The 56,629-nt window shown below is 73.0% G+C and carries 47 protein-coding genes, 8 tRNA genes and 4 pseudogenes (1 of these 59 cut by a window edge); 18 read left to right on the top strand and 41 right to left on the bottom strand.

The window, feature by feature from the left end; all coding sequences use genetic code 11:
* Window positions 1–198: 198 nt before the first annotated feature.
* The 4 genes from KCH_RS06530 to KCH_RS06545 all read right to left on the bottom strand — a co-directional run bounded on the left by KCH_RS06530 (window position 199) and on the right by KCH_RS06545 (window position 4,616).
* The gene (locus KCH_RS06530) at window positions 199–705 is read right to left on the bottom strand and encodes a GNAT family N-acetyltransferase (RefSeq protein ID WP_035860057.1); all 507 of its coding nucleotides are present in this window, start codon (window positions 703–705) and stop codon (window positions 199–201) included.
* A 142-nt stretch (window positions 706–847) separates the two neighbouring features.
* Window positions 848–2,638, bottom strand: coding sequence for an aspartate--tRNA ligase (aspS, locus tag KCH_RS06535; RefSeq protein ID WP_035860060.1), 1,791 nt, complete (start codon window positions 2,636–2,638; stop codon window positions 848–850).
* On the bottom strand, window positions 2,635–3,897 hold the full coding sequence (gene hisS / locus KCH_RS06540; RefSeq protein WP_035860062.1) for a histidine--tRNA ligase: 1,263 nt from the start codon (window positions 3,895–3,897) through the stop codon (window positions 2,635–2,637). The genes aspS and hisS overlap by 4 nt, the downstream gene beginning before the upstream one ends.
* 11 nt (window positions 3,898–3,908) lie before the next feature.
* The gene (locus tag KCH_RS06545; RefSeq protein ID WP_035860063.1) at window positions 3,909–4,616 is read right to left on the bottom strand and encodes an MBL fold metallo-hydrolase; all 708 of its coding nucleotides are present in this window, start codon (window positions 4,614–4,616) and stop codon (window positions 3,909–3,911) included.
* A 225-nt stretch (window positions 4,617–4,841) separates the two neighbouring features.
* Here KCH_RS06545 and KCH_RS06550 point away from each other — a divergent pair, with 225 nt between their 5' ends.
* Window positions 4,842–5,594: a peptidylprolyl isomerase gene (locus KCH_RS06550; protein WP_035860066.1), complete on the top strand. Its 753-nt coding sequence runs from the start codon at window positions 4,842–4,844 to the stop codon at window positions 5,592–5,594.
* Window positions 5,595–5,799: 205 nt separating this feature from the next.
* A complete protein-coding gene (locus KCH_RS06555) occupies window positions 5,800–7,029 on the top strand; it encodes a DUF349 domain-containing protein (protein ID WP_035860068.1) in 1,230 nt (409 codons plus the stop codon).
* A 93-nt stretch (window positions 7,030–7,122) separates the two neighbouring features.
* Here the strand turns inward: KCH_RS06555 and KCH_RS06560 are convergent, their stop codons facing one another.
* From KCH_RS06560 to pgsA, 17 genes are all read right to left on the bottom strand, one after another.
* Window positions 7,123–7,905, bottom strand: a complete 783-nt coding sequence (locus tag KCH_RS06560) for a hypothetical protein (RefSeq protein WP_157031922.1) — start codon at window positions 7,903–7,905, stop codon at window positions 7,123–7,125.
* A 97-nt stretch (window positions 7,906–8,002) separates the two neighbouring features.
* Window positions 8,003–10,291: a RelA/SpoT family protein gene (locus tag KCH_RS06565; protein WP_035860071.1), complete on the bottom strand. Its 2,289-nt coding sequence runs from the start codon at window positions 10,289–10,291 to the stop codon at window positions 8,003–8,005.
* 198 nt (window positions 10,292–10,489) lie between these two features.
* Window positions 10,490–11,044, bottom strand: coding sequence for an adenine phosphoribosyltransferase (locus KCH_RS06570; RefSeq protein WP_035860074.1), 555 nt, complete (start codon window positions 11,042–11,044; stop codon window positions 10,490–10,492).
* A 24-nt stretch (window positions 11,045–11,068) separates the two neighbouring features.
* A complete protein-coding gene (secF, locus tag KCH_RS06575) occupies window positions 11,069–12,169 on the bottom strand; it encodes a protein translocase subunit SecF (RefSeq protein ID WP_035860076.1) in 1,101 nt (366 codons plus the stop codon).
* A 3-nt stretch (window positions 12,170–12,172) separates the two neighbouring features.
* Window positions 12,173–13,948, bottom strand: coding sequence for a protein translocase subunit SecD (secD, locus tag KCH_RS06580; RefSeq protein WP_035860079.1), 1,776 nt, complete (start codon window positions 13,946–13,948; stop codon window positions 12,173–12,175).
* Between the two features lie 155 nt (window positions 13,949–14,103).
* Window positions 14,104–14,493, bottom strand: a complete 390-nt coding sequence (gene yajC / locus KCH_RS06585) for a preprotein translocase subunit YajC (protein ID WP_035860082.1) — start codon at window positions 14,491–14,493, stop codon at window positions 14,104–14,106.
* A 184-nt stretch (window positions 14,494–14,677) separates the two neighbouring features.
* On the bottom strand, window positions 14,678–15,751 hold the full coding sequence (gene ruvB / locus KCH_RS06590; RefSeq protein ID WP_035860084.1) for a Holliday junction branch migration DNA helicase RuvB: 1,074 nt from the start codon (window positions 15,749–15,751) through the stop codon (window positions 14,678–14,680).
* 60 nt (window positions 15,752–15,811) lie between these two features.
* Complete coding sequence (ruvA, locus tag KCH_RS06595) at window positions 15,812–16,423, bottom strand: Holliday junction branch migration protein RuvA (RefSeq protein ID WP_035860087.1); 612 nt, start codon at window positions 16,421–16,423, stop codon at window positions 15,812–15,814.
* Window positions 16,424–16,458: 35 nt separating this feature from the next.
* The gene (ruvC, locus tag KCH_RS06600) at window positions 16,459–17,085 is read right to left on the bottom strand and encodes a crossover junction endodeoxyribonuclease RuvC (RefSeq protein WP_035860089.1); all 627 of its coding nucleotides are present in this window, start codon (window positions 17,083–17,085) and stop codon (window positions 16,459–16,461) included.
* 119 nt (window positions 17,086–17,204) lie between these two features.
* Window positions 17,205–17,960, bottom strand: a complete 756-nt coding sequence (locus KCH_RS06605; protein ID WP_035860092.1) for a YebC/PmpR family DNA-binding transcriptional regulator — start codon at window positions 17,958–17,960, stop codon at window positions 17,205–17,207.
* 91 nt (window positions 17,961–18,051) lie between these two features.
* The gene (gene pdxT / locus KCH_RS06610) at window positions 18,052–18,663 is read right to left on the bottom strand and encodes a pyridoxal 5'-phosphate synthase glutaminase subunit PdxT (RefSeq protein WP_157031923.1); all 612 of its coding nucleotides are present in this window, start codon (window positions 18,661–18,663) and stop codon (window positions 18,052–18,054) included.
* Between the two features lie 108 nt (window positions 18,664–18,771).
* On the bottom strand, window positions 18,772–19,683 hold the full coding sequence (gene pdxS, locus KCH_RS06615; RefSeq protein ID WP_035860103.1) for a pyridoxal 5'-phosphate synthase lyase subunit PdxS: 912 nt from the start codon (window positions 19,681–19,683) through the stop codon (window positions 18,772–18,774).
* 157 nt (window positions 19,684–19,840) lie between these two features.
* Window positions 19,841–20,386 carry a membrane protein gene (locus tag KCH_RS06620; protein WP_035860106.1) on the bottom strand — a complete coding sequence of 182 codons (546 nt, stop codon included), beginning with the start codon at window positions 20,384–20,386 and terminating at the stop codon, window positions 19,841–19,843.
* A gap of 19 nt (window positions 20,387–20,405) precedes the next feature.
* Window positions 20,406–20,768: a tautomerase family protein gene (locus KCH_RS06625; RefSeq protein WP_035860114.1), complete on the bottom strand. Its 363-nt coding sequence runs from the start codon at window positions 20,766–20,768 to the stop codon at window positions 20,406–20,408.
* A 24-nt stretch (window positions 20,769–20,792) separates the two neighbouring features.
* The gene (locus KCH_RS06630; protein WP_035860118.1) at window positions 20,793–21,965 is read right to left on the bottom strand and encodes a glycosyltransferase family 4 protein; all 1,173 of its coding nucleotides are present in this window, start codon (window positions 21,963–21,965) and stop codon (window positions 20,793–20,795) included.
* On the bottom strand, window positions 21,962–22,855 hold the full coding sequence (locus tag KCH_RS06635) for a phosphatidylinositol mannoside acyltransferase (protein ID WP_208865925.1): 894 nt from the start codon (window positions 22,853–22,855) through the stop codon (window positions 21,962–21,964). Before KCH_RS06635 ends, KCH_RS06630 begins: the two co-directional genes overlap by 4 nt.
* An 8-nt stretch (window positions 22,856–22,863) precedes the next feature.
* The gene (gene pgsA, locus KCH_RS06640) at window positions 22,864–23,520 is read right to left on the bottom strand and encodes a phosphatidylinositol phosphate synthase (protein ID WP_035860123.1); all 657 of its coding nucleotides are present in this window, start codon (window positions 23,518–23,520) and stop codon (window positions 22,864–22,866) included.
* A 127-nt stretch (window positions 23,521–23,647) separates the two neighbouring features.
* On the opposite strand from pgsA, the pseudogene KCH_RS06645 reads away from it, so the two are divergent.
* Window positions 23,648–25,661: pseudogene (locus KCH_RS06645) on the top strand (elongation factor G).
* 16 nt (window positions 25,662–25,677) lie between these two features.
* Here the strand turns inward: KCH_RS06645 and KCH_RS06650 are convergent.
* Window positions 25,678–26,100, bottom strand: a complete 423-nt coding sequence (locus KCH_RS06650) for a thiol-disulfide oxidoreductase DCC family protein (RefSeq protein WP_035860125.1) — start codon at window positions 26,098–26,100, stop codon at window positions 25,678–25,680.
* Window positions 26,101–26,289: 189 nt separating this feature from the next.
* Here KCH_RS06650 and KCH_RS06655 point away from each other — a divergent pair, with 189 nt between their 5' ends.
* On the top strand, window positions 26,290–27,933 hold the full coding sequence (locus KCH_RS06655; protein ID WP_035860126.1) for a hypothetical protein: 1,644 nt from the start codon (window positions 26,290–26,292) through the stop codon (window positions 27,931–27,933).
* 79 nt (window positions 27,934–28,012) lie between these two features.
* On the opposite strand, the gene KCH_RS06660 is transcribed toward KCH_RS06655, so the two are convergent.
* Together KCH_RS06660 and thrS are read right to left on the bottom strand one after the other, a co-directional pair.
* Window positions 28,013–28,570 (bottom strand): HIT family protein, encoded by a 558-nt coding sequence (locus KCH_RS06660; RefSeq protein ID WP_035860128.1) that lies wholly within the window; start codon window positions 28,568–28,570, stop codon window positions 28,013–28,015.
* An 88-nt stretch (window positions 28,571–28,658) separates the two neighbouring features.
* Entirely contained in the window at window positions 28,659–30,638 is a 1,980-nt protein-coding gene (thrS, locus tag KCH_RS06665) for a threonine--tRNA ligase (RefSeq protein ID WP_035860129.1), read from the bottom strand.
* 258 nt (window positions 30,639–30,896) lie between these two features.
* On the opposite strand from thrS, the gene KCH_RS06670 reads away from it, so the two are divergent.
* Window positions 30,897–31,670: a 3'-5' exonuclease gene (locus KCH_RS06670; RefSeq protein WP_035860130.1), complete on the top strand. Its 774-nt coding sequence runs from the start codon at window positions 30,897–30,899 to the stop codon at window positions 31,668–31,670.
* A gap of 70 nt (window positions 31,671–31,740) precedes the next feature.
* Here KCH_RS06670 and KCH_RS06675 read toward each other — a convergent pair.
* Window positions 31,741–31,812 (bottom strand) — tRNA-Val (locus tag KCH_RS06675).
* A 184-nt stretch (window positions 31,813–31,996) separates the two neighbouring features.
* Window positions 31,997–32,068: transfer RNA gene (locus KCH_RS06680), tRNA-Val, on the bottom strand.
* A gap of 398 nt (window positions 32,069–32,466) precedes the next feature.
* Between KCH_RS06680 and KCH_RS06685 the strand changes: the two genes are divergently transcribed.
* The 3 genes from KCH_RS06685 (at window position 32,467) to KCH_RS06695 (ending at window position 34,294) form a co-directional block, all read left to right on the top strand.
* Window positions 32,467–32,880 (top strand): SsgA family sporulation/cell division regulator, encoded by a 414-nt coding sequence (locus KCH_RS06685; protein WP_030056266.1) that lies wholly within the window; start codon window positions 32,467–32,469, stop codon window positions 32,878–32,880.
* 291 nt (window positions 32,881–33,171) lie between these two features.
* Window positions 33,172–33,753, top strand: a complete 582-nt coding sequence (locus tag KCH_RS06690; RefSeq protein WP_035860139.1) for a CGNR zinc finger domain-containing protein — start codon at window positions 33,172–33,174, stop codon at window positions 33,751–33,753.
* Between the two features lie 52 nt (window positions 33,754–33,805).
* Window positions 33,806–34,294 carry a DsbA family protein gene (locus KCH_RS06695; RefSeq protein ID WP_035860142.1) on the top strand — a complete coding sequence of 163 codons (489 nt, stop codon included), beginning with the start codon at window positions 33,806–33,808 and terminating at the stop codon, window positions 34,292–34,294.
* 40 nt (window positions 34,295–34,334) lie between these two features.
* Here KCH_RS06695 and KCH_RS06700 read toward each other — a convergent pair whose 3' ends face one another.
* From KCH_RS06700 to KCH_RS06710, 3 genes and pseudogenes are all read right to left on the bottom strand, one after another.
* Window positions 34,335–35,177, bottom strand: a complete 843-nt coding sequence (locus KCH_RS06700; protein WP_035860145.1) for a GNAT family N-acetyltransferase — start codon at window positions 35,175–35,177, stop codon at window positions 34,335–34,337.
* 49 nt (window positions 35,178–35,226) lie between these two features.
* Window positions 35,227–36,041: pseudogene (locus KCH_RS06705) on the bottom strand (aminotransferase class IV).
* 20 nt (window positions 36,042–36,061) lie between these two features.
* Complete coding sequence (locus KCH_RS06710) at window positions 36,062–37,078, bottom strand: chorismate-binding protein (RefSeq protein ID WP_035870938.1); 1,017 nt, start codon at window positions 37,076–37,078, stop codon at window positions 36,062–36,064.
* A gap of 301 nt (window positions 37,079–37,379) precedes the next feature.
* Here KCH_RS06710 and KCH_RS06715 point away from each other — a divergent pair.
* From KCH_RS06715 to KCH_RS06740, 6 genes are all read left to right on the top strand, one after another.
* A tRNA-Gly gene (locus KCH_RS06715) sits at window positions 37,380–37,452 on the top strand.
* 39 nt (window positions 37,453–37,491) lie between these two features.
* Window positions 37,492–37,565 (top strand) — tRNA-Cys (locus tag KCH_RS06720).
* A 37-nt stretch (window positions 37,566–37,602) separates the two neighbouring features.
* Window positions 37,603–37,674: transfer RNA gene (locus tag KCH_RS06725), tRNA-Val, on the top strand.
* 48 nt (window positions 37,675–37,722) lie between these two features.
* Window positions 37,723–37,794, top strand: a tRNA-Val gene (locus KCH_RS06730).
* A 36-nt stretch (window positions 37,795–37,830) separates the two neighbouring features.
* A tRNA-Val gene (locus KCH_RS06735) sits at window positions 37,831–37,902 on the top strand.
* A gap of 38 nt (window positions 37,903–37,940) precedes the next feature.
* Window positions 37,941–38,012: transfer RNA gene (locus KCH_RS06740), tRNA-Val, on the top strand.
* 230 nt (window positions 38,013–38,242) lie between these two features.
* Here KCH_RS06740 and KCH_RS41015 read toward each other — a convergent pair.
* Window positions 38,243–38,425, bottom strand: a complete 183-nt coding sequence (locus tag KCH_RS41015; RefSeq protein ID WP_035860147.1) for a hypothetical protein — start codon at window positions 38,423–38,425, stop codon at window positions 38,243–38,245.
* A gap of 472 nt (window positions 38,426–38,897) precedes the next feature.
* On the opposite strand from KCH_RS41015, the gene KCH_RS44120 reads away from it, so the two are divergent.
* The 4 genes from KCH_RS44120 (at window position 38,898) to KCH_RS06765 (ending at window position 41,895) form a co-directional block, all read left to right on the top strand.
* Window positions 38,898–40,229, top strand: coding sequence for a serine/threonine-protein kinase (locus KCH_RS44120; protein ID WP_244305207.1), 1,332 nt, complete (start codon window positions 38,898–38,900; stop codon window positions 40,227–40,229).
* Window positions 40,214–40,834, top strand: a complete 621-nt coding sequence (locus tag KCH_RS43240; RefSeq protein WP_157031924.1) for a hypothetical protein — start codon at window positions 40,214–40,216, stop codon at window positions 40,832–40,834. Before KCH_RS44120 ends, KCH_RS43240 begins: the two co-directional genes overlap by 16 nt.
* Before the next feature lie 59 nt (window positions 40,835–40,893).
* Window positions 40,894–41,451 carry a hypothetical protein gene (locus tag KCH_RS41030; RefSeq protein ID WP_051652823.1) on the top strand — a complete coding sequence of 186 codons (558 nt, stop codon included), beginning with the start codon at window positions 40,894–40,896 and terminating at the stop codon, window positions 41,449–41,451.
* A gap of 66 nt (window positions 41,452–41,517) precedes the next feature.
* The gene (locus tag KCH_RS06765; RefSeq protein WP_035860152.1) at window positions 41,518–41,895 is read left to right on the top strand and encodes a hypothetical protein; all 378 of its coding nucleotides are present in this window, start codon (window positions 41,518–41,520) and stop codon (window positions 41,893–41,895) included.
* A 27-nt stretch (window positions 41,896–41,922) separates the two neighbouring features.
* On the opposite strand, the gene KCH_RS06770 is transcribed toward KCH_RS06765, so the two are convergent.
* The 11 genes and pseudogenes from KCH_RS06770 to KCH_RS06825 form a co-directional block, all read right to left on the bottom strand.
* The gene (locus tag KCH_RS06770) at window positions 41,923–42,678 is read right to left on the bottom strand and encodes a hypothetical protein (RefSeq protein ID WP_035860156.1); all 756 of its coding nucleotides are present in this window, start codon (window positions 42,676–42,678) and stop codon (window positions 41,923–41,925) included.
* A 64-nt stretch (window positions 42,679–42,742) separates the two neighbouring features.
* The gene (locus KCH_RS06775; protein WP_035860157.1) at window positions 42,743–43,546 is read right to left on the bottom strand and encodes a TrmH family RNA methyltransferase; all 804 of its coding nucleotides are present in this window, start codon (window positions 43,544–43,546) and stop codon (window positions 42,743–42,745) included.
* Between the two features lie 177 nt (window positions 43,547–43,723).
* Window positions 43,724–44,962 carry a uroporphyrinogen-III C-methyltransferase gene (gene cobA, locus KCH_RS06780; protein ID WP_051652824.1) on the bottom strand — a complete coding sequence of 413 codons (1,239 nt, stop codon included), beginning with the start codon at window positions 44,960–44,962 and terminating at the stop codon, window positions 43,724–43,726.
* A 125-nt stretch (window positions 44,963–45,087) separates the two neighbouring features.
* Window positions 45,088–48,392 (bottom strand): annotated as a pseudogene (cobT, locus tag KCH_RS47075) (nicotinate-nucleotide--dimethylbenzimidazole phosphoribosyltransferase).
* 860 nt (window positions 48,393–49,252) lie between these two features.
* Window positions 49,253–50,490: pseudogene (gene cbiE / locus KCH_RS39270) on the bottom strand (precorrin-6y C5,15-methyltransferase (decarboxylating) subunit CbiE).
* A gap of 136 nt (window positions 50,491–50,626) precedes the next feature.
* Entirely contained in the window at window positions 50,627–51,253 is a 627-nt protein-coding gene (locus tag KCH_RS06800; protein WP_035860169.1) for a GNAT family N-acetyltransferase, read from the bottom strand.
* A 157-nt stretch (window positions 51,254–51,410) separates the two neighbouring features.
* Window positions 51,411–52,247: a MetQ/NlpA family ABC transporter substrate-binding protein gene (locus KCH_RS06805; RefSeq protein ID WP_035860171.1), complete on the bottom strand. Its 837-nt coding sequence runs from the start codon at window positions 52,245–52,247 to the stop codon at window positions 51,411–51,413.
* Window positions 52,248–52,317: 70 nt separating this feature from the next.
* Window positions 52,318–53,064 carry a methionine ABC transporter permease gene (locus KCH_RS06810; protein WP_035860175.1) on the bottom strand — a complete coding sequence of 249 codons (747 nt, stop codon included), beginning with the start codon at window positions 53,062–53,064 and terminating at the stop codon, window positions 52,318–52,320.
* Complete coding sequence (locus KCH_RS06815; RefSeq protein WP_035860179.1) at window positions 53,061–54,086, bottom strand: methionine ABC transporter ATP-binding protein; 1,026 nt, start codon at window positions 54,084–54,086, stop codon at window positions 53,061–53,063. Before KCH_RS06815 ends, KCH_RS06810 begins: the two co-directional genes overlap by 4 nt.
* Before the next feature lie 425 nt (window positions 54,087–54,511).
* Complete coding sequence (locus tag KCH_RS06820) at window positions 54,512–55,006, bottom strand: GNAT family N-acetyltransferase (protein WP_035860182.1); 495 nt, start codon at window positions 55,004–55,006, stop codon at window positions 54,512–54,514.
* A gap of 260 nt (window positions 55,007–55,266) precedes the next feature.
* A protein-coding gene (locus KCH_RS06825; protein WP_035860186.1) for an FAD-binding oxidoreductase crosses the window boundary here: on the bottom strand, window positions 55,267–56,629 show its 3' portion. 29 nt of this gene lie beyond the right edge of the window; only the last 1,363 of its 1,392 coding nucleotides appear in the window; its start codon lies off the right edge, out of view — the gene reads right to left on this strand; the stop codon is at window positions 55,267–55,269.

Here is a 56,629-nt window from a genome sequence, read left to right on the forward strand (position 1 = left end):
GCGTCGCAGGCCCGCGGCGTCCGGTGCGTGCTCTCGGCGTGCCGGGTGGAAGGCCTCGTACTGGATGTACTTGGTCTTTCGCCCGGTGCGGCGAGAGTGCGTGCCGGGCGTCGTGGGGCAGGCGGGGGTTTGAAGACGGGCCCTAGCGGCGCGGTCCCGGGCGGCCGGTGGCGGCCGGTCGCCCGCGGGGACGGGGCGTCAGACCTCGGTGAACGGCGCGGGGTAGCGGCACACGCCGTGCGGGACGCTGTCCGCGCCGGGCAGCGCGAGCGCCTGGAAGTACGCCTCGGGGACGTCGAACGGTCCGGTGATGCGGTGCCCGGAGGCGGGCGCGAAGCCGAACCGGCCGTAGTAGCCGGGGTCGCCGAGGACCACCACGACGCGTTCGCCGGCCTCCGCGGCGGCGGCCAGCGCGGCCCGGACGACGGCGGTGCCGACGCCCTTGCGCTGCCACTCGGGGGCGACGGCGACCGGGGCGAGGGCGAGCCCCTTGCCGTTGCCGATCCGCAGCCGGGTGAGCAGGGCGTGGCCGATGACGACCTCCCGGGCGTCGACGGCGACCAGCGAGAGGTCCGGCAGCCAGGCGGCGTCGCGGCGCAGCGCGTCCACCAGGTCCGCCTCTTCGGGGCCTGGGAAGGCCGCCATGTGGACGCGCCGGGTCTCGGCGGTGTCGGTGGGGAGTTCGACTCTGGTTCGTACGGTCATCCTTGACCCTTCTTGCGCCCTGCACCCCGTTGTGCAGCGATCCGGCCCCGGGCGGTGCGAGCCTACTCCTGGTGGGCGCGCACCGGCCGGGGCCGGAACGAATCGTGATCTTTGTGATGTGCCGTCAGTTTCCGACGGCGCGTCAGGCGGTGGGCTCGGCCTCCGCCTTGGCGGCGTCCTTCTCCTTCGGCTTGGCGTCCACGCCGGCCTCCCGGCGCTGGGCCGGGGTGATCGGGGTGGGGGCGCCGGTCAGCGGGTCGCCGCCGGTGGAGGTCTTCGGGAAGGCGATGACGTCCCGGATGGTGTCGTAGCCGCCCAGCAGGGTGACCACGCGGTCCAGGCCGAGCGCGATGCCGCCGTGCGGCGGCGGGCCGTAGTTGAAGGCGTCCAGCAGGAAGCCGAACTGCGAGGCCGCCTCCTCCTCGGAGAGGCCGATCGCGTCGAACGCCCGCTTCTGCACCTCGCGCTGGTGGATACGGATCGAACCGCCGCCCAGCTCCGAGCCGTTGAGGACCAGGTCGTACGCGTTGGAGAGCGCGCTGCCCGGGTCGGTGTCGAAGGTGGCGAGCGACTCGGCGGTGGGCGCGGTGAACGGGTGGTGCACCGCGTGCCAGCCCTGGAACTCGCCCTTGTCGTCCTCGATCGGCTCGAACATCGGGAAGTCCACGACCCAGAGGAACGCCCACTGGGACTCGTCGATCAGGTTGCAGCGGCGGCCGATCTCCAGGCGGGCGGCGCCGAGCAGCTCCTGCGAGGCGGTCTTCTTGCCGGCCGCGAAGAACACCGCGTCGCCGGGCTTGGCGCCGGCGGCGGCGGCCAGGCCGGCCAGGTGCTCCTCGGACAGGTTCTTGGCGACCGGGCCGCGCAGCTCGCCGGTCTCGGCGTCGACCAGCACGTACGCGAGGCCGCGGGCGCCGCGGGCCTTCGCCCAGTCCTGCCAGGCGTCGAGCTGCTTGCGGGGCTGCGAGGCGCCGCCGGGCATGACGACCGCGCCGACGTACGGGGCCTGGAAGACCCGGAACTCGGTGCCCTTGAAGTACTCGGTCAGGTCGGTGAGTTCCTGCCCGAAGCGGACGTCCGGCTTGTCGGAGCCGTAGCGGGACATCGCGTCGGCGTAGGACAGGCGGGGCAGCGGGTTGGGGATCTCGTACCCGTGCACCTCCTTCCAGATCCGGGCGATGATCTTCTCGCCGAGGGCCAGGATGTCCTCCTGGTCGACGAACGAGGCCTCGACGTCGAGCTGGGTGAACTCCGGCTGCCGGTCGGCGCGGAAGTCCTCGTCGCGGAAGCAGCGGGCGATCTGGTAGTAGCGCTCCATGCCGGCGACCATCAGCAGCTGCTTGAACAGCTGCGGGGACTGCGGCAGCGCGTACCAGTGGCCCGGCTGGAGGCGGACCGGGACCAGGAAGTCGCGGGCGCCCTCGGGGGTGGAGCGGGTCAGGTACGGGGTCTCGATGTCGAGGTAGTCGTTCTCCTCCATCACCGAGCGGATGATGTGGTTGACCTTCGAGCGCAGCCGCAGCGCGCGGGCCGGGCCCTCGCGGCGCAGGTCGAGGTAGCGGTAGCGGAGCCGCACCTCCTCGTTGACCGAGCCGGGCTCGTACTCGGCGACCTGGAACGGCAGCGGCGCGGCCTCGGACAGCACCTCGATGGACTCGACGACGACCTCGACGGCGCCGGTCGGGATGTCCGGGTTCTCGTTGCCCTCGGGGCGGACCCGGACCTCGCCGATCACCTTCACGCAGTACTCGGAGCGCAGCCCGTGCACCGACTCCAGGTCGCGGACCACGACCTGCACGGTGCCGGAGGCGTCGCGCAGGTCGATGAAGGCCACGCCGCCGTGGTCACGGCGGCGGGCCACCCAGCCGGCCAGGGTGACGGTGGTGCCGGCGTGCTCCGGTCGGAGCGTGCCCGCGTCGTGCGTGCGGATCACAGCTGCTTCTCCTTCAGGGTGGTGACGAGCGCCTCGAGGGCGACGGGGGTCTGCTCGCCGGACTCCATGTCCTTGAGCTGGACCACGCCCTCGGCGAGGTCCCGGTCGCCGGCGATCAGGGCGAAGCGCGCCCCCGACCGGTCGGCGGACTTCATGGCGTTCTTGATGCTCTTGACGCCGAAGGCCAGGTCGGTGGGCACGCCCGCGCGGCGCAGCTCCACGACCTTGGCGAACAGCAGGTCCTTCGCCGCCTCGCCGAGCGCCACCGCGTAGACGGCGGTCGCGGCGGGCAGGTCGAGGGCGATGCCCTCGGCCTCCAGCGCCAGGAAGGTGCGGTCCACGCCGAGCGCCCAGCCGACCGAGGGCAGGGCCGGTCCGCCGATCATCTCGGACAGGCCGTCGTAGCGGCCGCCGCCGCCGATCGCGGACTGCGCGCCGAGGCCGTTGTGCACGAACTCGAAGGTGGTGCGGGTGTAGTAGTCCAGGCCGCGGACCAGCTTCGGGTCGTCGACGAACGCGACCCCGGCGAGCGTGAGCAGCTCGCGGACCTTCTCGTCGTACGCCTTGCAGTCCTCGCAGAGGAAGTCCCGCAGCATGGGGGCGTCGGTGAGCTGGGCCTGCACGGACTCGCGCTTGTCGTCCAGCACGCGCAGCGGGTTGATCTCGGCGCGGCGGCGGGTGTCCTCGTCCAGGTCCAGGCCGGACAGGAACTCGATCAGCGCGGCGCGGTAGACCGGGCGGCACTGCTTGTCGCCGAGGCTGTTGAGCAGCAGCGAGTAGTTCGACAGCCCGAGCGTGCGGAACGCGTCGTCGGCGAGGATGATCAACTCGGCGTCCAGCGCCGGGTCCTCGGCGCCGATGGCCTCCGCGCCGACCTGCGAGAACTGGCGGTACCGGCCCTTCTGCGCCCGCTCGTAGCGGTAGTAGTTGCCGGAGTACCAGAGCTTCACCGGGAGGTTGCCCTGCTTGTGCAGGTTCGCCTGGAGGGCGGCGCGCAGCACGGAGGCGGTGCCCTCGGGGCGCAGCGCGAGCTCGTCGCCGCCGCGGGTGGTGAGGTTGTACATCTCCTTGGTGACGATGTCGGTGGACTCGCCGACGCCGCGGGAGAAGAGCTTCACGTCCTCGAAGACCGGGGTCTCGATGTAGCCGTAGCCGGCCCGGCGCGCGGGGGCGGCGATCGCCTCGCGGATCGCCAGGAAGGTCGCCGAACTGGGCGGCAGCAGGTCGTAGGTGCCCTTGGGGGCGGTGAAGGTGCTCAACTTCTCTTCCGTCACATTCCTCGTCGCGGGAAGGCCGGGGCGTCGGCCGCCCCCGCTGCCTGCTGGAGGTAGGGGTTGGTGGCGCGCTCTCGGCCGATGGTGGTCTGGGAGCCGTGGCCGGAGAGCACCACGGTCGCGTCGTCGAGGGGCAGGCACACCCGGGCCAGCGAGCGCATGATCGCTCCGCTGTCTCCGCCCGGGAGGTCGGTACGCCCGATGGAGCCGGCGAACAGCAGGTCGCCCGAGAACAGCACCGGAGGAATGTCCGTCACGGCGGGCGTCCTGAACGTCACCGACCCCTTGGTATGGCCGGGCGCGTGGTCGACGGTGAGCCGCAGGCCGGCCAGTTCGAGCACGCTGCCGTCGGTCAGTTCGCGGACGTCGTCCGGTTCGCCGACGGTGAGGGAGCCCATCAGCTGCTGGCCGAGGGAGCGGCCGAGGGCCTTCTCCGGGTCGGCCATCATGTACCGGTCCTCGGGGTGGATCCACGCCGGGACGCCCTGGGCGCCGCAGACCGGGACAACCGAGGCGATGTGGTCGATGTGCCCGTGGGTGAGCAGGACCGCGACCGGCTTGAGCCGGTGCTCGCGGATCAACTCCTCGACGCCGCTTGCCGCTTCGTGCCCGGGGTCGACGATCACGCACTCCTCGCCGGCGGCGGGAGCGACCAGGTAGCAGTTGGTGCCCCAGGCCCCGGCGGGGAATCCGGCGACGAACACGCGAGTCCTTCGTTTCATGCGGTGGCGGTCTTGTTTCCCCCGCAGCCTACCGGCGGCACGGGGCCGCGGGCGAACCGGTTCCCGCGCGCGTTCAGGCCTTTCTCATGTGCCGTTGATCCCGTGCTGACGCGCGGGGTCCTTACACTGGGCCGCCGACGGGTGCGACGATGCGCACACGACAGTCACAACTCCCCACCTCCCAGAGCGCAGTAGGAGACACACCCGGTGGTCAGCAGCGAACAGCGGCGGCGGGAGCTCGCCCGCGAGAAGTACAAGCGCCAGATGGACGCGCGCGCCAAGGCCGCGGCGCAGCGCAAGAAGCGCAACGCGGTGGTGGCCTCGGTCGCCGCCGTGGTGGTGCTGGCGGGTGCCGGCGCGGCCGCGGCCGGCGTGTTCGGCTCGGACAAGAAGGACGACAAGAAGGCGTCCGCCGCGCCGACCCCGGCCCCGTCGAAGACCGGCAAGTACACGGCCGAGCCGGCCATGTCGATCGACACCGCCGCCCCGTACACGGCCTCGCTGGACACCTCGGCGGGCAAGGTGACCTTCTCGCTGGAGGCGGCGAAGGCCCCGCACACCGTCAACTCCTTCGTGTTCCTGGCCGGTGAGCACTTCTGGGACAACACCAAGTGCCACCGCCTCACCACGGACGGCATCTTCGTGCTGCAGTGCGGCGACCCGACCGGCACCGGCACCGGCGGCCCGGGCTACGAGATCCCGGACGAGAACCTGACCGGCGCGACCTACCCGGCGGGCACCGTGGCGATGGCGAACGCCGGCCCGAACACCAACGGCAGCCAGTTCTTCCTGGTCTACAAGGACACCCAACTGCCGCCCAACTACACCCCGTTCGGCAAGATCACCGGCGGCCTGGACGTGCTCCAGAAGATCGCCGGGGCCGGCGTGCAGGGCGGCGGTTCGGACGGCGCGCCCGCCACCCCGGTCGAGATCAAGGCCATCACCGCGGCCAAGGGCTGACCCGCCGCGAAAATCGACCGGTGCCGGATGCGGACAGCACCGGCGCTGGTCGCCTATGTTGCTGTTGTATAGGGTGCCCAGACCGTCGGCCGTCACCCTCGGCACGACAACGACGGCTCGGGACGGCGGACTCCATCGGTCCGCCGCACATCAACTGTGGACGACGCTCCCGCCCGTGGGCGTGGCGTCATGTGGAGGAGGCGCTGTGAGCAGCGACCCGTGGGGCCGTGTCGACGAGCAGGGGAACGTCTACGTGAGGACGGCCGACGGCGAACGCCAGGTCGGCTCCTGGCAGGCCGGCTCCCCCGAGGAGGCCCTCGCCTACTTCGAGCGCAAGTTCCAGGGCCTGGAGGCGGAGACCGCGCTCCTCGAGCACCGGGTCCGCAAGACCGACCTGGCCGCCAAGGAGGCGCAGACCGCGCTGGACCACCTGCGGGCGCAGGTCGCCGAGGCGCACGCCGTCGGCGACCTGGCCGCGCTGGCCAAGCGCCTGGACACGCTGGCCGGGGAGATCGAGACCCGGCAGGGCGAGCGCAAGGCCGCCCGGGCGAAGGCCCAGGAGGAGACCCGCGCCGCCAAGGAGGCGCTGGTCGCCGAGGCCGAGCAGCTCGCCGACTCCAACCAGTGGCGGGAGGCCGGCGACCGGCTGCGCGCCCTGGTCGACAGCTGGAAGGCGCTGCCGCGCCTGGACCGCAAGAGCGACGACGAGCTGTGGCACCGCTTCTCGCACGCCCGCTCGGTCTTCTCCAAGCACCGCAAGGCGCACTTCGCGGCGCTGGACTCGGAGCGCGACCACGCCCGCGCGGTCAAGGAGAAGCTGGTCGCCGAGGCCGAGCAGCTCGCCGACTCCACCGACTGGGGCCCGACCGCGGCCGCCTACCGCGATCTGATGACCCGTTGGAAGGCCGCCGGCCGCGCCCAGCGCGAGGCGGAGGAAGAGCTGTGGGCCCGCTTCCGCGGCGCCCAGGACGTCTTCTTCCAGGCCCGGTCCGCCGCGTTCTCCGAGCGCGACGCCGAGCAGGGCGAGAACCAGAAGGCCAAGGAGGCGCTGCTGGTCGAGGCCGAGGCGATCCTGCCGATCACCGACCTGAAGGCCGCCAAGGCCGCGCTGCGCGACATCGCCGAGCGCTGGGAGGCCATCGGCCACGTCCCGCGCGACGCCCGTCCGAAGCTGGACGGCCGGCTGGCCACGGTGGAGCGCGCCGTCCGCGAGGCCGAGGAGGCCGAGTGGCAGCGCTCCAACCCGGAGGCCCGGGCCCGCGCCACCGGCATGACCGCGCTGCTGCAGTCCGCCGTCGACAAGCTGCAGGCCGACCTGGACAAGGCCCGTGCGGCCGGCAACGCGTCCCGGGCCGCCAAGCTGGAGGCCGAGCTGGCGGGCCGTCAGGCGCTGCTCGACCAGGCGCAGAAGTCGCTGCAGGAGTTCAGCTCCTGACCTGACGTCAGCACGGAGGGGCCCGGTCGCCGTACGGCGACCGGGCCCCTCCGCGTTTGCCGGAGCCAGGGCCCGGGGCTCGTGTCCGGGGGGTCAGACGGAGGCGGGCGCGGACGGCGAGGCGCCGGGCTGCAACTGGTCCAGGTCGACGCTCTGGTCGGGTCCGGGGGTGGCGCTCGGCACCGGGGTGCCGAAGTCGCCGAGGTCGACCCTGCCGCCGGTGTCCCGCTCCATCCGCAGCGGCACGGCCGGGCCGTCGGCGGCCACGTACAGGGTGCCGGAGCCGGTGTCGGAGTGCCCGGTCACCGGGATCGTGCGGTGGCCCTGGACGGTGGTGGCGGCGCCCTTGGCGAGGTCGCTCCCGCCGGAGCCGAGCCGGTTGGCCAGTGCGCCGAGGTCGCACAGGTCGACGACCTCGGCGAACTGCGGGTTGTCGCTGGTGGTCTTCAGGTAGCGGTCGCCGACCAGTTCGGCCAGCGCGGGGTCGCCGTTGTTCTCCCAGAAGGCGTGGTCGGGCTTGACCCAGAGCTCCTGTCCGGCCTTGACCACCTGGAAGCCACCGACGCCGGCCTGCCGCAGCGTGCCGGCGCAGCTGCCCGCGCCGTCCAGCCGCAGGTCCACGGTGATCGTCATGCCGTTGCCGCCGACCGTGCCGGTCTCCCGCACCGACCTGGCGTCCCGGAGCGCCTGCACGGCCCGTTGCAGGATCTCCGCGGCCGGGAGGGCGGCCACCCCGTTGTCGGAGGCGGCGGCGGTCGCCGCGGCCGGGCTGCCGGCGGCGGCCGGTCCGCCGGAGCCGCCCGATCCGCCGCAGCCCGCCGCCAGGACGGCGGCCGCCGCCGCGCCCGCCGCCGTCATCGTCCGAGTCCCGCGCACGGTGCCTCCCGCAGATAGCCGACCGCCCCCACCCGGCCAGTGTCGGCGGGGCGGGGGCGGCCTGCACGCGGGGCCCGGGACGCGCCGGGCGAAGGGGCTACTTGCGGGCGGAGGTGACCCGGTAGACGTCGTACACGCCCTCGACGCCGCGCACCGCCTTCAGCACGTGGCCGAGGTGCTTGGGGTCGCCCATCTCGAAGGTGAACCGGCTCATCGCGACCCGGTCGCGGGAGGTCTGCACCGCCGCCGACAGGATGTTGACGTGCTGGTCGGAGAGCACCCGGGTGACGTCCGACAGCAGGCGGGAGCGGTCCAGCGCCTCGACCTGGATGGCCACCAGGAACACCGAGGACTGGGTGGCCGCCCACTCCACGTCGATCATCCGCTCGGGCTGCTGCTGGAGGGACTCCACGTTGACGCAGTCCGCGCGGTGCACCGAGACGCCGTTGCCGCGGGTGATGAAGCCGACGATCGGGTCGCCGGGCACCGGCGTGCAGCAGCGCGCCAGCTTCACCCACACCTCGTCGACGCCCTTGACGATGATGCCCGGGTCGCCCTTGGCCCGGCGGCGCATCGAGCGCGGCTGGTGGGACGGGGTGGCGGTCTCGGCGAGGTCCTCGACCGCGCCGTCCTCGCCGCCCATCGCCTGGACCAGCTTCTGCACGATCGCGGCCGCGGCGACGTGGCCCTCGCCGATCGCCGCGTACAGCGAGGAGATGTCCGGGTAGCGCATCTCGTGGGCCAGCGTGACCAGCGAGTCCCCGGTGAGGATCCGCTGGATCGGCAGGCCCTGCTTGCGCATCGCCCGGGCGATCGCCTCCTTGCCCTGCTCGATCGCCTCCTCGCGGCGCTCCTTGGAGAACCAGGCGCGGATCTTGTTCCGGGCCCGCGGCGACTTGACGAAGCTCAGCCAGTCCCGGGACGGGCCGGCGTTCTCCGCCTTGGAGGTGAACACCTCGACGGTGTCGCCGTTCTCCAGCGTCGACTCCAGCGGCACCAGCCGGCCGTTCACCCGGGCGCCGATGCACCGGTACCCGACCTCGGTGTGCACCGCGAAGGCGAAGTCGACCGGCGTGGCCTTCGCGGGCAGCGCTATCACGTCGCCCTTGGGGGTGAAGACGAACACCTCGTTGCTGGACAGGTCGAAGCGCAGCGACTCGAGGAACTCGCTCGGGTCCTCGGTCTCCTTCTGCCAGTCCAGCAGCTGCCGCAGCCAGGCCATCTCGTTGACCGCGTCGGCCTTGTCGTGCTGCCGCTTGTGGGTCGGCGTGTCGGTGCGCACCTTGGACGCGCCGGCCACCGCCCGCTGCTTGTACTTCCAGTGCGCGGCGATGCCGTACTCGGCGCGCCGGTGCATGTCGAAGGTGCGGATCTGGAGCTCGACGGGCTTGCCGCCGGGGCCGATCACCGTCGTGTGCAGCGACTGGTACATGTTGAACTTGGGCATCGCGATGTAGTCCTTGAACCGCCCCGGCACCGGGTTCCACCGCGCGTGGATGGTGCCCAGCGCCGCGTAGCAGTCGCGGACGGTGTCGACCAGGACCCGGATGCCCACCAGGTCGTAGATCTCGGCGAAGTCCCGGCCCCGGACGATCATCTTCTGGTAGACCGAGTAGTAGTGCTTCGGACGGCCCGTCACCTGCGCGGTGATCCGCGCCCCGCGCAGGTCGCCCTGCACCTGGTCGATGACGGTCGCCAGGTACTCGTCCCGCTTCGGGGCGCGCTCGGCCACCAGCCGGACGATCTCGTCGTACATCTTGGGGTAGAGGATGGCGAACGCCAGGTCCTCCAGCTCCCACTTGATGGTGTTCATGCCCAGCCGGTGCGCCAGCGGGGCGTAGATCTCCAGCGTCTCGCGGGCCTTCTTCTCCTGCTTCTCCCGCTTCAGGTAGCGCATCGTGCGCATGTTGTGCAGCCGGTCGGCGAGCTTGATCACCAGCACCCGCGGGTCCTTGGCCATCGCCACGACCATCTTGCGGACGGTCTCCGCCTGCGCCGCCTCGCCGAACTTCACCCGGTCCAGCTTGGTGACGCCGTCGACCAGCAGTGCCACCGAGTCGCCGAAGTCCTGCCGGAGCGTCTCCAGCCCGTAGTCGGTGTCCTCCACGGTGTCGTGCAGCAGCCCCGCCATCAGCGTCGGCGCGTCCATCCCCAGCTCGGCCAGGATGGTCGCCACCGCCAGCGGGTGCGTGATGTACGGGTCGCCGCTCTTGCGCTTCTGCCCGCGGTGCCACTTCTCGGCCACCGCGTACGCCCGCTCGATGTCCTTGAGCAGGGCCGGGTCGGCCTTGGGGTCGTTGGCCCGGATCGTCCGGAACAGCGGTTCCAGGACCGGGTTGACCATCGAACTGCGCTGACCGCCCAGCCGCGCGAGGCGAGCCCGCATCCCGCCCGGCGAGGGACGGGAACTGGCAGTCGCAGCCGTGGGCACAACCTCGTCGGGCAAGGACACTCCTACGTGCAGACGGATCAACCTTCATCGTACCGGCGGCACCACGGGCTTCCGCGATTGGCCGACCCCCCACAGCGGAAAGCCGCCCGGGAACGGAATCTGTTCCCGGGCGGCTCCGACGCAGGTGGGCGCTCAGACCACGACGAGGGTCTCCAGCGGCGCACCGTGCAGGTGCGGGACGAGCTTCTCACGCCCCGTCAGGAAGCCGAGCTCCATCAGCACCACGACGCCCACCAGCTCGGCGCCGGCCTCCTGGACCAGGTCCAGCGAGGCCGCGATGGTGCCGCCGGTGGCCAGCACGTCGTCGACCACCAGCACCTTCTCGCCCGGCTCGAACGCGTCGCACTGCACCTCCAGCGTCGCCGACCCGTACTCCAGGTCGTACGAGCGGGAGAACACGTCGCCGGGCAGCTTGCCCTTCTTGCGGATCGGGACGAACCCGAGTCCGGCCGCGACCGCGGCGGGTGCGGCCAGCACGAACCCCCGCGCCTCCAGGCCGACCACCTTGGTCGCGCCGAGTTCCTTCGCCCGCTCGGCCAGCGCCCGGGTCAGCGCGCCGAACGCCTCGGCGTCGGCCAGCAGGGGGGCGATGTCCTTGAACAGGACGCCCGGCTTCGGGTAGTCCTGCACGTCCCGGATCCGGCTGTTGAGCAGCTCGGTCAGGGCGGGGTCGGTGGTGGAGGTCACGGGGGTTCCTTAACGAGGCGGGGTTCAGCGCTTGCCGGACGGCCGACCCTTGCCCCGGGTACGGCTGGTCGGCTGGTTGCGCTGTCCGACCATACCTGCCGGAACCTCCTCGTCGATCATCACGTCCTCGCCCCGCGCCGCGGCCTCCTCGGCCGCCTTGGCCTCGGACGCGCGGCGCTGCGCGACCCGCTTGGCCAGTGCCTTCATCTCCGGGGTCTGCTCCTTGAGCTGCGCGAGCAGCGGGGTGGCGACGCAGATCGAGGAGTAGGCGCCGGCGGCGAGGCCGATGAACAGGGCCAGCGAGATGTCGTTGAGGGTGCCCGCGCCGAGGAGGCCGCCGCCGATGAACAGCAGGGCGGAGACCGGGAGCAGCGCGACGACCGTGGTGTTGATGGAGCGCACCAGGGTCTGGTTCAGGCCGTGGTTGGCAGCCTCGCTGTAGGTGCGGCGGGACTGCTTGGCGAGGCCGTTCGTGTTCTCCTTCACGGTGTCGAAGACGACGACCGTGTCGTAGAGCGAGTAGCCGAGGATGGTCAGGAAGCCGATCACGGTGCCCGGGGTGACCTCGAAGCCGACCAGCGCGTACACGCCGATGGTGATCAGCAGGTCGTGGATCAGCGCGACCAGCGCGGCCAGCGCCATCCGCCACTCGAAGGCGATCGCCAGGTAGACGGTGACCAGGACCATGAAGATGATCAGGCCGGTCAGCGCCTTCTTGGAGATGTCGGCACCCCAGGAGGGGCCGATCACCTGGGCGTTGATGTCCTTCTCCTCGACCCCGACGGCCTGCGAGAACTCCTTGGTGAAGGTCGCCGCCGGCACCGACTCCTCGGCGCTGATCTGGACCCGGACGTCACCCTTGTCCGTGGTCTGCACCAGCGCGGTGTTGGAGCCGGTGATCTTGTTCGCGGCGTCCTTCGCCTGGGACACCGACAGCCCGGGCTTGTGCACGGTGTAGACCGAGCCGCCCTTGAACTCGATGCCCAGGTGCAGGCCCATGGCCAGGCCGATCGCGGCCACCAGGACGATCACCGCGGAGATCGAGTACCAGATCTTCCGCTTGCCGACGAAGTCGAACGAGACCTCGCCCTGGTAGAGGCGGTGACCGATGTTGCGGAGCGACATGGGTCAGACCTCCTGGGTCTGCTGGGAGGGGGCGGAGCGGCGGCGCGAGCCGCGGATCGGCGGCCGGGCGCCGAGCCGCTTCGGGTCCAGACCGGACCACGGGTGGCCGCTCGAGAAGAACTTGGTGCGGGCCAGCAGCGTGATCAGCGGCTTGGTGAACAGGAAGATCACCACGACGTCGAGCAGCGTGGTCAGACCCAGGGTGAAGGCGAAGCCCTGCACCTTGCCGACCGACACCAGGTACAGCACCGCGGCACACAGGAAGGACACGAAGTCCGAGACCAGGATGGTGCGCCGGGCCCGCGGCCAGGCGCGCTGCACGGCCGGGCGCAGCTGGGCGCCCTCGCGAACCTCGTCCCGGATGCGCTCGAAGTACACGATGAACGAGTCGGCGGTGATGCCGATCGCGACGATCGCGCCGCAGACCGCGGGCAGGTTCAGCGCGAAGCCGACGCCGGCGCCCAGCAGGCTCATGATCGACCAGGTCAGGATCGCCGAGACCACCAGGCCGGCGATCGAGATCAGGCCCAGGCCGCGGTAGTAGACCAGCGAGTAGATGACCACCAGCACCATGCCGATCAGACCGGCGACCAGGCCGGCGTCCAGCTGCTCGGAGCCGAGCTGCGGGGAGACGGTGGTGACGTCGCTCTTCACGAAGTCGAGCGGGAGGGCGCCGTAGCTCAGCACGTTGCCCAGCGACTTGGCGTCGTTCTGGGTGAAGGTGCCGGAGATGACCGCGCTGCCGCCGGTGATCGACTCGGAGACGTACGGGTGCGAGACGACCTGGCCGTCCAGCACGATGGCGAACTGGTTCGCCGGGGTCGGCTGGGCGGCGAGCTTGCCGGTGGTGTCTGCGAAGGCCTTGGAGCCGGCGTCGTTGAACGACAGGTCGACCATCCAGCCCTTGCCGCTCTGGGTGTCGTACACGGCCTGCGCCTTGGAGACGTCCTGGCCGTTCACGGCGACGCCGCCGAGCGCGAACTTGTACCAGAGGCCCTGCTCCGCGTCGTACGAGCAGGCCACGGCCGGCAGCGACGGGTCGGTCTTCTGGTAGTTCTGCCGCTGCTCCTTGACCGAGCAGTCCAGCGCGGCGAACTGCTGCTGCAGCTCGGCCGGGACGGTGCCCTGGGTCAGCGCGGCGGTCATGTCGGCCGCGGAGGCCGGGGCGCTCGGGGCGGCACTGGCGGCGGCGCTCGGGGCGGCCGAGGCGGCGCCGCTCGGGGCGGTGCTCGGGTCGGCCTGCAGGGCGCCGGACAGGGCACGGCCGGCCTTGCTGGCCGAGGCGCTCGGCGCGGGCGCGGAGGCGCTGCCGGAGGCGGCCGGGCTGGCCGAGCCGCTGGGCGCCGTCGACGGCGCGGTGCTCGGCTGCGGCTGGGCGCTCACGCCGGTCGGCGCGGTGGCCAGGACCGGACGGAAGTACAGCTTCGCGGTGTCACCGACCTTGTCGATGGACTCCTGCGTGTTACCACCGTCGGGGATGTTGACGATGATGTTGCTGTTGCCCTGGGTCTGGACCTCCGCCTCGGAGACGCCCATGCCGTTGACGCGCTTCTGGATGATCCCGACCGCGGTGTCGAGGTTGGCCTTGTTGATCGCGGAGGGATCGTCCGACTTGGCGGTCAGCGTGACGCTGGTGCCACCGGCGAGGTCGATACCGAGACGCGGCTTGGTGTAGCCCGTCCCGAACATGAGGGCCACCAGGCCGACGGTGACCACCAGGATGAGCGCCAGCGCCCTCCCCGGGTATCCGTCGCGCGACCGCGACTTGGGTGTTGCCACCTTGTTCGTTTCTCCCTGTCCATGCCGCCCGGCGGCCACGCCCCCGGCCCCGCGCAGGGCGGGGGCCGGAGAGCGGCGGACGCACGGCGGCCCAAGAGGTCCTGTGGGCTTGCGGCGGGTGCCGCTGGTCGGAGGGAGAGTGCCCCCCGGCCGTACTACTTGCTCTCGGGAGCCTCGGCGTCGGCCTTCGCCTCGTCCTTGGACAGGCTCAGCGGCTTCTCGTCGGCGTCCTCGATCGCCTCGACGTCCTCGGTCGACTCGTCCTCGGCCGGACGGCCGTTGATGATCGCGTCGTACTCGAGCGGCTCCAGGACCGCCGCGATGGCGCCCTTGGTGTAGTGGGCCACCACGCCGGGAGCGACCTCGAGCTCGACCGTCTCGTCGTTGACCGCCTTGACCAGGGCGTACATGCCGCCGATGGTGCGGACGCCCGAACCCGGCTGCAGAGCGGTCTGCATGCTCTGCATCTGCGCCTGCCGCTTCTTCTGCGAGCGGAACATCAGGAAGATCGCGAGGAGCGGGAGGAGGAGGATGATGAAGTTCACAGCCAGGGTCCTTTGTCGGCCGCCCGGCAGGCGGCCAGTGCGTGTACGTCGGCCCGTCGGGCGAGAGGGGCGGTCCGGCGGAGTCTAGGCGACCCGCACTGAACGGACAACGCCAAGCATGCCAGTGTGCCGCCGAAAGTGGCGAGCCTTGGCATGGACATAAACCGCCGATAAGGAAGCCGAGTTACGCCTCGCCGTCCGCCCAGAGTTCGGACTGCGCCCCGCGCGGCGCCCGCACCGACTGCGGCGGGGTCATCCCGAGGTGCTGCCAGGCCGCCGCCGTGGCGATCCGCCCGCGCGGGGTGCGCGCGAGCAGTCCTTCCCTTACCAGGAACGGCTCGGCGACCTCCTCCACGGTCTCCGCCTCCTCGCCCACGGCCACCGCCAGCGTGGACAGGCCCACCGGTCCGCCCCCGAACAGCTTCAGCAGCGCCTGCAGCACCGCCCGGTCCAGGCGGTCCAGTCCGCGCGCGTCAACCTCGTACACCTCCAGGGCCTGCGCGGCGATCTCCCGGGTGACCAGCCCGTCGTGACGGACCTGCGCAAAATCCCTCACCCGGCGCAACAGCCGGTTGGCGATGCGCGGCGTGCCGCGCGAGCGGCCGGCGATCTCCGCCGCGCCCGCCGGGTCGATCTCCACGTCCAGCAGGCCCGCCGAACGGTGCACCACCCGCTGCAGCTCGGCCGGCGCGTAGAACTCCATGTGGCCGGTGAAGCCGAAGCGGTCGCGCAGCGGCGGCGGCAGCAGGCCGGCCCGGGTGGTCGCCCCGACCAGCGTGAACGGCGGCAGCTCCAGCGGGATCGCGGTCGCCCCCGGGCCCTTGCCGACGATCACGTCGACCCGGAAGTCCTCCATCGCCATGTACAGCATCTCCTCGGCGGGCCGGGACATCCGGTGGATCTCGTCGAGGAACAGCACCTCGCCCTCGGTCAGCGAGGAGAGGATCGCCGCCAGGTCGCCCGCGTGCTGGATCGCCGGGCCGGAGGTGATCCGGATCGGCGCGTTCAGCTCCGCCGCGATGATCATCGACAGCGTGGTCTTGCCCAGCCCGGGCGGGCCGCTCAGCAGCACGTGGTCGGGCGCCGCGCCGCGCTGACGGGCCGCCTGCAGCACCAGCGAGAGCTGCTCGCGCACCCGCTCCTGGCCGATGAACTCCTCCAGCAGGCGCGGCCGCAGCGCCGCCTCCACCGCCTGGTCCTCGCCGTCGGCGGACGCCGTCACCAGGCGGTCAACGGGCTCGGACTCGTACGGACTCATCGGAAAACGGCTCCCCATTGTCGACATGGTGACGGATCGTCAAATTGGTGTTCGCGCAGCTCAGCGGGCCCGGTTCAGGCCGCGCAGGGCGAGGCGCAGCAGCGCGCCCACGTCCGGCACGGCCTGCGCCTCGGCGTCCGGCGCCACCCGGGACACCGCCTCGTCCGCCTCCCGCGGAGCGTAGCCGAGGCCCACCAGCGCCGAATGCAGCTGCTCGTGCCACGGCGCGGGACCGGACGCGACCGGCTTCTGCGCCGGCACCGTGCCGTGCGGGGCGCCCAGCTTGTCCTTGTACTCCAGCAGCAGCTTCGCCGCCTTCGCCTTGCCGATGCCCGGCACCGCGATCAGCGCCTTCTCGTCACCGGCCGCCACCGCGACCCGCAGCGCCTCCGGCGAGTGCACCCCCAGGATCGCCTGCGCCAGCTTCGGCCCCACGCCCGGCGCCGCCTGCAGCACCTCGAACGTCGCCCGCTCGTCGTCGTCCGCGAAACCGAACAGCGTCAGCGAGTCCTCCCGGACCACCAGCGAGGTCGCCAGCCGCGCCACCTCCCCCACCCGCAGCCCGGACAGCGTCGACGGCGTGCACTGCACCGCCATCCCCACTCCCCCGACCTCGACCACGGCCACCCCGGCCCCCACCACGGCAACCGGGCCCTGCACAAAGGCGATCATGGCCGCCACACTTCCTTCTCTGGTGAACGTGGGCCCTACGAGGGGCGCGAGGAACTGCGCGGACGACCGGGCGCTCTGCCGTACGCCGCCCGCGGTGCGGCCGCCCGCTGCTCGGGCGGGTCGTCCGCCGACGGGGTGTGCCACGTGCCGCTCTCGTGGGCGCGGATGGCCGCCGTCAGGCGGTTGGTGGTGCCGCCGCGCCAGATGTGACAGATCGCCAGGGCGAGGGCGTCGGCGGCGTCGGCGGGCTTGGGCGGGGCGTCGAGCCGGAGTATCCGGGTGACCATGGCGGTGACCTGGGCCTTGTCCGCCCGGCCGGAGCCGGTGACGGCGGCCTTGACCTCGCTGGGGGTGTGCAGCGTGACGGGGATGCCGCGCCGCGTCGCGCACAGCACCGCGACGGCGGAGGCCTGCGCGGTGCCCATCACGGTGCGGACGTTGTGCTGCGCGAACACCCGCTCGACGGCGACGAGTTCGGGCGAGTAGCGGTCGAGCCACTCCTCCAGCCCGCGTTCGACGGCGAGCAGCCGCGGGCCGAGCTCGTCGCCCGGCGGCGTCCGGACGACGCCCACGCCGAGCATGTTCAGCTGCCGCCCGGGCAGCCCGTCGACGACTCCGACGCCGCACCTGGTCAGCCCGGGGTCCACTCCCAGTACGCGCACCTGCCCGCCCCACCTCTCTCCGACCTGCGAAGGCTACCCCCGACCACGGACAACCGGTCCCGGACACGCCTCCGCCCGGCGGCCGCGAGCAGCCACCGGGCGGAGGGAGCGGGAGCGGCTCAGGCGTCCAGCTCGGCCATGATCTCGTCCGAGACGTCGAAGTTGGCGAAGACGTTCTGCACGTCGTCGCTGTCCTCCAGCGCGTCGATCAGCTTGAAGATCTTGCGGGCGCCCTCGGCGTCCAGCTCGACCTGCATGCTGGGGACGAAGTTGGCGTCGGCCGAGTCGTAGTCGACGCCGGCGTCGACCAGGGCGGTGCGGACCGCCACCATGTCGGTGGCCTCGGAGATCACCTCGAAGGCCTCGCCGAGGTCGTTGACCTCTTCGGCGCCGGCGTCCAGGACGATGTCCAGGACCTTGTCCTCGTCCACGCCGTCGGCCTTGGGGACGATCACGACGCCCTTGCGGTTGAACAGGTACGACACCGAGCCCGGGTCGGCCATGCTGCCGCCGTTGCGGGTCATCGCGACGCGGACGTCGGAGGCCGCGCGGTTGCGGTTGTCGGTGAGGCACTCGATCAGGACGGCCACGCCGTTCGGGCCGTAGCCCTCGTACATGATCGTCGAGTAGTCGGCGCCGCCGGCCTCCGCGCCGGAACCGCGCTTGACGGCCCGGTTGATGTTGTCGATCGGGACGGAGCTCTTCTTCGCCTTCTGGATGGCGTCGTAGAGCGTCGGGTTGCCGGCGGGGTCGCCGCCGCCGGTGCGCGCCGCCACCTCGATGTTCTTGATCATCTTGGCGAAGAGCTTGCCGCGCTTGGCGTCGATCGCGGCCTTCTTGTGCTTGGTGGTAGCCCACTTAGAGTGGCCGGACATCGCCAGCTCCTTTTCGTCGCCAATGGGAAATGAACAGGGGAGATCTTACCGGTGCCGCACTGCGGGGTGGCACACGGTCACCGCGTCGCGGCTACTGCGCGGCGGCCTCGACCATCCGCACGAAGTACTCGTGCACGCGGTGGTCGCCGGTCAGCTCCGGGTGGAAGGAAGTGGCCAGCAGGTTGCCCTGGCGGACCGCCACGATCCGGGCGTCCGGGCCGTCGGCGGCCGGGACCTCGGCGAGCACCTCGACGCCCGCGCCGACCGACTCGACCCAGGGGGCGCGGATGAAGACGCCGGTGACCGGGTCGCCGGCCATGCCGGCGAACGGGATCGCGGTCTCGAAGGACTCGTTCTGCCGGCCGAAGGCGTTCCGGCGGACCGTCATGTCGATGCCGCCGACGGTCTCCTGGTCGTCGCGGCCGTCCAGGATCTTGTCCGCCAGCATGATCATGCCGGCGCAGGTGCCGTAGACCGGCATGCCGGCGCGGACGCGCTCGCGCAGCGGGTCCATCAGGCCGAACAGCACCGCCAGCTTGGAGATGGTGGTGGACTCGCCGCCGGGCATCACCAGGGCGTCGACCTCGGCGAGCTCCTCGGGGCGGCGGACCGGCCGGGCCAGCGCGTCGGCGGCGGCCAGCGCCACCAGGTGCTCACGGACGTCGCCCTGCAGCGCGAGGACGCCGATGGTGGGGGTGCTCACGGTCACTACCTCTTCGATGTCGAACTACGGGCCGGGTAAGCCCACGGAGCGGCCCGCCGCGCCGATTGCTCGCGCGGCGGGCCGAGGGGGGCCGGAACGGCCCGGGGCTCACCAGCCGCGGTTGGCGTAGCGCTCGGACTCCGGCAGGGTGTCGCAGTTGATGCCGACCATGGCCTCGCCCAGGTTGCGGGAGGCGTCCGCGATGATCTTCGGGTCGTCGAAGAAGGTGGTGGCCTTCACGATGGCGGCGGCGCGCTTGGCCGGGTCGCCCGACTTGAAGATGCCGGAGCCGACGAACACGCCCTCGGCGCCGAGCTGGCGCATCAGCGCGGCGTCGGCCGGGGTGGCGACGCCACCGGCGGAGAACAGCACGACCGGCAGCTTGCCGAGCTCGGCGACCTCGCGGACCAGCTCGTACGGGGCGCGCAGCTCCTTGGCGGCGGCGTACAGCTCGTTGTTGTCGAAGCCGCGCAGCTTGGCGATCTCGTTCTTGATCTGGCGCAGGTGGCGGACGGCCTCGACCACGTTGCCGGTGCCGGCCTCGCCCTTGGAGCGGATCATGGCCGCGCCCTCGGCGATCCGGCGGAGGGCCTCGCCCAGGTTGGTGGCGCCGCAGACGAAGGGGGTGGTGAACGCCCACTTGTCGGAGTGGTTGATCTCGTCGGCCGGGGTCAGCACCTCGGACTCGTCGATGTAGTCGACGCCGAGCGACTGCAGGACCTGGGCCTCGACGAAGTGGCCGATGCGGGACTTGGCCATCACCGGGATGGAGACCGCGCCGATGATCTCCTCGATCATGTTCGGGTCGGACATCCGGGCCACGCCGCCGTCCTTGCGGATGTCGGCGGGAACCCGCTCCAGGGCCATCACGGCGACCGCGCCGGCGTCCTCGGCGATCTTCGCCTGCTCGGCGTTGACCACGTCCATGATCACACCGCCCTTGAGCTGCTCGGCCATGCCGCGCTTGACCCGGGCGGTGCCGACCTGCGGCTGGTCTGCGGTGGTGGGGGTGATGGACACGTAAGACCTCACTCAGGAATGAACCGGTGCTATCGACCTATCGTAGGCCCGAGGGGGTGTGGACCCATACGCCACATGGTCCAGGGCCGCTCACGGCATACGACAATCAGGCCAGCGCACGAAGGGGGGCGGACGGTGGTGAAAAGCAGCGCCCAGCCTACGCGGGCGCGCCCTCGGGGGTGAGCGCCACCGGCGGCTCGTCGTCCATCTCGAAGGCCATCGGGAACGGCGCCCGGCCCGCCAGCCGGAAGTACCGCACCAGCCGGTGCTCGCGCACCGCCCGGGCCGCCCGCACCGCGTCGTTGTGGAAGCGCCGCGCCATCGGCACCCGGCGCACCGCCTCCACCAGGTCCCGCACCGCGTCCTCGCCGCCGGGCGCCGCCCGCACCGCCGCAACCTGCTCCGGCTCGTCCAGCACCGCGCGCAGCGCCTCGCTCAGCTCGCTCTCCGCCACCTCGCGCTGCTCGTCCTGCGCCTGCCGGGCCCCGTGCGCGGCCTCCAGCAGCAGGATCGACGCGGCCGGGTCGAGCAGCGAGGAGGTGGCCAGCTCCACCGCCACCGACGCCCGGCGCAGCAGCTGGGCGTCCAGCGAGGCCCGGGCGGCGTCGATCCGGGCGTGCAGCCGGTCGAGCCTGCCCGCCGTCCAGCTCAGGTAGACGGCGAACAGTACGACGGCCGCGAGGGCCCAAATCCAGGTAGTCACGGGGCGTTACGGTACCGGCTCAGCCGCCGAACGCCGCCGAGCGGTAGGACTCCCGGTCGGTCTCGGCGATCGACACGGTCGCCTGCACCGCCCCCGGGTCCGCGCCCAGGTACTCCGGCAGCGCGGCCAGCACCGCCTCCGCGAGCGCCGCCTTGGCCTGCGGGTTGCGCCCCGGGAAGATCTCGAAGTCGATCGCCACCAGCGCGAAGGTCTCGGCGTCCGCGCCGATCACCGCCTCCTCGGTGCGCCGGAACCGGGTCTTGCAGCCCTCCGGCTTGGCGTCGATCAGCTTCACGGCCAGCCGGTTCAGGGCCAGCCCGAAGCCGCGCCGGTCGAAGCAGTCGGCGAGCCGGTCGGTGTAGTCGACGGTGATCAGCGGCATGGTGGTACCTCTCGCGAGCAGGGTTCAGCGGCCAAGACGCGTGTGCCGGCCGGACGGTTCGGCCTCGGCGACCGGCGGACGGCCGTCGGTGACCGTCTCGTACACCGACAGCACCTCCGCGCCGACGGTCTCCCAGTCGAACCGGCGCACGTGCCGCGACGCGGCCTCGCGCAGCTCCAGCAGCCGGTCGGGGCTGCCGAGCAGCTTGAGGGCGGAGGCGGCCAGCGCGTCCGCGTCCTCGACCGGGAACAGCTCGCCGGCCGCGCCGCCGTCCAGCACCTGGCGGAACGCGTCCAGGTCGCTGGCCAGCACCGGGGCGCCCGCCGACATCGCCTCGACCAGGATGATGCCGAAGGACTCGCCGCCGGTGTTCGGCGCCACGTACAGGTCGACGCTGCGCAGCAGCCGGGCCTTGTCCCGGTCGGACACCATGCCGAGGAACTCGACCTGCGCCCGCACCTCGGGCGCCAGGCCGGCCACGGCCTCCTCCTCGTCGCCCTTGCCGGCCACCAGCAGCCGCACCCCGGGGCGCTCGGCGAGGATCCGCGGCAGCGCCGCCAGCAGCGTCGGCAGGCCCTTGCGCGGCTCGTTGATCCGGCCGATGAAGCCGATGGTGCCCGGCCCGCCCTCGGCCGCGCCGCCCTGCCACCTCGGGTCCGGTTCGGCGTCCGCGAAGAACCGCACGTCCACGCCGTTCGGGATCACCACCGCGTCGCCGCCCAGGTGCTCGACCAGGGTGCGCCGGGCGTACTCCGACACCGCGATCCGCCCCGACATCTTCTCCAGGCCCGGCTGCAGGATCGGCGAGGCCGCGATCATCGCCCGCGAGCGCGGGTTCGAGGTGTGGAACGTCCCCACCATCGGCCCGGACGCCGCCCAGGCCGCCAGCATCGACAGCGAGGGCGAGTTCGGCTCGTGCACGTGCAGCACGTCGAACCGGCCCTCGCGCAGCCAGCGCCGCACCCGGGCCGCCGACAGGAAGCCGAAGCTCAGCCGCGCCACCGACCCGTTGTACGGCACCGCGACGGCCCGCCCCGCCGACACCACGTACGGCGGCAGCGCCTCCTCGTCCTCCGCCGGGGCCAGCACCGACACCTCGTGGCCCAGCCGGATCAGGTGCTCCGCCAGGTCCCGGATGTGGAACTGCACACCGCCCGGCACGTCCCAGTCGTACGGGCAGACCACGCCGATCCTCACGACGCCTCCCGACGGGGCGTCAGGTCCGCCAGCCACAGCTTCTGCAGCATGTGCCAGTCCACCGAGTGCTCGCGGATCGCCTCCGCCCACACGTCCGCCATCGCCTGGGTCATCGCCGCCGCCTGCTCCTGCCGGGTGCCCTCGCCGGACGGCGCCACCTCCGGGTGCACCTCCGCGCGCAGCAGCGGCCCGTCGTACCAGAGCGACACCGGGAACAGCGCCGCCCCCGTCCGCTGGGCCAGCGCCGCCGGACCGGCCGGCATCCGGGTCGGCTCGCCGAAGAAGTCCACCTGGATCCCGGCCTCCGAGAGGTCCCGGTCGCCCACCAGGCAGACCAGCTTGCCCTCGCGCAGCCGCCGCGCCAGCGTCCCCACCACCGAGACCTGGGAACCGGTCAGCGCCAGCACCTCCATCCCCAGGCTCTCCCGGTAGGCCACGAACCGGTCGAACAGCGACTCCGGCTTCAGCCGCTCCGCGACCGTGGTGAACGGGAACCCGCCCGCCGAGGCGATCCACGCCCCCGCCAGGTCCCAGTTCGCCATGTGCGGCAGCGCCAGCACCGCGCCCCGCCCGGCGGCCATCGCCTCGTTCAACTGCTCGAGGTTCTTCACCGTTATGGCGCCGGCGATCCGCTCCGGGCTCCAGGTGGACAGCCGGAACGACTCCATCCAGTACCGCAGGTACGACCGCATCCCGGCCCGGGACAGCTCCCGCAGCCGCGCCGCGTCCGCGTCCGGATGGACCCGGGCCAGGTTGGCCTCCAACTGCCGCACCCCCTTGCCCTGCCGCCGCCACGCCACGTCGGCGATGACGTTGAACAGGCCGCGGGCGACCGGCTCCGGCAGGTGCTTCAGCCCCGCCCAGCCGGCCGCGTAGGCCGTGTCGACCAACCGCTCCTTCACTTGACCCCCTCGGCGGCGCCCGCCGCCTCCAGCTCCGCCGACTCCCGGCGCACCGTCAGCATCCGCTGCGCCACCGTCACCAGGCTGCCCGCCGCGACCACCCACAGGGCGATCGGCAGCAGCCACTCGATGTACGGCACCCCGAACTTGTGCAGGCCCGCGAAACCGGCCGCCACCAGGCTGATCACCAGCCGCTCGGCCCGCTCCACCAGCCCCGACACGTTCACCGGGAAGCCCAGCGACTCGCCGCGCGCCTTGGTGTACGACACCACCTGGCCGCTCGCCAGACAGAAGATCGACACCGCGCACAGGATGTCGTTGTCGCCCTTCCCGGCATACCACATCGCCAGGCCGCCGAAGATCGCCGCGTCGGCGACCCGGTCGAGCGTGGAGTCCAGGAACGCACCCCACTTGCTGGACCGGCCCGCCTGGCGGGCCATGTTCCCGTCCACCAGGTCGGAGAAGATGAACAGCGTGATGGTGATCGTGCCCCAGAAGAACTCCCCGCGCGGGAAGAACACCAGGGCGCCCGCCACCGAGCCGGCCGTTCCGATCAGCGTGACCGCATCCGGACTGACACCCCACCGCAGCAGCATCGCCGCGAACGGGGTGAGGACACGTGTGAAGAAGCCACGCGCGTACTTGTTGAGCATGGCCTTCCGGTCCGCTCCGCTCCTCGGAATGGCACCCGCGAGCCGCTGGCCCGCCGGGCGGCCGCGCGGATGGCCCCGCCCGGCTGGACAATGGTATCCACGCTGATCGAGCGGCAGGAGGCCAGCCATGCCGGACCGGACAGCCCACTCCCCCAGTACGCCCGCCGACCGACCCGGCCGGCTCCGCAACATCGCCCTGGTAGGGGCCGGCGGAGCCGGCAAGACCACCCTCGCGGAGGCACTCGCCGTCGCCGCCGGCGCCCTGACCAGGCCGGGCACCGTCCCCGACGGCACCACCGCCGCCGACTGGGAGGACATCGAGCACCAGCAGCAGCGCTCCGTGCAGTTCGCGCTCCTCCCGCTCCCCTGGCAGGACCTCACCGTCAACGTCCTCGACGCGCCCGGCTACGCCGACTTCGCCGGCGAACTGCACGCCGCCCTGCGCGCCGCCGAGGCCGCCGTCTTCGTCCACTCCGCCGCCGACGAGAGCGTCCCCCGGCCCGTCCGGGCGCTCTGGCAGGAGTGCGAGGAGGCCCGCCTCCCCCGCGCCGTCGCCCTCACCCACCTGAACACCGCCCGGGTCCGCCTCGACGACGTCCTGCGGATGCTCCAGGACACCCTCGGCACCCCCGACACCGTCCGCCTGCTGCACCACCCCGACCTGCGCGACGGCCACCTGCACGGCACCACCGACCTGCTCACCGGCCGCTCGTACGGCAAGCCCGACGACCCCGGCGACCTCGGCGCCGAGCGCGCCCGCCTGATCGAGGCGCTCGCCGGCGAGGACGACACCCTGATGCAGCGCTACCTGGACGGCGCCGAGCTCGACACCGCCGCCCTCACCGCCGGCCTGCGCCGCGAGATCCTCGCCGGCACCCTGCACCCCGTCCTCGCCACCGCCCCGACGGCACCGGCTGCGATGCCCTGCTCGACCTGGTCGCCACCGCCTTCCCGTCCCCCGCCGACCGCGCCGACGGCCTCCCGCCGCCGACCCCGACGCGCCCTTCACCGCCCAGGTCGTCCAGACCGGCGAGGACCCCTACCTCGGCCGCCTCAGCCTGCTGCGGGTCTTCACCGGCACCCTGCACCCCGACACCGCCGCCCACCTCCCCGACGGCACCGAGGAACGCCTCACCGCCCTGCACAGCCCCTTCGGCCACCAGCTGCGCCCCGTCCCGCAGGCCGTCGCCGGCGACCTCGTCACGGTCGCCAAGCTCACCGCGGCCCGCACCGGGGACACCCTCACCGCCGACAGCACCGTGCTGCCGCCCTGGCCGCTGCCCGAAGCGCTGCTGCCCACCGCCGTCCAGGCCCGCTCCAAGGCCGACGAGGACAAGCTCTCCCAGGCCCTCGGCCGGCTCGCCGCCCAGGACCCGGCGCTGCGCGTCGAACAGAACCCCGACACCCACCAGCTCGTCCTGTGGTGCACCGGCGAGGCCCACCTCGCCGTCACCCTCGACCGGCTCACCGCCCGGCACGGCGTCCACGTCGAGACCGTTCCCTACGAGGTCGCGCTCCGGGAGACCTTCGCCGCCCCCGCCAACGGCCACGGACGGCACGTCAAGCAGTCCGGCGGACACGGCCAGTACGCGATCTGCGACCTCACCGTCGAACCCCTGCCCGGCGGCGGCTTCGAGTTCGTCGACCGGGTGGTCGGCGGCGCAGTCCCCCGGCACTTCGTCCCGTCGGTCGAGAAGGGCGTCCGCGCCCAGCTCGCCCACGGCCTGCACGGCCACCCGATGACCGACGTCCGGGTCACCCTCACCGACGGCAAGGCGCACTCGGTCGACTCCTCCGACGCCGCCTTCCAGACCGCGGCCCAACTCGCCCTCAAGGAGGCCGCCGACCACACCGAGGTCCGCGTCCTGGAACCCGTCGACGAAGTCCGCGTCCTGCTGCCCGACGAGTACCAGGGCGCCGTCCTCACCGACCTGTCCGCACGCCGCGGCCACGTCCTCGGCACCGAGATCGGCGGCCCCGGCCTGAGCCTGGTCCGCGCCGAGGTCCCCGAACTCGAACTCGCCCGGTACCCGCTCGACCTGCGCTCGCTGTCGCACGGAACCGGCCAGTTCACCCGCAGCTACCTGCGGCACGCCCCCATGCCCGCCCACCTCGCCGCCCAGTACGCCACCACGGGCTGACGAGGCGTCAGGAGCCTCAGGAACGGCGCGGCAGCGCACACGCCTTGGTGCCGCCCGGCATCTGGTCCCGGTGCCGCGCCACCCAGCGGTACAGCACGTCCGCCAGCGGCCGCACCGGCGCCAGCGCCAACAGGCCGCCCGCCCACGCCCACAGGCCGCCCGAGCGCATCAGCAGCCGCGCCACCGCCTGCGAGCCGCCGTACACCTTGCGGTCCGGCGTGATCCACAGCACCTCGCGGGACGCCCGCTCCTCCGTCACCTCGCCGCCGGTGAATTCACCCAGCGCCGCCATGTCCGCGAACTGGAACGCCACCGCCTGCCAGCCCGCCGAGGACAGGCTCTGCCGCGGATAGCGCTCCGCCCACCGCACGCAGCTCGAACAGAACGCGCAATCACCGTCGAAAACCAGCACCGGCTCCGGTGCGAACGCACTCGTCATACCGCGATCCTCTCGCCCGCCCGCACCCGCGGGCAAACCGGGTGCGTCGAAGTCCCCACGACGGGGCAACATTCCCCCGAAACCGCCGCGCACGGCCGAGATGTGACCCAGGATCAGCTGATGATCCGCACAGGCGCGCCGCCGCGCGGTAACCTGCCGCAGACCATCAGGGGAGGAGGAGCTGCTCAGGTGACTCAGCTCGACATGACGCCGGGCGCACAGGTACCACGGACGGACGTCGGTCATCAGACCGCGGTCACCCAGGCGTTCTCCTCCGCCGCCTACCGCACCGGCGACTACAACGAACTCGAGGCGCTCGCCGGAGTGAGCGTCAAGAAGGGCAAGTTCGCGCTGTTCCGGCCCAGTGCCGGCGAGGCGTTCAGCCGCGCCCTGATCGACCGCACCCTCGGCGGCGGCCGCAAGCCCATCGTGCCCTCGCACGGCACCGACATCCGCATGGTCGTCGAGCACTGCCTCGCCGCCCAGGACCTGCGCGAGGCCCGCGACCGCCGGCTCGCCACCCTCAGCGCCGTCTGCGGCGTGCTCTTCCTGCCCGGCACGCTGATCTGGCTCGCCGCGTACCAGGCCCGCGCCTGGCTCGGCACGAAGAAGTCCGCCGCCCGGGACGGCTTCATCGGCACCCTGGCCCTGCTCGCCGCCGTCGCGCTGACGCTGTTCCTGCTGGTCCGGCCGCCGGCCGACGGCCTGCTCGGACTGTACTGCCGGGTGGTGATGCTCGGCCCGGTCGTCGGCTGGTACCTCGCCAAGCGCACCGTGGTCACCTCCGTCATGCAGCAGCGCGCCCGCTGGGGCGACCTGGTCGGCGGCAGCCCGGTCGCCGCGGTCGTCCCCAAGGCCGTCCCGAAGGACCACCTCGACAAGAAGGCCAACGAGCTCAAGGCCGGACTCGACCGCCTCACCAACGAGCAGCGCACCAACGTCCAGCACTACGCCGGCCCCAAGGGCATCCTCGGCATCGGCGCCCGCTGGGCCGAGTGGTCGCTGCGCGAGGACCTCCGCCCCGCCGAGGGCCACCCCGACTTCCGCAGCTTCCACGTCTGGGACCTCGCCCGCCGGATCACCGACCGCCTCGGCGCGCTCAGCGGCAGCGACGTCCCCAACGGCGGCCTGCCCAAGCCCCAGATCAGCCACTGGGTGGTGCTCGACACCGGCGAGGGCGCCGACGAGATCGGCCGCCCCTCCGGCGCCGACATGGACGGTGACCGGATGCGCGACTTCGCCGTCCAGGAAGTCGCCAACAAGCAGAGCGTCGGCACCGACACCCGGCACCGCATCGCCGTCCAATTCGTGCTGCACAAGGGCCAGTTGGTCACCACCGTGGTGGTCAGCATCATGGTCCTGTCGCACAGCCTGCAGGTCACCGCGACCGCGCACGCCCTCGGCCCGATCGCCGGCTACTTCACCGGGAAGCCCAAGACCCCCGAGAAGGACGTCCCCAAGACCCTCCGGTTCTGGGAGAACCGCACCGTCCAACTCCCCGTCGTCACCGACGACGAGATCGTCCGGCAGGCCGTCCGCGCCCCGTTCCACAAGGTCCCCGGTCTGCAGAAGTGGCTCGGCGGCTCCATCGGCCTCCCCGAACCCCTCTGCCTGCGCCAGGCCTGGGCCGACCCGACCTGGAACAGCCGCTTCAAGTCCGACGACGCGCTCTACATCCCCACCCCCGTGGTCGGCCTGATCCACGCCGCGGTGGTCGAGTTCCTCGACGAGCACGACGTCGCCACCGACCGGATCGCCAACCGCTCCAACATCATCCGCGCCGAGATGCAGGGCAGCCGCCCCTTCCGCGCCGACAAGTACGACGCCGGGTAGGCCCGCCGGCAGGTGACGCGGCAGGGGCCGTGCGGGAGTCGCTCCCGCACGGCCCCTGCCGCGTCACGTGCTCACCGCGTCAGGCCGGCCACACCTCGGCCAGCACCTTCCGGGTGTCCGCCAGCAGCTGCGGCAGCACCTTCGTGTGCCCCACCACCGGCATGAAGTTGGTGTCCCCGCCCCAGCGCGGCACCACGTGCTGGTGCAGGTGCGCCGCGATGCCCGCGCCCGCCGCCGCACCCTGGTTCATCCCGATGTTGAACCCGTGCGCCCCCGACGCCGCCCGCAGCGCCGTCATCGCCTTCTTGGTGAACTCCCCGAGCTCGGCCGTCTCCGGCCCGTCCAGCTCGGTGTAGTCCGCGACGTGCCGGTACGGCACCACCATCAAGTGCCCGCCGTTGTACGGGTACAGGTTCAGCACCGCGAACACCGACTCGCCGCGCTGCACGATCAGCCCGTCCTCGTCGCTCAGCTTCGGGATCGAGCAGAACGGGCAACCGTCGTCCGGAGCCGGGCCGGTGGGCTTGTTCTCGCCCTGGATGTACGCCATCCGATGAGGTGTCCACAGGCGACGGAAGCCGTCCGGCTCCCCCACGCCCCGCTGCAGTTCCGGCTCACTCGTCATGCCCGCCAGCATAAGCGCCGCCACACCTCGCGAACCAAGCAGTGCGGGGCGGACTCCCGGAGGAGCCTGCCCCGCACGTCGATCTCGGTTGCCCCGGGCGTCAGACCTGGACCCGGCTCCGCACCGCCTCGACGATCTCGGCGATCGCCTGGTCGCGCGGCACGCCGTTCTTCTGCTCGCCGTTGCGGTACCGGAAGGACACCGCGCCGGCCTCGACGTCGTCGTTGCCCGCGATCAGCATGTACGGCACCTTGCTGCGCTGGGCGTTGCGGATCTTCTTCTGCATCCGGTCGTCCGAGGTGTCCACGTCCACCCGGATCCCGTGCTTCTTCAACTCGGCCGCCACGTCGAGCAGGTACGGCACGTGCTCGTCGGTGATCGGGATGCCGGTCACGGTGACGGGGGCCAGCCACGGCGGCATGGCGCCCGCGTAGTGCTCCAGCAGCACCGCGAAGAAGCGCTCGATCGAGCCGAACAGCGCACGGTGGATCATCACCGGCCGCTGCCGCGAGCCGTCGGCCGAGGTGTACTCGAGCTCGAAGCGCTCCGGCAGGTTGAAGTCGAGCTGGATGGTCGACATCTGCCAGGTGCGGCCGATCGCGTCCCGCGCCTGGACCGAGATCTTCGGGCCGTAGAAGGCCGCGCCGCCCGGGTCCGGCACCAGCGGCAGGCCCTGCTTCTCGGCCACGCCGGCGAGGACCGCGGTGGCCTCCTCCCACGCGTCGTCCGACCCGACGAACTTCTCCGGGTCCTTGGTGGACAGCTCCAAGTAGAAGTCGTTCAGGCCGTAGTCGCGCAGCAGGCCCAGGACGAAGGTCAGCGTCCGGTCCAGCTCCTCGGCCATCTGCTCGCGGGTGCAGTAGATGTGCGCGTCGTCCTGCGTGAAGCCGCGGGCGCGGGTCAGGCCGTGCACCACGCCGGACTTCTCGTACCGGTACACGGTGCCGAACTCGAAGAGGCGCAGCGGCAGTTCACGGTACGAGCGGCCGCGCGCGTCGAAGATCAGGTTGTGCATCGGGCAGTTCATGGGCTTGAGGTAGTAGTCCGTGCCCTCGTCGAGCTGCATGGGGGGGTACATGCCGTCGGCGTACCAGTCGAGGTGGCCGCTGGTCTCGAACAGCTTCCCCTTGGTGGCGTGCGGGGTGTAGACGAACTCGTAGCCCTCTTCCTCGTGCCGCTTGCGCGAGTAGTCCTCCATGGTGCGGCGGATGATGCCGCCCTTGGGGTGGAAGACGGCGAGGCCGGAGCCGATCTGCTCGGGGATGGAGAACAGGTCGAGCTCGGTGCCGAGCTTGCGGTGGTCGCGCTTGGCGGCCTCCTCGAGGAAGTCGAGGTGGGCCTTCAGCTCGTCCTTGGTGGGCCACGCGGTGCCGTAGAGGCGCTGCAGCATCGGGTTCTTCTCGCTGCCGCGCCAGTACGCGGCGGCGGAGCGCATCAGCTTGAACGCCGGGATGTGCCGGGTGCTGGGCAGGTGCGGGCCGCGGCAGAGGTCGCCCCAGCAGACCTCGCCGGTCTTCGGGTCGACGTTGTCGTAGATGGTGAGTTCGCCGGCGCCGACCTCGACGTCGGCGCCCTCGCCGGCGGTGGCGGCGGAGCCCTTGAGGCCGATCAGCTCCAGCTTGTAGGGCTCCTTGGCGAGCTCCTCGCGGGCGGCCTCGTCGGTGACCACGCGGCGGGAGAACTTCTGCCCCCGCTTGATGATCTCCTGCATCTTCTTCTCGATGGTCTTGAGGTCGTCCGGGTGGAACGGCTTCTCGACGTCGAAGTCGTAGTAGAAGCCGTCGCGGACGGGCGGGCCGATGCCGAGCTTGGCCTCCGGGAAGACCTGCTGGACGGCCTGGGCCATCACGTGCGCGGTGGAGTGCCGCAGGATGTCGAGGCCGTCGGGGCTGGAGATCTCGACGGGCTCGACCTCGTCGCCGTCCTGGACGGCGTAGGCGAGGTCCTTGAGCTGGCCGCCGACGCGGGCGGCGATCACGGCGCGGTCGTCGGCGAAGAGCTCGGCGGCCGTAGTGCCCGTGGTCACCACGCGCTCTTCCCGATCGGGTTCGCGGTTGATGATGATCCGGACGTCCGTCACCGGTCTCTCCTGACGTTCTGGCTATGGGGTGCAGCACGACCGCTGCGTTGTGCATGGTACCGAGCCGGGCCCGGTACCCGTTGCCAAGGGCCGCGGCGGCCCCGGTGATCGTTCGGTCACTTTCTGCCACAAAGGGGGCGCTCCGCACGGTTGACCGTCCGTCAACTGCGGTATCACTTGGACACGGCGCGGCGCCCCACTGGTCCTCGGTGGGAGCGCCGCCCGGCAAAGGGACCGCGCGGCGTCTGAGGGGGCGTCATGCAACAGCTCCGTTCCTGGTACCAGGGTCCGTTGGCGTCCTTCGACACCGAGACGACGGGTGTGGACGTCGAGCGGGACCGCATCGTCTCGGCCGCCCTGGTGCTGCAGTCCGGCCCGGGCGGGGCGGCCAACGTCCGCAGCTGGCTGGCGAATCCGGGCGTGCCCATCCCCGAGCAGGCCCGGGCGGTGCACGGCATCTCCGACGACCACGTGCGCGCCAACGGCCGCCCGCCGCGGGCGGTCGCGGTGGAGGTGGCGCTCGCCCTGGCCGAGCAGTCCCGCGCGGGCGTGCCGCTGGTGGTGATGAACGCGCCGTACGACCTGACGCTGCTGGACCGGGAGTTGCGCCGGCACGGGGCCGGTTCGCTGACGGAGGTGCTGGGCGGCGCGGAGCTGCTGGTGCTCGATCCGCGGGTGCTGGACAAGCAGTTGGACCGCTACCGCAAGGGCCGCCGCACCCTGACCGACCTGTGCGCGCACTACGGCGTCCCGCTGCTCGGCGCGCACGACGCGGCGGCGGACGCGCTGGCCGCAATGGAGTTGGTGCGCGCGGTGGCCGCGCGGCACTCGCAGCGGCTGGGCGGAATGTCCCCGGCGGAGCTGCACCTGCGGCAGGCGATGTGGCACGCGGCACAGGCACGCGGGCTGGAGCGCTGGTTCGAGCGGGCGGGCACCCCGGAGCGGGTGGACACGGCCTGGCCGATGCGGCCGGCCCGCTGCCGCTGCGGCGAACGCCTGGAGCCGGGCCACGCCTGCGAGTTGGCGGCCTGACGGCCCGGCCGGGAACGGCGGAACGACGAAGGCCCCGACCTGGTGGTCGGGGCCTTCGTCGTGTGCTCGGTGGGCGATACTGGGATCGAACCAGTGACCCCTTCGGTGTGAACGAAGTGCTCTCCCGCTGAGCTAATCGCCCGGGCAACGAGATGAACAGTAGCACCACTTGGGCCCGCGGATCCAATCCGTTCCCCGACGGCCCCCCAGTTCCCGTACCGGGCACGCCCGCTGAATGTCCGTCAGAACTCCGGCCGGGGAACGCGGAAAAGGCGCAGGGCCCCGACCTGATAAACAAGTCGGGGCCCTGCGCCTTTGCATTCCGGTGGGCGATACTGGGATCGAACCAGTGACCCCTTCGGTGTGAACGAAGTGCTCTCCCGCTGAGCTAATCGCCCGGCTGCAGGGAAAACATTACCCCATCCGCGCGGGTGCTCCGACCACCCCGCCCCCTCGTCGCGCCCGGCCCCGCCCCGGCTCCCCGACCAGCAGCGTCGGCGGGTCGGCGGCGGGGCCGCGGGACGGCCGGTGCTCCGGGCGGGGCCGGCGGCGGCAGGTTCGTGCGTTCCTCCAGCCGCCGGGGAGCCGGTCCGGTGCGACCGCCGGTAATCCCCTGCCGTTACCGGCCCGGCCGGTGCCCGGGCGGGCCGTTCGGGGGATTCCGCAATGCGCCGGAAGGGGTACGACTCGCACCGGAATCGGGACAGACGGGTTTACACCGGGCTTTCAGGTGGGATGGTCCGTTCGCCGACGTGCGATTCCCCGAGCGCACACTGAGCGAAAGGCCCTGGCGCTTATGAACACCACGGTCAGCTGCGAGCTGCACCTGCGCCTCATCGTGTCCAGCGAGTCCTCACTGCCCGTCCCCGCGGGCCTGCGCTACGACACTGCCGACCCCTATGCCGTGCATGCGACGTTCCACACCGGAGCCGACGAGACCGTGGAGTGGGTGTTCGCCCGCGACCTCCTCGCGGAGGGGCTGCATCGACCCACCGGTACCGGCGACGTCCGGGTGTGGCCGTCCCGCAGCCACGGTCAAGGCGTGGTTTGCATCGCCCTGAGCTCTCCGGAAGGAGAAGCACTGCTGGAGGCCCCGGCCCGGGCGCTTGAGTCCTTCCTCAAGCGGACGGACGCCGCGGTGCCCCCCGGCACCGAACACCGTCACTTCGACCTCGACCGGGAGCTGTCCCACATCCTCGCCGAGAGCTGAACACCGAACGAGTCCGGCCCGCCGTCGCGCGGCGGCGGGATCGCCTCGATGCGCACCGTCCTACTCGGGGGCACGGTCGCAGTTCACTGCCGCCCACCGGCGGCCTCGGGGCCCGGCCCCGGGCGTCCTCTCCCAGCGGAGCGGACGCCCGGGGCTAAGCCGCGTCCAGCGCCCGTACCGGCCGCGCACGCGCCGCGTACGGGCCCGAACCACGGCCCGGGCCGGTAGAGTCGGCCCCCGCGATGACCGACGCGGTGGTCCCCGGACCGCCGCCGCGTGAGGAGTTCCCACGTGCTGATCACCCATGACACCGAATGCGCGCTGAGCATCCTGGTGGAGCTGCTGAACACCGCGCCGGAGGCCTGCGGCAGCGAGCAGCTGCCCGATGTGGCGGCACTGAGCGCCTTCGTGGTGGGGCAGGAGATCAGCGAGATCGACTCGCTCGGCCCGGCCGACCTGGCCGCCGTGCACGAGCTGCGCGCCCGGCTGCGCGAGGTGTTCTCCGCCGGCACCGTCGAGCGGGCCGCGGAGCTGGTCAACGCGCTGGTCGCGGAGGCCGGCACCACGCCCCGGCTGACCAACCACGACCACCACGGCTGGCACATCCACTACTTCGCGCCGCACGCCGCGGTCGGGCGGCACCTGGCCGCCGAGCTCGGCATGGCGCTGGCGTTCATCGTGATGGCGGGCGAGCTGGAGCGGCTGCGCCGCTGCGAGGCGCCGGACTGCGCCCGGGTCTTCGTCGACCTGTCGCGCAACCGCTCGCGCCGCTACTGCGACAGCCGCACCTGCGGCAACCGGCTGCACGTGGCCGCGTACCGGGCCCGGCAGCGCTCGGCGGAGGCCGGGGCAGTGGCCGCGGCCGGGCGCTGAGGCCGGGCCCGGCTGGTCGGGTCGGGGCGGCGGAGCTGGGAGACTGGGGGGCATGAGCGATTCCCCCCTGCCCCGCGTCGAGTTCTGGTGCGACCTGCTGTGCCCCGACTGCCGTACCTCGCTGGACGACCTGCACGCGCTGCGCGCCCGCTTCGGTGAGGCGCTGACCATCGAGCTGCGGCACTTCCCGCTGGAGAAGCACAAGTACGCGTACCCGGCGGCGGAGGCCGCCGCCGAGGCGTTCGAGCAGGGGCGCGGCTGGGAGTTCGCCGAGGCGCTGCTGGCCCGGCTGGAGGACGTGGAGCGCGGCGGGGCGCAGGCGCTGGTGGAGATCGCCGGCTCGGTGGGGCTGGACGCGGACGAGGTCGACACCGCGCTGATCGACGGCCGTCACATGCTGCTGGTCGACTCGGACGTCGCCGAGGGCCGGGCGATCGGCGTCAAGGGCACTCCGACGTACGTGGTGGCCGGCAAGCGGCTGGACGGCGGGCAGTCGCAGGACGGGCTGTTCGATCGCATCGTGGAGCTGCTCGGCGGCTGACCCGCCCGGTCGTCGGCGACGGCGGGGCGGTCGAGGCCCGTCAGAGCAGCGGCTTGCTGAGGACGCGCCGGGTGACCCGGTAGCCGAGCGAGTCGTACAGGGCGATCGCCGTGCCGTTGTCGGCGAACACGTTGAGGCCGAGGTGGTGGACGCCGGCGGCGAGGCACTCGCGTTCGGCGAGGTGCATCAGGGTGCGGCCGTGGCCCCGGCCGCGGTGCTCCGGGGCGACCTCCACCAGCATGACCCAGGCCACCGGGCTGCCGTCGGGCAGGCGGTCCTGGTGGAGGGTGACCCAGAGGCAGCCGAGGACCCGGCCGTCGGCGTCGAGGAGTTGGCGCAGCACGGTGTCCGGGGTGTGCGGGCCGCCGGGCAGGGCGCGGCGGTGGTCGTGCTCGGCCTTGGCGGCGGCCTCGGCGTCGCCGACCCCGGAGTCGACCAGTTCCTGCCGGTAGCCCTCGACGGCCTGCTCCTCCCAGGCCGGGTACTCCGCCGGCCCGATCCGACGGACCGTCAACCCGCCCGGCGCCTCCGGGAGTTCGGTGAGCGGTTTGATCAGGTTGCGCATCCGCTCGGTGTAGCCGAGGTTCTCGGCGAGCCGCAGGCCGGCCTCCGCCCCGGCGGGCACGGTGACGTCGATCCGGGTGCATCCCCAGGAGCGCAGGACCTCCTCGGCGGCGAGCACGCCGATGGTGCCCCGGCCGCGGCGCCGCCCCTCGGTGACCTCCAGTTCGCTGATCTCGCCCGGGCAGAAGCCGGTCCGGGGCCAGGCGGTGGTCCGCAGGCCGCCCACCGGGTGGCCGTTGACCATGATGTGCCAGCGCCGCGTCCGGCCGTGGTCGGCCGCGGCCTCCTCGGCGCCGTCCGGCCGCAGCGTGGTTGTCATACCGGCCCCTTTTCCCTTCCGCGGCCCGGTTCTACCGTCCGGGCGGTGCTCAGACCGGGTCGTTGTCGCGGACCGCGTGCTCGGTGAAGATCTCCATCGCCTTGCGGGTCACCGGGCCGGCCGGGAGGGTGCGGGCGTCGATGCGGGTGACGGCCTGGACGTCGCGCAGGGTGGAGGTGAGGAAGACCTCCTCGGCGTCGGCGAGGGCTTCGAGGGGGACGTCGGTCTCCTCGGCGCCGGTCCAGTCGATGACGAGCTGCCGGGTGATGCCGGCGAGGCAGCCGGATTCCAGGGTGGGGGTGAGGAGGCGGCCGTCGAGGACCAGGAAGACGTTGGAGCCGGTGCCTTCGCAGAGCCGGCCGGCGGTGTTGGCGAACAGGGCTTCGCTGGCGTCGGCGCGGTGGGCGGCGGCGAGGGCGACGACGTTCTCGGCGTAGGAGGTGGTCTTCAGGCCGGTGACGGCGGAGTGTTCGTTGCGGCGCCAGGGGACGGTGATCACGGCGGTGGCGTCGGGGCGGCGCTTCGCGGTGCCGAGGGCGACGACCAGGGTGGGGTCGGAGTCGCCGCGTTCGGAGCCGAGCGGGGCCAGGCCGCCGGTCCAGGTGATCCGCAGCCGGCCGAGCGGCAGCGGCTTGGCGGCGAGGACGGCCGCGCAGGCCTCGCGGACCCGGTCGTGGTCGGGGCGGGGAGGCCGAGGCCGCGGGCGGAGCGGCTGAGGCGGTCGAGGTGGCGGGTGAGGGCGAAGAGTTCGCCGTTCTCGGCCTTGACGGTCTCGAACACGCCGTCGCCGACGGTGAGTCCGTGGTCGAGGACGGAGAGTGCGGCGTCGTCCTCGGTGCTGAGGGTTCCGTTGACCCAGATCATCGGCGTCGTGCTCCTTGCGGTCAGGCGGGGGTGCCGGTGGAGGCTATCGCCACCAGCCTGGCGGCTTTGAGTTCGGTTTCGCGCCATTCGCGGTCGGGGTCGGAGTCCCAGGTGATTCCGGCGCCGGTGCCGAACTTCAGGACGGGCCGGCCGGTGTCCCGTTCGATCCAGAACGAGCGGATGCCGACGGCGAGTTCGGCCTCGCCGCGGTCGGCGTCGACCCAGCCGATCGCGCCGCAGTAGGGGCCGCGGGGGGCGGTCTCCAGCGCGCGGATGATGCGCAGGGCGCTGCTCTTGGGGGCGCCGGTGACGGAGCCGGGCGGGAAGGTGGCGTCGAAGAGCTGCGGCCAGCCGGCGTCGGCGTGCAGCCGGCCCTCGACGGTGGAGACCAGGTGGACCAGGCCGGGGTGCTTCTCGACGGCGCACAGGTCGGGGACGGTGACGGTGCCGGTGTCGCAGACCCGGCCGAGGTCGTTGCGGACCAGGTCGACGATCATCACGTTCTCGGCGTGGTCCTTGTCGAGCAGGTCGTCCTCGGTGCGGCCGGTGCCCTTGATGGGGCCGGAGCGGACGGTGCGGCCGTGGCGGCTCAGGTACAGCTCGGGCGAGGCGGTGGCGATCTCGACGCCGTGCTCGGGGAGGCGGATCGTTCCTGCGTACGGCGCGGGGTTGTGCGCGGCGAGGAGTCCGCCGAGGGCGTCGATGTCGGTGCGGTCGGGGTCGGGCAGCGGTGCGCTCAACACCCGGCAGAGGTTGGCCTGGTAGACCTCGCCGGCCGCGATGTGCTCGCGGATGCGGCGCACGCCCGCGCGGTAGGCGTCCACGTCGAGGGAGGTGTGCCAGCTGTCGGGGGCGGGTCCGCGCCAGGCGTCGGTGGCGGGCGGGCCGGGGTCGGGGCGGACCTCGTCGAACCGGGCGCAGGTGAGGCGGCCCTCGAAGTCGTGGGCGACGGCCCAGAATCCGCCGCGGTCGAGGACGGCCGGGTCGTGGCCGACCTCGCGCAGGCCGGTGGCGAGGCGTCCGGCGAAGCGGGCCATCGGCTGGTGGGGGCTGAGCGGGGCGGTGCGGCCGGACACGGTTCTCCTGCGCGGATTGTGGTGCTGCCCGTTGCGGTCGCGCGGGCGGGGCGTGGGCGCCGGGGGTTCGCCCCGGTACCGAAAGTCTAGGTCGGGGGCCTGCGGGAACGGTCCGACCGGGCCCGACGGTTGGGCATCGGGCGGCCACCCCCGCGCCACGCTGCGGGAACGGATTTTTCAGCTGGGCCGGGAATCCGCTAGAGTTCAACACGTCGCCAGGGAGCGCAGCCGGGAAAAACCGGAAGGGCCCCCAGGGAGACAGGCGGACGTGGCTCAGTTGGTAGAGCATCACCTTGCCAAGGTGAGGGTCGCGAGTTCGAATCTCGTCGTCCGCTCGATGGGGAACGGGTAAGATCGTTCTTCAGAAGTTGCCTGGTGGAGTGGCCGAGAGGCGAGGCAACGGCCTGCAAAGCCGTGTACACGGGTTCAAATCCCGTCTCCACCTCCAAGAGGTGCCTTCCGGTTCCGACCGGCGGGCCCTCCCCGCGCGATTAGCTCAGCGGGAGAGCACTACCTTGACACGGTAGGGGTCACTGGTTCAATCCCAGTATCGCGCACTGGTCTTCGGACTTCGGTCTCCGGGTTTCGATCATCGGAGCATCCCCGCGCGATTAGCTCAGCGGGAGAGCACTACCTTGACACGGTAGGGGTCACTGGTTCAATCCCAGTATCGCGCACCCAGGCAGGGCTCTTCGAAGTCCCTGGCACCCCCCGCGCGATTAGCTCAGCGGGAGAGCACTACCTTGACACGGTAGGGGTCACTGGTTCAATCCCAGTATCGCGCACGCAGGGAGGGCTCCCCGGAGCACCTCGGCACCGTCCCGCGCGATTAGCTCAGCGGGAGAGCACTACCTTGACACGGTAGGGGTCACTGGTTCAATCCCAGTATCGCGCACCGCAGTTGAGAGCCGCCGTCCGGATCCGGACGGCGGCTCTCGGCGTTTGCGGCGGCAACGGACGGTACTGCCCGCGGACATGGGAGTGGCCGGGAACGGCACGCCCTCACCGACGTGTCGTTCCCGGCCACCGGGTGAGGCCGGAGCTGCAGCCTGCGCCACTCATTTCGTCCGTCCACGACTACATGAGGGTTGCTCCGGCCGGCGAAGACCCCTACCCCATTGGGGGTCAGCGCCCGATCAGATCGGCGACCGCTTTGGTCTGGGTCGCCAGTTGGTCCCACGCCCCGAACAGGGCCATCAGCAGGATCGCGCAGGGCAGGGCGATGGCGAGGGCCACCATCGGGTGCCTGGTCTCCGCGGGGTGCGGGGCCAGGGGCCGACGGCGGGGGGCTCTGCTGAGCGGTGCCATGTCTGCTGTGCTCCTGCCGGGCTGCGGTGCTGCGGTCGGGTCGGGGACGGGTGGTGCTCGCTTGGCAGCGAGGACGGTCATTTCTCGGGGGACGAGCGGGGCCGTCCTCGCTGTGAACAACGGTAGGCGGGACGGCAGTCGGGGTCGTCATGCCGGCGTACCGTTCCGATCGCCTCCGCTGGTAGGAGGCGGGGGGCGGGCGCGTACGCCTGAGGTCGGACACGGGAGTGCGCGGACCCCTTAGGCGACCCTGAGGGCGCCCCTTGGGGGACGGCGGGATCGCTGGTGGGGCAGGGTGTCTGACGGTGCGCCACGGATGCCGGTCTGACAATCCGACCGGCGGTTCGTGTGTTGCGTGTCAGCACGGGGCCGCTACCTGTCCGTAAGCTGTGCCGAGACAGTTGTCTGACGGTGCCCCGGACCGACGGGGCCTCACCCCACAGGCTGACGGAACGGGAACGGGTACGGGCAAATGGCAATGATGCGGCTGCGGCGTGAGGACCCCCGCATCGTCGGCCCGTACCGGCTGCACCGGCGGCTGGGCGCGGGCGGGATGGGCGTGGTCTTCCTCGGCTCGGACCGGAAGGGGCAGCGGGTCGCGCTGAAGCTGATCCGCGCCGAGCTCGCCGAGGACGCCGAGTTCCGCACCCGCTTCGCCCGCGAGATCGCGGCGGCCTCCCGGATCCGCGGCGGCTGCACGGCCCGGGTGATGGGCTCCGACATCGAGGCCGACCGCCCGTGGCTGGCCACCGCGTACGTGCCCGGGCCTTCGCTGTACAAGCAGGTCTCCGAGGAGGGCGTGCTGGCCTGGCCGGACGCGGCCCGGATCGGCGCCGCGCTGGCCGACGGGCTGGTGAAGGTGCACGAGGCGGGCGTGGTGCACCGCGACCTCAAGCCGTCGAACATCCTGCTCTCCCCCAAGGGCCCGCGGATCATCGACTTCGGCATCGCCTGGTCGCGCGGCGCGTCCACCCTCACCCACGTCGGCACGGCGGTCGGCTCCCCCGGCTTCCTCGCGCCGGAGCAGGTGCGCGGCGCGGCCGTGACGCCCGCCACCGACGTGTTCGCGTTCGGGGCGACGCTGGCGTTCGCGCTCACCGGGGAGTCGCCGTTCGGGTCCGGCGCCTCCTCCGAGGTGATGCTGTACCGGGTGGTGCACGAGGAGCCGGACCTGTCCGGAATCCCGCCGGTGCTGGCCCCGTTGGTGCGGGCCTGCCTGGCCAAGGAGCCCTCGGAGCGTCCGCCGGCCGCCGCCCTGCACGAGCGCCTGAGCGAGCTCGCCGCGCGCGGCGTCGGCGGCCGGGCCGCCCGCTCCGCCGTGCGCCCCGCGGAGCGGCCCGCCGCCGGCGCCCCGGCGGAGGGGACTGCGGACGGTCCGCCGGTGCGCCGCCCGGGCGGTCCCGGCCGGGCGCCGCGGTGCCCGGTGCGGTCCGCCGGCCGGTCGCCGAGGGCCAGCGCGGCCCGGCCGGTCCGCCGCCCGCCCGGCCGGCGCCCGTCCGTCCGGCGCCCGCCCCGGCCGCGGCTGCTGACGGCGCGTCGGCGCCCGGCCGCCCGGTGGCCGCGCCTGCGGTGCCCCGGCCCGAGGTGCGCCCGGACGCCCGCACCGAGCGGGTGCGGCGCCCGGTCCGGGACGGCGACACGGTGCGCGAGCGCCGGCCCGCCGCGCCCGCCGGGCGGGAGCGCACCCCGCTGCCCGGCCGCGACCGCACTCCCCCGCCCGGCCGCGTCCCGCACCCACCGGCCAGCCGGCCGACGGCCCGTCAGCGGCTGCTGCGCCAGCGGCTGGTGGTGTTCGTCACCGTGACGCTCGGGGTGGCGCTGGCCATCGCCGTCGCGCAGGGCTGCGAGAACCGGGACGCGCAGGGCCTCGGCCCGGCGCCGGGCACGACGGCCACGGCGAGGCCGAGTTCGGGCGCGACGCTGTCGGTGGACAGCCTGAACACCGTCGGCCACAGCGACTCCGGCCTGGGCCCCGCGCTCGGCAACCCGCCGGCCGTGGACTGGCCGAACCGCAGCTACCCGGACCCGGCGGGCGGTCCGACGATCCAGCTGCACGACGGGCACTCCACCGACGGGGGCGCGCCGGTCACGCTCTCCGCCGTGCTGCCCGCCCGCTACCGGGACGCCCCGGCGACGCTGGTGGTGCTGCGCCGGGTCGAGGGCGCCGTCCCGGTCGACCTGGTGCAGCTGTACGCGTTCACCGGCACCGCTCCGACGCTGATCGCCGGCCGGGCGTCCACCGCCAATCCGGAGGCCGGGGCGGTGTGGCGGGTGGAGAACGGCGCGCTGGTCCGCGAGGAGCGGGTGGACCGCACCGGCGCGGTCTCCTCGACCCGCTACACCGTCCGCCCGGACGGCAGCCTGGAGGAGTCCTGGCCCGGCGCGGGCGTCTCCGGCTCGACGAACTGACGCCCGCCCGCTCAACTGCCGGTGACGGTCTGTCAGTGCCCGGCGGGAGCATGTGCCGCATGATGTGGACGACCGACGCGATGCACGTCGCGTACTGCCAGTACTTCCTGTACGGGCCGGAGCTGCCGGACGGCTGGGACGCGCACGCGCTGGCCCGGCTGTTCCACGGCAACGGCGTGGCGGCCGGCTGCCCGGACCACCTGACGGTGCTGTGCGGCACCCACACCGGGCTGATCCGGCTCGGCGTCGAACGGGCCGCCGCCCGGCCGGCCGAGCCCGGGCCGGAGTGGGAGAGCGCGGTGGAGCTGTCCCTGTACAGCAGCGGCGAGTTGCGCGTCCGGGCCTGGGACGGCGTCGACCTCGCCGAGGCCGGCAACCTGGCGCACGCCGGCCGCGGCTGGTACCGGATCCGGGTGCAGACCCGCGGCCGGGACCGCGGCAGGGAGACCGACACCGCCGCCCGCCCCGTCGAGGAGCACCGGCTGACGATCTGGCCCGCTCCCCCGTCCCCCGATCTGGTGCTGCGCGTCGGCGACCTGACGGGCCGTCGGCACCACGATCCGCGCCGGCCGGCCCCGCAGCCGATATCGCCGCCCGCGGCGCGTCGGGCGGCCTGACGGGTCATCGGCCGTGCACCGCGGATAATGGTCGCGGAGTCGGGCGAACCGGGAGGTACGGGAGCAATGGCGCTGGTCGCAGGAGTGCGCGTCAAGCTGGTGACGGATCTGGTGCTGGGTGACGCCACCGAGGCCTCCGGGGGCGGGGAGCCGGTGGGCCTCCTGCTGCTGGGGGCGGGCGTCGAGGGCACCGTCGAGCACGTCACCGGGGAGGTGGCGCCGCCCGACGAGGTCCGCGAGTACGAGCGGCTGCGGGCGCTGCGCGACGACTACGGGCACACCATGCCCGGGGAGAGCCTCAAGCGGCTGGAGGCCGAGATCGCCAAGCTGACCCCGCACTGGGAGGCGTTCCAGGTGCGGGGGCCACGCTCGTCGGTGCGGGTGCGCTTCGACAACGGGTTCGTGCTGGACGGGGCCGACGAGCAGGTGCTGACGGCCCTCTAGGGCCCTTCAGCAGCTGCCGGCGGCCTTCTAGAAGTGGTCGGGGCCCTCCCAGGCGTACCAGCCGTCGCCCAGCGGGGAGTAACCGGAGGCGCGGGAGGGCGTGCCGGCCGGGAAGTACGCGTAGCCGTGCGGGGCGAACAGGCCGCTGCCGCCGATCGCGAACTTGACTCCGCCGTCGACGAGTTCGGTTCCGGTGACCCGGTAGCCGGCCACCCACTCCGGCCCGGCCGCGCCGGTGGCGACGGCGTGCTCGGCCCAGTCGGTGAGCGCCGGGCGGGCCAGCCCGAAGCGGACCTCGGCCAGGTCGACCTGTGTGGCCGTCAGCACCGTGACGGCCACCAGCAGCGGGCCGACCGCCCAGCGCCAACGGCCGGACGGGTTCCGGCCGTTCCGGGCGGAGACCCACGCCTGCCACATCAGCCAGGCGAACGGCAGAAGCAGCAGCATCGACGCCCCGAAGCCGATCAGCCCGACGTCCCCGCCGGGGACGCTCAGGCCCAGCAGGATCGCGGCGCAGCCCAGCGCGACGCCGAGCAGCACGCTGGTGCCGGGGCGGCGCGGCCGGCTTGACCTCGTAGTCACCGTCGCACCGACCACCACGACGGCGATCAGCAGCAGCGGGACCGCCGCCATGACGAGGAACACCGGGAACCCCTGGAACCAGCTGTGCAGCTTCCCGTCCGGCAGCGCCACGAGTGCGGCGAGCACCGCGCCCGCCAGCAAGGGGCCCCGGTAGCCCTCGAACGAGAGGCGGCGCAGCGCGAGGGCGCGATCATTGATCATGACGCCCTTTCTACCGGAGGACGGCCCGCCCCGGTACCCTCAACTTCCTTTGCGGGAGCGGGACTCAGCCGTGGTTCACCGCGTAGAAGGCGATCGCGGCGGCGGCGCCGACGTTCAGCGAGTCGATGCCGTGCGCCATCGGGATGCGTACCCGCTGGTCGGCGGCGGCGAGCGCCTTCGGGGTGAGACCGTCGCCCTCGGCGCCGAGCATCAGCGCGGCCTTGTCCAGCAGGTGCGACTTGGCGACCGTGAAGTCCTCGGCGCCGGACGGGGTGAGCGCGAGAAGTTCGAACCCGGCCTCGCGGACCGCGGCGAGCGAGTCCGGCCACGGGTCAAGACGGGCGTACGGGACGGAGAACACCGCGCCCATCGACGTCTTGACGGCCCGTCGGTACAGCGGGTCGGCGCAGTCCGGGGAGAGCAGCACGGCGTCCATCCCGAGGGCCGCCGCCGAACGGAAGATCGCGCCCAGGTTGGTGTGGTCCACCAGCCCCTCCAGCACGGCGACCCGCCGGGCCCCGTCGAGGACCTCGGCCGCGGACGGCAGCGGCTTGCGCTCCATCGACGCGAGAGCGCCGCGGTGCACGTGGTAGCCGGTCACCCGCTCCGCGAGAGCCGGCTCGACCAGGTGCACGGGCGCGTCGGTCTCCGCGATCACGTCGCCCATCACGCCGAGCCACTTCGCGGTGAGCAGCATCGACCGCATCCGGAAGCCCGCCGCGAGAGCACGGCGGATCACCTTCTCGCCCTCCGCGATGAACAAGCCCTCGGCCGGTTCGCGCCGACGGCGCAGCTCGACGTCGGTCAGGTCGGTGTAGTCGCTCAGCCGGGGGTCGGCGGCGTCGGTGACGGTGGATGGCTCAGACACCGGACGATTTTCGCACGTGGGAGGACCCGACAGGGCTCGTGGGACATGGGGACCGGAAACGGCGGAACGCTTCGCGCCCTGTTGATCCTCCGCAGACCCGGCCTCGCCGTTCCCCGAGCCCCTGGCGGGGCTCCCGCCGTTCTCCCAACCCCTGTCGGGCTCCCGCCGCTCCCCGGGCTACTCGCCCAGGATGTTGACCACGTCGCCGATGACGATGACCGCCGGGGGCTTGATGCCCTCGGTGCGGACGGTTTCGCCGATGGTGGCGAGGGTGGCGTCGATGCGGCGCTGGGCGGCGGTGGTGCCCTCCTGGACGACGGCGACGGGGGTGGAGCCGTCGCGGCCGTGGGAGATGAGCTCCGCGGCTATCGCGGCGATCTTGTCGACGGCCATCAGCAGGACCAGCGTGCCGGTCATGCCGGCGACGGCCTGCCAGTTGGTGAGGGAGCGCTCGCCGGGGCCGACGTGGCCGGAGATGACGGTGAACTCGTGGGTGAGGCCGCGGTGGGTGACGGGGATGCCGGCGGCCGCGGGCACGCTGATCGAGGACGAGATGCCGGGGACGACGGTGACGGGCACGCCGGCGTCCAGGCAGGCGAGCAGTTCCTCGCCGCCGCGGCCGAACACGTACGGGTCGCCGCCCTTGAGGCGGACCACGAACTTGCCGGCCTTGGCGTGGTCGATCAGGGTCTGGTTGATCGCTTCCTGGGCCATGTACCGGCCGTAGGGGATCTTCGAGGCGTCGATCACCTCGACGTGCGGCGGGAGTTCGGCGAGCAGTTCGCGCGGGGCGAGCCGGTCGGCGACGACCACGTCCGCGTCGGCGAGGAGGCGGCGGCCGCGCACCGTGATCAGGTCCGGGTCGCCGGGGCCGCCACCGACCAGGGCGACGCCCGCGCCGCGGGCGCGGTACTGGCGGGCGGCGAGGGAGCCGTCGCGCAGGCCGGCGACGATCGAGTCGCGCAGGGCGGCGGAGTGCCGGGGGTCGCCGGTGAGGACGGCGACGGTCGCGCCGGCGTCGTGGCCGGAGGCGGGCGTCCAGGCGGTGGCGGCGGCGGCGTCGTCGCTGCGGGAGCAGAACACCCGCAGGCGCTCGGCCTCGGCGGACACGGCGGTGTTGACCTCGGGGTCGTCGGTGGCGACCAGCGCGTACCAGGTGTCGGCGAGGTCGCCGTCCGCGTACGGGCGCCGGTGCCAGGTCAGTTCGCCGGCGTCGGCCATCGCGGAGACGGCGGGGGTGGTGGCCGGGGATATCAGGTGGATCTCGGCGCCGGAGGCGATCAGCGCGGGCAGTCGGCGCTGGGCGACCTGGCCGCCGCCGATCACCACGACGCGGCGGCCGGACAGCAGCAGCCCGACGGGGTACGGGGTGAGGCCCTGGGTGGACGGGTGCGGGTGCGGCGTGAGCGCGGTCATCGAGGGAGCTCCTGGGTGGGCGGCGGTGCGGGGAGCCCCGTGGCCGGCGCGCCCTTGAGCCGGCGACGGGCGGCGGCGGACCGCCCCCGCCGCACACGGCGGGGGCGGCTCGCGCCGGTGGTGGATCAGGACTTCTCGGTGACTCCGGCGGAGTCGAAGGTGGCTACATCGTGCATCGCCCGGGCGGCGCTCTGCACCAGCGGCAGGGCGAGCAGGGCACCGGTGCCCTCGCCGAGCCGCAGGTCCAGGTCGATCAGCGGGCGCAGGCCGAGCCTGGCGAGCGCGGTCTGGTGACCCGGCTCGGCGGAGCGGTGTCCGGCGATGCAGGCGGCCAGCACCTCCGGCGCGATGGCCTTGGCGACCAGCGCGGCCGAGCCGGCGATCACGCCGTCCAGGATGACCGGGGTGCGCAGCGAGGCCGCGCCCAGCAGGAAGCCGGCGATCGCCGCGTGCTCCAGGCCACCGACGGCGGCGAGCACGCCGATCGGGTCGGCCGGGTCCGGCTTGTGCAGCTCCAGGGCCTGCCGGATCACCTCGACCTTGCGGGTGTGGGTGGCGTCGTCGATGCCGGTGCCGCGCCCGGTCACCTCGGCCGGGTCGGTGTCGGTGAACACCGAGATCAGCGCGGCGGACGCGGTGGTGTTCGCGATGCCCATGTCGCCGGTGATCAGCACCTTGTTGCCGGCCGCGACCAGGTCGCGGGCGGTCTCGATGCCGACCTCGATCGCGCGCACCGCCTCGTCGCGGCTCATCGCCGGGCCCTGGGTCATGTCGTCGGTGCCGGGCTTGACCTTGCGCGGCAGCAGGCCGGTGGTGCGGCCCTGCTGGATGGCGTCCGGCAGTTCGGAGGCGACGCCGACGTCGACCACGCACACCTCGGTGCCGACCTGCGCGGCGAAGGCGTTGACCACCGCGCCGCCGGCCAGGAAGTTCCCGACCATCTGCGCGGTGACCTCCTGCGGCCACGGCGTCACGCCCTGGGCGTGCACCCCGTGGTCACCGGCGAAGATCGCCACGCAGCCCGGCTCCGGGATCGGCGGCGGGCACTTGCGGGCCAGCCCGGAGAGCTGCGCCGCGATGATCTCCAGCACGCCGAGCGACCCGGCGGGCTTGGTCATCCGCTTCTGCCGGTCCCACGCCTCGCCGAGCGCCTTGGCGTCCAGCGGGCGGATGCCGCGCAGCGTGTCGGACAGCAGGTCGTGCGGCTCCTCGCCGGGCAGCGCACGGTTGCCGTACTGCTCCTCGTGCACCACCCAGGACAGCGGGCGCTTCTTCGCCCAGCCCTGCTGCTGCAGCTCCGGCTCGTCCGGGAACGCGTCCACGAAGCCGACGCACAGGTAGGCGACGACCTCCAGGTGCTCCGGCAGGCCGAGTTCGCGGACCAGTTCCTCCTCGTCGAAGAAGCTCACCCAGCCGACGCCCAGGCCCTCGGCCCGGGCCGCCAGCCACAGGTTCTCGACGGCCAGCGCCGCCGAGTACGGGGCCATCTGCGGCTGGGTGTGCCGGCCCAGCGTGTGCCGGCCGCCGCGGGTGCGGTCGGCGGTCACCACGATGTTGACCGGCGTCTCGAGGATCGCCTCGATCTTGATTTCCTTGAACTGCTTCGCCCGGCCCTTGGGCAGCGAGTCCGCGTACGCCTCGCGCTGACGCTCCGCCAGCTCGTGCATCTTCCGGCGGGTCTTCGCGGAGCGGATCACCACGAAGTCCCACGGCTGCGAGTAGCCGACGCTGGGCGCGGTGTGCGCCGCCTCCAGCACCCGGATCAGCACCTCATGCGGAATCGGGTCCGGCCGGAAGCCGTTGCGGACGTCCCGCCGCTCCCGGATCACCTGGTGCACGGCCTCCCGCCCCGCGTCGTCGTACCCGGGCGCGGCGGGGCCGCGGTCCTCCTCGGGGACGTCGACGGCCTCGGCGGACTCGGCGGACTCGGGGGCTTCGGCCTCGGCGGGCTCGGCCTCGGTCTCGGTCGCTTCCGTGGCTTCGCCGGGCTCGGCAGGTGCGACGGCCTCGGCAGCGGGCGCGGCCTCGGGCTGGGGCTCGGTCTCCGCGACGGGCTCCGTGCTCTCGGCAGCCTCGGTGCCTTCGGGGCCTCGGGCGCCTCGGCGACGGGAGCGGCCTCGGCCTCGACCGCCTGGGCGGGCTCGGTGGCCTCGGTGGCCTTGGGGGTCTCCGTGGCCTCCGTGGCCTCCGGCGCCTCCGCGTTCTCGGCGGCGGGCTTCTCGGGCTCCAGCAGCGGCAGTCCGGCGGGCGCGGCGAGGAACGCCGAGATGCGACGGTGCGCGCCCCGGCCGGCCAGCTTCGCGGCCTGCTCGGGGATCGGCTGCGCGGCAGCCTCGGCGGCCTCCGCGTTCTCGGCAACGGGCGCGGGCTGCTCGGCCGGCACGGCCTGCTCGGCGGGCGCGGCCTCCGGCTGCTCGGCGGACGGAGCGTCAGCAGCGGGGGCAGCGGCCTCGGGCTGCGCAGCCTCCGACGGAGCGTCAGCCGCCTCGGCGGCGACGGGCTCGGCAATCACGGCCTCGGCCGCCACGGGCTCGACGGCCGGCACGGCCTCGGGCTGCTCGACCACCGGAGCGTCGGCGGCCGGAGCGTCGGCGGCCGGAGCGTCGGCGGCCGGAGCCTCCGCCGCCTGGGCCTCCGTCACCGGGGCGTCCGCGACCGGCTCCGCCACCGGGGCCTCCTCGGCCACGGGGGCTTCCACGACGGGTGCATCGACGGCGGCCTGCTCGGCAACCGGGGCTTCCACGGCCTCCGCCGCAGGAGCCTCGACTGCCGGAGCCTCGACCGCCGGGGCCTCAGCGACCGGAACCTCGACGGCCGGCACCGGCGCGCCCTGGGCCGCCCCGGCAGCAGCGGCCTCGACGGGCTCCACGAACACGGGCGTCAGGCTCGCGGCGGGCGCGGCCACCACGACCGGCTGCGCCGGAACGGCTTCCGCCGCCACCGGCTCACCCTCGACGGGCGCGACGGTCGCAGCGGGCTCGGCCACGACGGCCTCGGCCGCGACCGGCTCCGCCGCCACCGGCTCGGCGACGACCGGCTCCACGGCGATCGGCTGCGGGGCGGCAACCTCCGCCTCGGCAACGGGCGCTGCGTCGGCGGGCGCCACCGTCTGCACCGGCGCGGCCGGTTCGGTGACGACAGCCGCCGCGGCGGCCTCCACCACCTGCGGCTGGACAGGCGCGGGCACCGGCACGGCCTGCACCGCGGTCGGCACGGGCGTGGCCTGCGCCGGCACCGTCTGCACGGGCGCGGCCTGGACGGGCGCGGCCTGCGCCGGCACGGTCTGGACGGGCGGAGCCTGCACCACGGGCGCGGCCTGCTGCTGCGGCGCCGCCTCGGCGGGGATCGCGGGCACACCGAAGGCGGGCGTGCCGCCGGGGGTGGACGGGCCGCGGTCGGCGAGCGAGCGGACCGGGACGTGACCGGTCATCAGCGACGGGTCCGGGATCGGCGGGCCGGCGTGCAGCGGGCGGCGCGGCTGAGGCGCCGTCAGCGGCGGGGCGACGGGCTGCGCCTGCGGGCCGCCCGCGGCGGTCGGGTCCGCGGCCGTCTCGGCGGTGAGCACCGGCGGGGCGAGCGGGGGCCAGGAGGGCGCGACGGGGTGCCGACGGCCGGCTCGGCGGCCGGGTCGGCGGTGTCGGCCGCTTCGACGGTGCCGTGCACGGCGTCGCCCCAGGCGGTCTGGGGGGCGGGCATCAGCAGGACGTCGTCCTCCTCGTCGCCGTCGGGCTGGTCGAGGAAGGTGTACGCGGGGCGCTGTTCGCCGTGCCATCCGGCCGCGGCCGGCGGAAGGGGCGCGCCGAGGTGGTGCTCCGGCAGGGTCCGCCGGGCCCGGGTTCGGGCGCGAGGGGACCGGCGTTGGGGCGTGGCCGCCGTCGGTCATGTCAATGCTCCTTCCAGGCCGCTTGCGCGTCCTCGGCGGGTGTCCCGGAGGTCCCGCCCACTTCGCCGGGGCGGAGCCGCACCGACCCGTCCCTTACTCCATCGGTCGTCACCCACAGGGGTGGCGCGCCATCAGAAACAACGACAGCCCCGGGCAACCGGCACGACGGCGCGGCCGCTTTCGGACCCTCACGGCATTCTTCCGGGCGGGTGCGCACCACGTCGAATGCCCGCGAAGCGGGCTGTTCGGGTTGCAGCGCGTCAAATCGGCGGTAATCATGCCGGATCGGACACGGTGCTGCCGTGACGGATTGCGCCCCGGGGGAAAACCCTACCGGCCGCGGCCGGACCGTTCTCGAAACCCTGTCCGGATGCGACGGGGATCACCGTACCGGCGGGGTCTGACGGTCAGTCGTGCGGTTCGGCCCAGATCAGCAGGGTGTAGTCGCCGCGCCCGAAGGAGGGTCCGGCGCCGCTGGTCTGTTCGGCCCGCAGCGGGGCGGACTGGAGCAGCAGGCCGTCGGTGCGGTAGCCGGCGGCGTCGAGGATCTGCCGGGTCTCACCGGCTTCGGCGAGGCTGCGGGCGACGGCGACGACGCGTTCGGGTTTGCGGGCGACGACGGCTCTGACCATGGCGGGTCCGCCGTGTTCGACGGCGACGGCGTCGGGTTCGGGGAGGGCGCCGAGGACCTCGGGTCCGGAGCCGGTGGCGGTCTCGATCTCGACGCCGGCCCTGCGGGCGTTGGCGGTGATCCGGGCGCAGTCGGCGGGTTCGGCTTCGACGGCGACGACGGCGGCGCCGAACCGGGCGGCTTCGACGGCGAGTGCGCCGTCCCCGGCGCCGACGGTCCACAGCAGGTCGCCGGGGGCGGGTGCGAGGCGGGCCAGCGCCAGCGCGCGGACGTGCGGGGGCAGGGCGCGGGGCGCCGGGTGTCGGCGTCCGCGCCGGCGTACGCCCGGCTCGGGAGGGCCCAGCCGCGCTGCGCCCCGGGGTGGTCGACGGGTTTGCCGGCCATCCAGCCGGCGGCGGCCTCGGTGGCCGGGACGTTGCCGATGACCAGGACGACGGCGGGGTCGCGCCAGTCGTGGTCGGGGACGCGTTCGGAGGTGAGGACGGTGACGTCCTCCTCGGGGGTGCCGAGGGCCTCGCAGACCACGAAGGTGCGGGGCACGCCGCGGAGCATCAGGGCGAGTTCGCTGGGGCCGGCGTCGCCGGTGGTGAGGACGGCGACCTTGGGGTGGGCGCGGCAGACGTTGGCGGCGCGGCGCAGCCGTCCGCCGTGCGCGGAGACCACCTGGGCGTCCTCCCAGGGCATGCCGGCCCGGGCGAAGGCGGCGGCCACCGAGGAGACGGCGGGCAGCACTTCGAGTTCGAGGCCGTACTCGGGGCGACGCAGGGTGCGCACGACGCCGAAGAATCCGGGGTCGCCCTCGGCGACGACGACGGCGGTGCCGCGGTGGTCGGCGAGGCGGCGGGCGGCGGCCCGCAGGTCGCCGAGGCCGATGCGTTCGGCGCGTTCGGGGACGGGGAGGGCGGCGAGCTGGTAGCCCGCTCCGGCGACGAGGGTGGCTGCGGCGAGTGCGCCCGCGGCCGCCTGGGTCAGTGGTGTGCCGTCCCACCCGATGACCGTGATCCGGTCAGCCATCTGCGGCTGTTCTCCCTACGCCGTGTTCCGCCCCTGGTGGGTGTGCCGGTGGTGTGCGGTGCCGCCGGCGTTCCCTGGGCAGAGGCTACCGCCTGGCCGGGGTGGTGCGGAGCAGTGGCGCGCGCCGGGGGCGTGCTCAGTGGCGCAGGGCGTGGTGGCGGTCGGCGGGGTGGGCGGGTTCGGGCGGGTCGAGGTCCTCGGGGAGCAGGCTCCACACGATGAGGTCGGTGTGCTCCTCGGGGCCGGGGCCCCATTCGCCGCCGCGGACGAGGGCGGCGTTGCGCAGGACGCCTTCGCTGATCGCGCCGGTCTTCTGGGCGACCTGCTGGGCGGCGGTGTTGCCGGCGGCGGTGCGCAGTTCGAGGCGCTGGAAGCCGCGGTCCTCGAACAGCCACTGGGCGGTGCCGAGGAGGGCCTCGGGGGCGTAGCCCTCGCCGCGGGCCCAGGGGGCGGTGACGTAGCGGACCTCGGTGGCGCGCAACCGCCAGTCGGTGCGGTCGAGTTCGAGGAGTCCGACCAGGCGCTGGGTGAGGTGTTCGGTGACGGCGAAGACTATGCCTCGTCCGAGCGCGCGCCGTTCGGGGGCCTGACGGCCGATCAGGTCGCGGGCGTCGGCCTGGGTGTAGGGCCGGGGGTACTCGGTCCAGGTCTGGACGAGTTCGTCGGAGAGCATCGTGGCGAGGCCGGGGGCGTCCTGTTCCTCAAGGGGGCGCAGCAGCAGCCGTTCGGTGCTGATGGCTGTCTCGGGGAAGTTCGCAACCATGCCGTCTCTCCTCGCCGGGTCGTGGACACACCGTACGCCCCGCCCCTTCGTCGGGCGTGTCAGCGTACCTGTTCCGGACCTCACGGCTCGTCAGCACGGTGCCCCCGGAGGGGAGGCCGGGGGCACCGTGCGGGCCGAGCGTGAGTCAGCGGGTGGCTCAGAACGCGGGGATGACCGCGCCCTGGAAGTTGTCGGTGATGTACTTCTTGACCTCGTCGGAGTGCAGCAGCTCGGCGAGCTTCTTGACCCGCGGGTCGCTCTCGTGGCCCTTCTTGACGGCCAGGATGTTGGCGTACGGGTTGCCCTGGGCCTTCTCCAGCACCAGCGCGTCGGTGGCCGGCTTGAGGTTGGCGCCGAGAGCGTAGTTGCCGTTGATGACGGCGGCGTCGACGTCGTCGAGGGAGCGCGGCAGCTGGGCGGCCTCCAGCTCCTTGAACTTCAGGTGCTTGGGGTTGGAGGCGATGTCGTCGGCGGTGGCGGTGGTCCCGGCGCCGTCCTTGAGGGTGATGATGTTGTTGTCGGCCAGCAGCTTGAGCGCCCGGCCCTCGTTGGTGGCGTCGCTGGGGACGGCGATCTGGGCGCCGTCCTTCAGGTCGGCGATGCCCTTGACCTTCTTGGAGTAGACGCCGAGCGGCTCCAGGTGGACGGCCTCGACGGAGACGATGTCGGTGCCGTTCTTCTTGTTGAAGTCGTCCAGGTAGGGCTGGTGCTGGAAGAAGTTCGCGTCCGCGGATCCGTCCTGGACCGAGGTGTTGGGGGTCACGTAGTCGCTGACCTCCTTGACGTCCAGCTTGAGGCCGGCCTTCTCCGCCAGGTTGTCCTGCACGAACTTGAGGATCTGCGCGTGCGGGGTGGCGCTGGCCGCGATCACCAGGGGCTTGTTGGGGTCGGCCTGGGCGGCGGAGTCGGAGCTGCCGCTGGAGCAGGCGGTGAGGCCTATGACGAGGCCGGCGGCGGTGGCGGTCAGGACGGTGGTCTTCAGAACGTTACGCACGAAAAGTGCCTTTCTGCGGGGTGCGAACGGCCCTGTCGGGCCGGGAGCCGCTCCGGTGGGGAGCGGTGGTTCAGTGCGAGGACGCGAGGTCCTCGTCGATCTCCTCGGCGCGCGGCGCGGCGTTCGCGGAGCGGAAGAAGCTCAGCGGGCTGCGGTAGTTGCCGCGGTGGGAGAGTCGGCGGGCGATCTGGTCGCCGAGCAGTTGCAGCGCGGTGACGATGATCACGAGTTCGGCGACGATGACCCACATGAAGGTGGTCTCGAAGCGCTGGTAGCCGTAGCGGATGGCGAGGTCGCCGAGGCCGCCGCCGCCGACCGTGCCGGCCATGGTGGAGTAGCCGATCAGCGCGATCAGGGTGGTGGTGACGGCGGAGACCAGCGACGGCAGGGTCTCCGGCAGCAGGGTCTTGCGGACGATGGTGCCGGTGCCGGCGCCCATCGCCTTGAGCGCCTCGATCAGTCCGCCGTCGACCTCGCGGAGCGAGGTCTCGACCAGGCGGGCGAAGAACGGGATGGCGCCGATGGCGAGCGGGACGCTGGCGGCCTGCCAGCCGAGCGAGGTGCCGGTGAGCGCCTTGGTGAAGGGGATCACCGCGACGATCAGGATGATGAACGGGATGGAGCGTCCGACGTTGACGATCACCCCGAGCACCCGGCTGACGGCCAGGTTCTGCAGCAGGCCGCCCTTGTCGGTGAGCACCAGCAGCAGTCCGAGCGGCAGGCCGATCACCAGGGTGGCCAGGCCGGCGATGCCGACCATGCCGAGGGTCTCCCAGGTGGCGGGCCACATGAGTTCCTGCATCCGGTCCCAGGTCATGCCGCCGCTCCGTTCGACAGGTCGAGGACGTCCACCTGGAGTCCCTGTTGGCGCAGGTAGCCGATCGGCACCACGTTGTCGGTGTGGCTGCCGGGCAGTTCGACCCGCATCCGGCCGACCAGGCGGCCGGCGATGGTCTCCGCGGCGGCGCCGAGGATGTTGATGTCGATCTGGTAGGTGCGGGCCAGCTGGGAGACGAACGGCTGGGCGGGCGCGTCGCCCTGGAAGGTGATCTCCAGGACGGTGCGGTCCTCGCGGCCGGTGCCGAAGTCGCCGAGCGGGAACAGGTCGCGGGCGATCTGCGAGCGGCCGTCGGCGAGCAGGTCGGTGAGCTGCCCGGTCTCGACGACCTTGCCGCCGCGCATCAGCGCCGCGGAGTCGCAGACCGACTTGATGACGTCCATCTCGTGGGTGATCAGCAGCACGGTGAGGCCGAGCTGCTGGTTGAGCTCGCGCAGCAGCTTGAGGACGGAGCGGGTGGTCTCCGGGTCGAGGGCGCTGGTGGCCTCGTCGGAGAGCAGCACCTTGGGGTCGCCGGCCAGGGCGCGGGCGATGCCGACGCGCTGCTTCTGGCCGCCGGACAGCTGGCTCGGGTAGCTGCGGGCCTTGTCGGCGAGGCCGACCAGGTCGAGCAGTTCGGCGGCCTTGCGGCGGCGGTCGTGCCGGTCGAGGCCGATGATCTCCAGCGGCAGTTCGACGTTCTGCTGCACGGTGCGCGAGGACAGCAGGTTGAAGTGCTGAAACACCATGCCGATCCGGCGGCGGGCCTCGCGGAGTTCGCGGCCGGCCCGCTGCTCGCTGCCGGCCAGCGCGGTCAGTTCGACGCCGTCGACGGTGACGGTGCCGGCGGTGGGCCGCTCCAGCAGGTTGACGCACCGGATGAGGGTGGACTTGCCGGCGCCGCTGGTGCCGACGACCCCGAACACCTCGCCCTGCCGCACGTGCAGGTCGACGTCGTCCAGTGCCACGACGTCGCGGCCCCGGGAACGGTAGACCTTGGTCAGGCCCTTGGTGGTGATCACAGCTGCTTCCGTTGTTCGTCGGCGGATGGTCATCGGCGGACTGCCACGGGGGCGTGCGCCAATGGCTGGGGACGGCACCTGGTGCCGGGAGGAAGAGTGGGTGCTGCCGTCGTGTCGATCATGGCCGCCGGTCGGACGGGCCGCGCGGGGGCGTGGCCCTAACGAGTCATCGGCGGACGGGACGTCAGCGGGTGCTGGGCGAAGGCTCTCAGCGACAACACATTCGACGGCACATGCGTCGCTCACCTGCCGGCGTCGCGCCGGTGGGGATGCATGTCGTCGTCGTGGTCATGAACCCAGTAAATCAGACAATTGGTCCACGTCCCAATGCTCAGGACCTTCCGTCCGACATGCGGACACGACCCTTGCGGGACAAGGCAGCGGCGCCCCGCCTGTGGTCCGGGCGGGGCGCCGCAAGGGGTGGTTCAGGCCGCCAGGGAGGTCTCCCCCGGCTTGGCCAGGGTGACGATCGACATCCGACGGGAGACCTCGCGCACCTCGGTCTCGCGGTAGCCGAGACGGCGGTACAGCCGCAGGTTGCCCAGGCTGCGGTGGCCGGTGAACAGCCGGTAGCCGCCGCTCGCGCCGTCCTCGGCGAGTTGCGCCTCCAGCGCGGTCAGCAGCCGGCGGCCCAGGCCGTGCCGCTGCATCCGGGGGTGCACCACCAGGCGGCCGATCCGGCCGACACCGTCCTCGTCGACCCAGCCGCGCACCGTGCCGACCACCTCGTCGCCCAGGCGGGCCACCAGCACGCGGTGCTCGGCGAGTTCGGCCTTGAGGCTCTCCAGGGTCTGGGTCAGCGGTGCGAGGTTCCAGTCGCTGTACAGCTCCGCCTCGCTCTGGTAGCCGAGGTACTGGAGCTTGAGGATCTGCTCCGCTTCATCAGGTCGTGCCGCTGCGATGATCACACTCATGCCCATGTGCGGGGGCCTCCATCGTCAATCGCCCGGCGCGCACGAGTGAGGGTCTGGCACCGGCCTTGTCCGAGGTGTGCCCGGACGGGGATCGGCCCGGCCCGGGAAAAGCGCGACACGTCCCGCCGGACGGTGGCCCGGTCACGGAACTGGCGCGCTCACGCTCAGTATCCGGACGGCCGGACGACCGTCAAGAGAGACGTTCGCCACCGCTCTACCCAGCCGATGGCTGTTCTCAACCTTCCGGACGCCCGACGTGGCGAGCGTCACGCGCCGCCCGCCGGCCCGTCCCGCCGCCCGCTCGGACGGATGTTCTGGTTCACCCGGAACAGGTTCCCCGGGTCGTAGCGGTCCTTCAGCGCCACCAGCCGCTCGTACTTCGCCAGCCCGTACGCCTCCACCACCCGGCCCTGCCCCTCCAGGCCCATCAGGTTGACGCAGCCGCCGCCCGAGGAGAACGGCCGCATCGCCTCCCAGCACCGCCGCACCCACGCCACCTGCGGCTCCGCCGGCCCGGTGCTCCACCGGCCCACCGCGCTCAGCAGGTACGGGGCCTGCCGGTAGGTGTACGCGCTGTCCTCCGCGCCCACCCGGGCCACCGCGCCGCCCAGGAACGCCAGTTGCGCGTGCGCGTCCGGCGACGGCAGGGCGGCGACCTGCTCCGCCAGGCAGTCGATCGCCGCGCCGTCCAGCACCGACAGGAACTCCGAACGCCCGAACACGGCCGCGCCCGGCCCCCGGCCCTCGTCCTGCATCCGCTGCCAGAGCGGGTACGGGCGGGTCTGCACGGTGTCCGCGAGCACGCCCGGCAGGGCGCGCAGCGGGGCGATCACCTCCCGGCCGCGGTCGGCCCGGCCGGCCCAGCACAGGCCGATCCGCACCGCCGTCGCCGCCGGCAGCTGCGGCATCCCGCGCGGCGCGCCGAACTCGCAGCACACCGTGAGCCCGTCCGGGGCGTGCGCCATGAAGTCCCGCACCGCGGCCAGCGTCGGCGCCAGCCGCTCCCCCGGCAGGTACAGCGCCCCGCACAGCAGGTGCGCGCCCACCCGGTGCAGCCGGTACGTGAAGGAGGTGACCACCCCGAAGTTGCCGCCGCCGCCGCGCAGCCCCGCGAACAGCTCCGGGTGCGAGGCCGCACTCGCCGTCAGCAGCCGCCCCTCGGCCGTCACCACGTCGGCCTCCACCAGGTTGTCGCAGGTCAGCCCGTACGCGCGGGACAGCCAGCCGCTGCCGCCGCCGAGCGTGGTGCCCGCGATGCCCGCCGCCGAGTACGGCGCGCCGGGCGTCGCCAGCCCGAAGGCCTGCGTCTCGTGGTCGAAGCCGCCCCAGGTCGCGCCCGGCTGCGCCCGGGCGGTGCGGCGCTCCGGGTCCACCCGGACGCCGGTGAGGCCGGACAGGTCGATCAGCATCGCGCCCTCGCCGGTGCCCAGGCCCGCCAGGCTGTGCCCCGCGCCGCGCACCGCGACGGGCAGGCCGTGCTCGCGGGCCACCGCCACCGCCTGCAGCACGTCGGCGACGCCGGTGCAGCGGGCGATCACCTCGGGCCGCCGGTCCACCGCCGCGTTCCACACCCCCCGCGCCCGGTCGTACCCCTCGTCCCCGGGCAGCACGATCTCACCCCGGAACCCC

Source organism: Kitasatospora cheerisanensis KCTC 2395 (assembly GCF_000696185.1).
GTDB lineage: Bacteria > Actinomycetota > Actinomycetes > Streptomycetales > Streptomycetaceae > Kitasatospora > Kitasatospora cheerisanensis.

What these genes read in the sequence shown, in the direction of transcription:
- cobA (WP_051652824.1), bottom strand. Translation starts at nt 44,962, where the DNA reads ATGACCGCGCTCACGCCGCACCCGCACCCGTCCACCCAGGGCCTCACC.
- KCH_RS06765 (WP_035860152.1), top strand. Translation starts at nt 41,518, where the DNA reads ATGGCGCTGGTCGCAGGAGTGCGCGTCAAGCTGGTGACGGATCTGGTG.
- KCH_RS06565 (WP_035860071.1), bottom strand. Translation starts at nt 10,291, where the DNA reads ATGCGGGCTCGCCTCGCGCGGCTGGGCGGTCAGCGCAGTTCGATGGTC.
- KCH_RS41030 (WP_051652823.1), top strand. Translation starts at nt 40,894, where the DNA reads ATGATGTGGACGACCGACGCGATGCACGTCGCGTACTGCCAGTACTTC.
- KCH_RS44120 (WP_244305207.1), top strand. Translation starts at nt 38,898, where the DNA reads ATGGCAATGATGCGGCTGCGGCGTGAGGACCCCCGCATCGTCGGCCCG.
- KCH_RS06650 (WP_035860125.1), bottom strand. Translation starts at nt 26,100, where the DNA reads ATGACGAGTGCGTTCGCACCGGAGCCGGTGCTGGTTTTCGACGGTGAT.
- KCH_RS06530 (WP_035860057.1), bottom strand. Translation starts at nt 705, where the DNA reads ATGACCGTACGAACCAGAGTCGAACTCCCCACCGACACCGCCGAGACC.
- KCH_RS06660 (WP_035860128.1), bottom strand. Translation starts at nt 28,570, where the DNA reads ATGCTGGCGGGCATGACGAGTGAGCCGGAACTGCAGCGGGGCGTGGGG.
- KCH_RS06800 (WP_035860169.1), bottom strand. Translation starts at nt 51,253, where the DNA reads ATGGTTGCGAACTTCCCCGAGACAGCCATCAGCACCGAACGGCTGCTG.
- KCH_RS06710 (WP_035870938.1), bottom strand. Translation starts at nt 37,078, where the DNA reads ATGGCCCGCTTCGCCGGACGCCTCGCCACCGGCCTGCGCGAGGTCGGC.
- pgsA (WP_035860123.1), bottom strand. Translation starts at nt 23,520, where the DNA reads ATGCTCAACAAGTACGCGCGTGGCTTCTTCACACGTGTCCTCACCCCG.
- KCH_RS41015 (WP_035860147.1), bottom strand. Translation starts at nt 38,425, where the DNA reads ATGGCACCGCTCAGCAGAGCCCCCCGCCGTCGGCCCCTGGCCCCGCAC.
- KCH_RS06810 (WP_035860175.1), bottom strand. Translation starts at nt 53,064, where the DNA reads ATGACCTGGGACCGGATGCAGGAACTCATGTGGCCCGCCACCTGGGAG.
- KCH_RS06820 (WP_035860182.1), bottom strand. Translation starts at nt 55,006, where the DNA reads ATGGGCATGAGTGTGATCATCGCAGCGGCACGACCTGATGAAGCGGAG.
- KCH_RS06605 (WP_035860092.1), bottom strand. Translation starts at nt 17,960, where the DNA reads ATGTCCGGCCACTCTAAGTGGGCTACCACCAAGCACAAGAAGGCCGCG.
- KCH_RS06695 (WP_035860142.1), top strand. Translation starts at nt 33,806, where the DNA reads ATGAGCGATTCCCCCCTGCCCCGCGTCGAGTTCTGGTGCGACCTGCTG.
- KCH_RS06670 (WP_035860130.1), top strand. Translation starts at nt 30,897, where the DNA reads ATGCAACAGCTCCGTTCCTGGTACCAGGGTCCGTTGGCGTCCTTCGAC.
- secF (WP_035860076.1), bottom strand. Translation starts at nt 12,169, where the DNA reads ATGTCGCTCCGCAACATCGGTCACCGCCTCTACCAGGGCGAGGTCTCG.
- ruvA (WP_035860087.1), bottom strand. Translation starts at nt 16,423, where the DNA reads ATGATCGCCTTTGTGCAGGGCCCGGTTGCCGTGGTGGGGGCCGGGGTG.
- KCH_RS06700 (WP_035860145.1), bottom strand. Translation starts at nt 35,177, where the DNA reads ATGACAACCACGCTGCGGCCGGACGGCGCCGAGGAGGCCGCGGCCGAC.
- KCH_RS06770 (WP_035860156.1), bottom strand. Translation starts at nt 42,678, where the DNA reads ATGATCAATGATCGCGCCCTCGCGCTGCGCCGCCTCTCGTTCGAGGGC.
- KCH_RS06685 (WP_030056266.1), top strand. Translation starts at nt 32,467, where the DNA reads ATGAACACCACGGTCAGCTGCGAGCTGCACCTGCGCCTCATCGTGTCC.
- KCH_RS06625 (WP_035860114.1), bottom strand. Translation starts at nt 20,768, where the DNA reads ATGCCGCTGATCACCGTCGACTACACCGACCGGCTCGCCGACTGCTTC.
- ruvB (WP_035860084.1), bottom strand. Translation starts at nt 15,751, where the DNA reads ATGAGTCCGTACGAGTCCGAGCCCGTTGACCGCCTGGTGACGGCGTCC.